A 56,086-nucleotide genomic window follows, 5' to 3' on the forward strand; every position below is an offset into this window, starting at 1 on the left:
GCCCACACTTATCGGCTGTTAGTTTTTAAAGATCGATCCGCCCAACCCGCAGCGCCTGAACTACCACCACCCGGCACTGCTTCGTTTGCGTCGCTGCGTCTGCAGCAGAGAAGCGAGATTATGGAGAACTTTCACCGGATCGTCAACAGGTTTTTATCACTTGCTTAACCTGCCCACGCCGCTGAAGCCCTCGCCAACAAAGGCTTCCCGCCTCTCCGCGCCCCGGCGTCCGGAGCACGAAAGAGCGGAATTCTAGTCGCCGCCATCGCGACTTGCAAGCGATATTTTGACAAATGTATTAACGATGTTTGAAAACCGGTTTGCGCTTTTCTACGAACGCGGCCATGCCCTCCTTCTGGTCTTCGGTAGCGAAGAGCGAATGGAACAGGCGGCGCTCGAAATGCACGCCCTCCGCGAGCGTCGTTTCATAGGCTCGATTGACCGATTCCTTGACCATCAGCACCGCCGGCAGGGGGAATTCCGCAATGGTGGCAGCCGCGCCAACCGCTTCGTCAAGCAACGATGCAGCCGGGATCACGCGCGAAACGAGTCCGGCGCGCTCCGCTTCGGCGGCATCCATGAAACGGGCGGTCAAACAAAGGTCCATCGCCTTTGATTTTGACACCGCCCGCGGCAAGCGCTGCGTGCCGCCCGCGCCCGGCATGATCCCGAGCTTGATTTCCGGCTGACCGAACTTCGCCGTGTCGGCGGCGAAAATGATGTCGCACATCATCGCCAGTTCGCAGCCGCCGCCGAGCGCGAAGCCCGCCACCGCGGCAATGATCGGCTTACGAATCGAGCGAACCGTTTCCCAATTGCGAGTAATGTAGTCACCCTTGTAGACATCCATATAGGTGTAAGACGCCATCATGCCGATATCCGCGCCGGCCGCGAACGCCTTCTCGCTGCCCGTTACGACGATTGCGCCAATCGACTCGTCGCCGTCGAATTCGCGCAACGCAGCGCCCAGTTCGTCCATCAGCGCGTCGTTCAGTGCATTTAGAGCCTTCGGACGATTGAGAGTAACCAGTCCGACCCGCCCTCGCGTCTCAACGAGAATGTTTTCGTAAGCCATGCCACCTCCATAAGGGTTAATCGCACGCGAAAAACGCTTCGCGCATAGTTCGTAGTGATGCTACCATTCCCCAACCAACCGGTCGGTCAATTATTTGACAGGTTTTCCCCCAACGTACAGCCGAGCCCCTTTGCCATGACACATCCGCTATTCACCAAGCACGAAGACACGCTGCACAAAGCGCTCGCCGCGCTCGAAACGCGCGGCTACTGGAGCCCGTTCGCCGAGATGCCCAGTCCGAAAGTGTACGGGGAAACAGCCAACGCGGACGGCGAAGCCGCGTTCAAGGCGCACCTAGACAAGACCTTCGACCTGGACCAACCGTCGACCGGAGAGACCGTCGGCGCGGAAGTTTCGCCGTTCGGCTTCCCGCTCGGCGTGCGTTACCCGAAAGCCGATCCGAACGCTCTTATCGCCGCATCCACGGCGGCGCAACGCGAGTGGCGCGCGGCCGGCCCGCAGACATGGATCGGCGTGAGCCTGGAAATCCTCGCCCGTCTGAATCGAGCCAGCTTCGAACTCGGCTACAGCGTGATGCACACGACCGGCCAGGCGTTCATGATGGCCTTCCAGGCGGGCGGTCCGCACGCACAGGATCGCGCGCTCGAAGCGGTCGCGTATGCCTGGGATCAACTGCGCCGGATTCCCGCCGACGCGCATTGGGAAAAACCGCAAGGCAAAAACCCTCCGCTCGCGATGCACAAGCGCTACACCGTCGTGCCGCGCGGCATCGGCCTCGTGCTCGGCTGCTGCACATTCCCGACGTGGAACGGCTATCCGGGCCTGTTCGCCGATCTGGCCACCGGCAACACGGTAATCGTCAAGCCGCATCCGGGCGCAATCCTGCCGCTCGCGCTGACCGTGCGCATCGCGCGTGACGTGCTGCGCGAAGCGGGCTTCGATTCGAACGTCGTCACGCTGCTGGCTACCGAGCCGAACGACGGCGCCCTCGTCCAGCAACTGGCACAGCGCCCGGAGATCAAGCTGATCGACTTCACGGGCAGCACCCAGAACGGCACCTGGCTCGAGCGCAACGCGCACCAGGCGCAGGTCTACACCGAGAAAGCCGGGGTCAACCAGATCGTTATCGACTCGGTCGACGACATCAAGGCGGCCGCCCGCAACATCGCGTTCTCGCTGGCGCTGTACTCGGGCCAGATGTGCACCGCGCCGCAAAATATCTATGTGCCGCGCGGCGGCGTTCGCACCGCAGATGGCACGCTCAGCTTTGACGAGGTCGCCCAGGCGCTTGCCGGTGCGGTGCAAAAGCTCGTCGCCGATCCGGCCCGCGCAGTCGAATTGCTCGGCGCGATCCAGAACGAAGGTGTCATGCAGCGCATCGACGAAGCCGCCAAACTTGGCCGCGTTCTCGTCGCGAGCCAAACGCTCGAGCATCCGGCGTTTGCGGGCGCTCGCGTGCGCACTCCGCTCGTACTGCAACTCGACGCCGCGACCGATCATGCCCAGTTCACGAAAGAATGGTTCGGGCCGATCTCGTTCGTCATCGCGACGGACGCGACCGCGCAGTCGCTCGACCTCGCTGGCGAGATTGCCGCCGAGCACGGCGCGCTGACGCTGGCGGTCTACAGCACGGACGACGCGGTGCTCGAAGCCGCGCACGAAGCGTCGATTCGCGGCGGTGTTGCGCTGTCGATCAACCTGACCGGCGGTGTGTTCGTCAACCAGTCCGCGGCTTTTTCGGACTTCCACGGCACCGGCGCCAACCCGGCCGCCAATGCCGCGCTGGCCGATGCCGCTTTCGTCGCGAACCGCTTCCGTGTCGTTCAAAGCCGCGTTCATGTTGAACCGAAAACGCCGCCGGCGGTAGCTGGCTGAACGGCATAAGACACGGCTTCAACGCTACGCACGACTTCGTCCTATGCCGTTCGGCGGATGGACTGGGTCGTGCGCTCCGACTAGCATCAGACATCGGGTCGGCATCACGCGCCGACGCTAGCCGAGCCACCGTGCCCATCGGCCAAAGAGAGTTTGAGGAGACACCCCATGTCATATGAAGCGATCCAGCTGGACATCGACTCATCGAGCCACGTCGCCACCATCACGCTGAACCGCCCGGACAAGCTCAACAGCTTCACGCGTGTGATGCATCAGGAACTCGGCGCGGCGCTCGACCAGGTCGAAAGCTCCGGTGCCCGTGCGCTCGTGTTCACCGGCGCAGGCCGCGGCTTCTGCGCCGGCCAGGATCTCGCCGACCTCGATTTCACGCCCGGCGCGATGACCGACCTCGGCGCCGTGATCGATGAATTCTTCAATCCGCTGATCCGCCGTCTGCAGGCGCTGCCGTTTCCGGTGATCGCGGCGGTCAACGGCACGGCCGCCGGCGCGGGCGCCAATCTGGCGTTCGCGTGCGACCTGGTGCTCGCGGCTCGCTCCGCGAGTTTCATCCAGGCATTCGTGAAGATCGGCCTCGTGCCGGATTCGGGCGGCACGTGGTTCCTGCCGCAGCGCGTTGGCATGGCCCGCGCGCTCGGCCTCGCAATCACCGGCGACAAGCTCAGCGCCGAAAAAGCCGAAAGCTGGGGCTTGATCTGGCAAGTGCTCGACGACGCCGAACTGGCGCCGGCAGCGACAAAACTCGCGGCCCAGCTCGCCCAGCAACCGACGCGCGCGATCGCCGCGATCAAGCAGGCGATGCGTGCCGGCACGACGCAAACGCTCGACCAGCAACTCAATCTCGAGCGCGATCTGCAGCGCGAACTAGGCGCCTCGCACGATTATGCGGAAGGCGTGCAGGCATTTATCGAAAAACGCGCGCCGCGCTTCGAGGGACGTTGAGATGCCCACACAAACCACCTCGCCCGACCAAATGACGGCAGACGAACTCGCCCGCGCGACAGCCGCCGCGATGTACGAAAACGACGCCTGCAGTCGCGCGCTCGGGCTCGAGATTCTCGAAGTGCGCCCCGGCTATGCGCGGCTGCGCATGGCGGTGCGCGACGACTTCCTGAACGGGCATCAGATCTGCCACGGCGGCCTGATCTTCACACTCGCCGATTCGACCTTCGCGTTCGCCTGTAACACCTACAACATCAACACAGTCGCCGCCGGCTGCTCGATAGAGTATCTGCGGCCGGTCCACGGCGGCGACGTGCTGAGCGCCGAAGCGGTCGAACAGACATTGAGCGGGCGCACTGGAATCTACGATATTCGCGTGACAAATCGCGCCGGCGAGACTGTCGCAATGTTTCGCGGCAAGTCGGCGCAAATCAAGGGTAACCTGATTCCCACCGGCGACTAACGATTGGCGGCGGCCAGCCAGAAGCGCCCACGCGGGCAATTGTCCACGTGGCGCTCTGGCGCCGATGCGTCACATATCAGACCCAGATACTGAGGCAGCAAGGAGACATTCGATGAGCACCGCTCTTCCGCTCGATCCGATCGAGACCGCCAGCCGCGACGAGCTCGCCGCGCTCCAACTTGAACGGCTCAAATGGTCGCTCACCCATGCGTATGAAAATTCGTCGGTGTATCGGCGCAAGTTCGACGAAGCCGGCGTTCATCCGGGCGACGTTAGGTCGCTCGCGGACATCGCTCGGTTTCCGTTCACGACGAAAAAGGATTTGCGCGACAACTACCCGTTCGGAATGTTCGCAGTGCCCCAAGAGCAGATTTCGCGAATCCATGCGTCGTCTGGAACGACCGGCAAACCGACTGTCGTCGGCTATACGGCGCGCGACATCGACACGTGGGCGAATCTCGTCGCCCGTTCGGTACGCGCCGCCGGCGCGAAGCGCGGCGACAAGGTGCACGTGAGCTACGGCTACGGCCTCTTCACGGGCGGCCTCGGCGCGCATTACGGCGCCGAGCGCGCGGGGCTCACCGTGATTCCGTTCGGCGGTGGCCAGACCGAAAAGCAGGTGCAGCTGATCCAGGATTTCCGGCCGGACATCATCATGGTGACGCCGAGCTACATGCTGTCGATCGCCGACGAATTCGAACGCCAGGGTATCGACCCGGCCAGATGCTCATTGCGCATCGGCATCTTCGGCGCTGAGCCGTGGACCAACGACATGCGCGAGGCGATCGAAAAACGTATGGGCATCGACGCGGTCGACATCTACGGTCTTTCCGAAGTGATGGGCCCGGGCGTCGCCTCGGAGTGCGTCGAAACCAAAGACGGTCCGACGATCTGGGAGGACCATTTCTATCCCGAGATCATCGACCCCGAAACGGGCGAGGTGCTGCCCGATGGCGAGCTCGGCGAGCTCGTGTTCACGTCGCTGACGAAAGAAGCGCTGCCGATCATCCGCTACCGCACGCGCGATCTCACGCGCCTGCTGCCGGGCACCGCCCGCACGATGCGGCGTATGGAAAAGATCACGGGCCGCTCGGACGACATGATGATCGTGCGCGGTGTCAACGTGTTCCCGACCCAGATCGAAGAACTATTGCTCAAGCAGCGCGCGCTGGCGCCGCACTATCAGATCGTGCTGACGAAGGAAGGGCCACTCGATGTTGACGCTGAACGTCGAACCGTGCCCCGAAAGCGCGCCGGATACCGCGGCGCTAACCGCCGCGAAAAACGCGCTGGCTTACGACATCAAGGCGCTGATTGGCGTGAGCGCGGTGGTGAACGTGCTGCCGGTGAATGGAATCGAGCGCTCGGTGGGCAAGGCGCGGCGCGTGATAGACAAGCGCAAGTCGGGCCTGTAAGTCGGGCAAGATGCAACGGGCAACGACGCGGAGCGTACGAGCCCAACGAAAAACGGCGTCACGCACGGATTCTGATCCACACGTGACGCCGATTTCAACGACATCTATTTGAGGCTTCGCGGTAGGCTCAAACCCGCCTTGCGAAAACTGCTGCTACTCAAACGGCAGTCACGCTTCCGTCTCCGCCCCCCGCCTCACGAATTTGGCAGCAGCAACCACATCCGGCCGCCCTGCTTCATCTTGCCAGCCAGATCGCCGGCATCGTCGCCGAGGCCCCAGAAGTAGTCGGCGCGCACGCCGCCTTTGATCGCGGTACCAGTATCCTGCGCGAACACGAGACGGTTCATTGGCGAATTCGTCAGCGGCCGCGTGGTCTGCAGGAACACCGGCGTGCCGAGCGGAATCGCGCTCGGATCGACCGCAATCGAGCGCTCCGGCGTCAACGGCACGCCGAGCGCGCCGATCGGACCGTCTGCGCCGCCGCTCGGCACACTTTCGGCCGACGGCATCTCGCGGAAAAACACGAAGCGCGGATTGGTGTCGAGCAGGCCATCGACGCGCGTCGGATTCGCGCGGGCCCATGCCTTGATGCCCTGCATCGTCGCCTGCGCCGGCGTGATCTCGCCATGATCGAGGAGCCAGCGCCCGATCGACTTGTACGGCTGATTGTTGGTCCCGCCAAAGCCGACGCGCATCACGCTGCTGTCTTCCATCACGATGCGCCCGGAGCCTTGCACCTGCAGAAAGAACGCTTCGATCGGATCGTCGACCCACACGAGTTCGTTGCCGCTGAGCGCGCCCGAGCGTTCAAGCTGGGCGCGAGCCGGCAACGGCGCCCCCGCGCGATAGCCGGCGGGCCAGCGGTACAGCGCGGTCTGATACACGCCGTGCCGCGTGCGCGAGCCCCGCAGCAGGGGCTCGTAGTAACCGGTGACCAGACCGTCGAGCGTGCCGTCGCTATTCGCGAGTTGGAACGGCGTGAAGTAGGCTTCGAAGAAGGCGCGCGCGCTGGTGACGTCGAGATCGTCGATTTGCGCGGCCGCCGCGCACGCACGCGACCAGTTCGGCTGACGCGCGAGCCTCGTGCAGTTTTGCCGCAATGCGGCGGTCGCGCCGATCAGCGAGTCGTCCTGCCAGCCCGGCACCTGTTGCCATGCAACCGCGGTCAGGCGCGCCGACGCGATCTGGCCGGGGATGATCGCCGCACCGCTCGGCGGTGAAGGCCGGATCGCGCCGCCGCCACCGCAGGAGGCAAGCAACACTGCAACCGACAACGCTCCGAGCCACGCGCCGGCCCTGCGGACAAAACACATACAATGTTCGTTCTTGATGGAAACCGCCATGTCTGATCTGTTCGACGAATACCCGATGCTCATCTTCGCGCTGGAATCGCTGGTCGCGCTATTCCTGCTCGTCTTTATCGTTGTGTGGACGTCGTCCGGGAAGAAAAAAGCGCGACGTGCCAACTCGGCGGAACGGTCCGAACAGCAAAAGCCGCATTGACCTTGACCTGCGGGCTGCACGCAGAACCGCGCAACCCATCGTGCATCGAGTGCTCGCCCGAGCGCTCATCCAACCTGCCACTCAACTGCCCGCTGCTTCGCGCGCCCACACGAACTCATTAATGACCGCGCAGGACCGCGCCGGTTCAATGCAACGTTCGCGGCATGCGCAATACGAACTCCGGCACCGGCGCCTCGAAGCGCTCGCCATCCTCCGCCACGCAGAAATAATCGCCGCGCATCGTGCCGACCGGCGTCGCGATCACTGCCCAACTCGTGTATTCGAAATGCTCGCCCGGTTTGAGCAGCGGCTGATGACCGACCACGCCCAGGCCTTTGACTTCCTGCACGGTGTTTTCGCTGTCGGTGATGATCCAGTGACGCGCGATCAACTGTGCAGGCACCTGGCCGGTGTTACGGATGGTCAACGTGTAGGCAAAGGCGTACTGGCGACGCTCCGGGTCCGATTCTTCGGGCAGGTATTGCACCTGCGCCGACACGCTGAATTCGTACTGGCTCATCCTGATTCCGATCTGATCAAACTGGCTGTGAAAAATCGTGGGAGGCCCCGAACGCCAATGGTCTGCCGGTGCAGCGGCGATGCGGCGCTCATGGAGTGGCATTCTGCTTGATGCGCGGCATGGCCGCAACCAGACACGTCTTCCGACCAGGAGTGTCTAAGACGTTGGGAAAGGCTGCTGGCCGCGCCGCCTTTCGATGCCATTGTTGCGCCGGCACTTTGCGACGTTTCATCGCGCGATTCCGCCACGCCAACCACGGCCAGCGCGCCGGTCCGCACGCGCAAAAACGGTAAAATGGCGCTTTCCCGCTTGCATCCGCCTCCCGTCATGACGCAATTTCGCATCGCCCCCAGCATTCTCTCCGCCGATTTCGCCCGTCTGGGTGAAGAGGTCCGCAACGTCGTCGCGGCCGGCGCCGACTGGATCCACTTCGACGTGATGGACAACCACTACGTGCCGAACCTGACCATCGGCCCGCTCGTTTGCGAAGCGATCCGCCCCCACGTCGACGTGCCGATCGACGTGCACCTGATGGTGCGCCCGGTCGACCGCATCGTGCCGGACTTCGCGAAAGCCGGCGCGAACCTGATCAGTTTTCACCCGGAAGCGTCGGATCACATCGACCGCACGCTGTCGCTGATCCGCGATCACGGCTGCAAGGCCGGCCTCGTGTTCAATCCGGCGACGTCGCTGAACTATCTCGATCATGTGATGGACAAGGTCGACCTCGTGCTGATCATGTCGGTGAATCCGGGCTTTGGCGGCCAGTCGTTCATCCCCGAGGCGCTCAACAAGCTGCGCGAAGCGCGCAAGCGCATCGACGCGTACAGCGAGCGCACCGGCCGAGAGATCCATCTCGAAGTGGACGGCGGCGTGAAGGTCGACAACATCGCGGAAATCGCGGCGGCCGGCGCGGACGCGTTCGTGGCCGGCTCGGCGATCTTCGGCCAGCCCGATCACAAGGTCGTGATCGACAAGATGCGCGCCGCCCTCGCCACTGTCCAGCGCTGACCCGACGATGACTGCTCCGTACCCCGCCCCGTCCTTCGCCGGCCCGCGCCTCGAAGCCGCGATCATCGACCTCGACGGCACGATGATCGACACCGCCGACGACTTCACCGCCGGCCTGAACGGCATGCTCGCTCAGCTCGACGCGGAGGAAACGACGCGCGAGGAAGTGGTCGGCTATGTCGGCAAGGGTTCGGAGCATCTGATCCGCAGCGTGCTCGCCCCGCGCTTCGAAACCGAACACGCGCAAGAGCGCTTCGACGAAGCGCTCGCGATCTATCAGGCCGAGTACGCGAAGATCAACGGCGTGCACACGCGGCTTTATCCGGACGTCGAAGCCGGTCTGCGCGCGCTGCGCGACGCGGGCCTGAAGCTCGCCTGCGTGACCAACAAGCCGCACCGCTTCGCGCTCGAGTTGCTGCAGCAATACGGACTGGCGCAGTATTTCAGCGTCGTGCTCGGCGGCGACAGTCTCGCGAAAAAGAAACCGGACCCGCTGCCGATGCTGACCGCCGCCGCGCAACTCGGCGTCGAGCCGAGCGCCACGGTCGCAATCGGCGACTCGGAAAACGACGCACTGGCGGGCCGCGCGGCCGGTATGGCGACGCTGACCGTGCCCTACGGCTACAACCACGGCCAAGCTATACAAACAATAAAATCCGATGGTATAGTTGCCTCGCTGCTCGACGCCGCCAGGGCGATCGCAGCGCACCAATCCACGACTTAACAGTCCTTCATCTTCATGTTTCTGAATAAAAAACGGAGTCTGATTAGCATCGACCGGGGAGCCTGGCCCTGGCGTCGCTGGTCGCGCTAACCTCGCCTGAGGTACGCTGAAGCTTGTCTTCGGCAACCGTTTTTTACTTCGTTGCGCTTACGCGCCATTTCCATCGTTTTGTATTTGCGCTGCTGCATCGGCTGATTGGGCCTGCGCGTACCCGCAAGGTACGGTCGCTCACCCGCACCGCTCGCACGCGCCGATGGAAGACCCGCGCCGGTCGGTATCATCGTGTCGAGAACGTCGACCCACGCCCTGACCGGAGGCGCTTCGCCCCGCTTTGCCCGACGCTTGCTGCCGCCGGACCACCGTACAGGATCGGAACATGACCGAACTCGAATTCCAGTCCCTCGCCAACGAGGGTTTCAACCGCATCCCGCTGATCGCCGAAGCGCTCGCCGACCTCGAAACGCCGCTGTCGCTGTACCTGAAGCTCGCGCAGACCGAGCGCAACGGCGCAAACTCGTTCCTGCTGGAATCGGTGGTCGGCGGCGAACGCTTCGGGCGTTATTCGTTCATCGGGCTGCCGGCGCGCACTCTCGTGCGCACGCGCAACGGCGTGTCGGAAGTGGTGCGCGACGGCAAGGTCGTCGAAACGCACGACGGCGATCCGCTCGCCTTCATCCAGCAGTTCCAGGCGCGCTTCAAGGTCGCGCAACGCCCGGGGCTGCCGCGCTTCACGGGCGGTCTCGCCGGCTACTTCGGCTATGACGCGGTGCGCTACATCGAGAAGAAGCTCGCGCACAGCGCGCCGAAAGACGATCTGAACCTGCCCGACATTCAGTTGCTGCTGACCGAGGAAGTCGCCGTCATCGACAACCTCGCGGGCAAGCTCTATCTGGTGGTCTACGCGGACCCGACCCAGCCCGAGGCCTATACGAAAGCGAAGCACCGTCTGCGCGAACTGCGCCAGCGGCTGCGCGTCACCGTCGAGCCGCCCGTCGTGTCGGCTAGTGTGCGCACCGAGATCTACCGCGAGTTCGCGAAAGACGATTACCTGGCCGCCGTGCGCAAGGCCAAGGAATACATCGCCGCCGGCGAACTGATGCAGGTGCAGGTCGGCCAGCGCCTGACCAAGCCGTACCGCGACAATCCACTGTCGCTGTATCGCGCGCTGCGCTCGCTGAATCCGTCGCCGTATATGTATTACTACAACTTCGGCGACTTCCACGTGGTCGGCGCGTCGCCGGAAATCCTGGTGCGCCAGGAAAAGCGCGGCGAGGACCGTATCGTCACGATCCGCCCGCTCGCTGGCACGCGTCCGCGCGGCAACACGCCCGAGCGCGACGCCGCGCTCGCGACCGAACTGCTGAACGATCCGAAGGAAATCGCCGAGCACGTGATGCTGATCGATCTCGCGCGCAACGACGTCGGCCGCATCGCGCAGATCGGCTCGGTCGTCGTGACCGACAAGATGGTGATCGAAAAATACTCGCACGTGCAGCACATCGTCAGCTCGGTCGAAGGCAAGCTCAAGAGCGACATGACCAATTTCGACGTGCTGCGCGCCACCTTCCCGGCCGGCACGCTGTCGGGCGCGCCGAAGGTCCGCGCGATGGAGCTGATCGACGAGCTCGAACCCATCAAGCGCGGCCTCTACGGCGGGGCGGTCGGTTATCTGTCGTTCACCGGCGAGATGGATCTGGCCATCACGATCCGCACCGGCGTGATCGCGAACGGCAATCTGTATGTGCAGGCGGCCGCGGGCGTGGTCGCCGATTCAGTGCCGGAATCCGAATGGCAAGAGACCGAGAACAAGGCGCGTGCGGTGCTGCGCGCTGCCGAGCAGGTCCAGGACGGCCTCGATAGCGACTTCTGACCGGAGACACACCATGCTGCTCATGATCGACAACTACGACTCGTTCACCTACAACCTGGTGCAGTACTTCGGCGAACTCGGCGAAGACGTGCGCACCTACCGCAACGACGAAATCACACTCGATGAAATCGCCAGGCTGAATCCCGAGCGCATCTGCCTGTCGCCGGGTCCGAGCAATCCGCAACACGCGGGCATCACGCTCGACGTGCTGCGCGAATTCTCCGGCAAGACGCCGATTCTCGGCGTGTGCCTCGGCCACCAGGCGATCGGCGAGGCATTCGGCGGCCGCGTCGTGCGCGCGCAAACCATCATGCACGGCAAGGTCAGTACGATCGAAACCGACTGCAAGGGCGTGTTCGCGGACCTGCCGAAGCATTTCACGGTGACGCGCTATCACTCGCTCGCGATCGAACGCGAATCGCTGCCCGACTGCCTCGAAGTATCGGCATGGACCGAAGACGGCGAAATCATGGGCGTGCGCCACAAGGAACTCGCCGTGGAAGGCGTGCAGTTCCACCCGGAATCGATCCTCTCCGAACACGGCCACGCGCTGCTCGAAAACTTCGTCAAGCAATCAAAGCTCGCCGTCGGCGGCAAGGCTGCGCATCATCCGGCTTCCCGCAATGCCTGACCAGAAGAGAGACGAGATCATGTCCATTACGCCCCAGGAAGCCCTGCAGCGGACCATCGAGCACCGCGAGATTTTCCACGACGAAATGCTGCACCTGATGCGCCTGATCATGCGCGGTGAGCTGTCACCGGTGATGTCGGCGGCGATCATCACCGGTCTGCGCGTCAAAAAAGAGACCATCGGCGAAATCACCGCGGCCGCCACGGTGATGCGTGAATTTGCGCGGCACGTCGACGTGCAGGACAACTCGAACTTCGTCGACATCGTCGGCACCGGCGGCGACGGCGCGCACACGTTCAACATTTCCACCGCGACGATGTTCGTATCGGCCGCGGCCGGCGCGAAGGTCGCGAAGCACGGCAATCGCGGCGTATCGAGCAAGTCGGGCAGCGCGGACGTGCTCGAGGCGCTCGGCGTCAATATCGATCTGCAACCGGAACAGGTCGCGGCATCGATCGCTGAAACGGGCATGGGCTTCATGTTCGCGCCGAACCATCATCCGGCGATGAAAAACGTCGCGCCGGTACGCCGCGAGCTCGGCATCCGCACGATCTTCAATATCCTCGGGCCGCTCACCAATCCAGCCGGCGCGCCGAATCAGCTGATGGGCGTGTTCCACCCCGACCTCGTCGGCATTCAGGTACGCGTAATGCAGCGCCTCGGCGCCAGGCACGTGCTCGTCGTGTACGGGATGGACGGCATGGACGAAGTGTCGCTCGGCGGCGCCACGCTGGTCGGCGAGTTGCGCGACGGCGAAATCCGCGAGTACGAAATCCATCCGGAAGACTTCGGCATGCAGATGGTGTCGAATCGCACGCTGAAGGTGGCCGACGCGAACGAGTCGAAGGTCATGCTGCTCGACGCGCTCGACAACAAGCCCGGCGTCGCGCGCGAGATCGTCACGCTGAACGCCGGCACAGCGCTCTATTCGGCGAACGTCGCGGCCACGATCGCGGACGGCATCGTGCTCGCGCGCGAAGCGATCGCGAGCGGCAAGGCTCGCGCGAAGGTCGACGAACTGGTGCGCTTCACCCAGCAATTCAAGCAGTAATCACGTAGCGAGACATTTATGAGCGACATCCTCGACCGCATCATCGCGGTCAAACGCGAAGAAATCCGGGCGGCCGAACAAAGCGTGCCGCTCGAAGAACTGCGGCTCGAAGCGTCGTCGCGCGACCTGCGCGACTTCGTCGGCGCAATCCGCGCCAAGCACACGGCGGGTCTCGCCGCGGTGATCTCCGAAGTGAAGAAGGCAAGCCCGTCGAAGGGCGTGCTGCGCGAGCACTTCGTGCCGGCCGACATCGCGCGTTCGTATGAAAAGCACGGCGCGGCGTGTCTGTCCGTGCTGACCGACGTGCAGTTCTTTCAGGGCAGCGTCGCCTATCTGCAGCAAGCGCGCGCCGCGTGCCAGTTGCCGGTGATCCGCAAGGACTTCATCGTCGATCCGTACCAGGTCGTCGAAGCGCGCGCGATGGGCGCCGACGCGATCCTGCTGATCGCCGCCGCGCTCGAAACCGCCGAGATGCAGGACCTCGAGGCGCTCGCGCATTCGCTCGGTCTCGCGGTGCTCGTCGAAGTGCACGACAGCGATGAACTCAAAGAAGCGCTGACGCTGAAGACGCCGCTGATCGGCATCAACAACCGCAATCTGCGCACCTTCGAGACCTCGCTCGACACGACGCTCGGCATGCTCGACGCGATTCCCGACGACCGCATCGTCGTGACCGAATCGGGCATCCTGTCGCGCGATGACGTCGAGCGCATGCGCGCGCGCAACGTGCATACGTTCCTCGTCGGCGAGGCGTTCATGCGCGCGGACGAGCCGGGCGTGGAGCTTGCGCGGATGTTTTTCTGAGCACGGCGCTCGCGTAAGCAAGGACACGCATCATGAGCATGGAACGCGAAATCAAGCTGGCACTGCCGGCTTCGCAGGTGCAGGCGGCGACGCAGTGGTTCGCCGCTCGCGCCGGCAGGAAAGGACGCGCGATCAAGCTCGTGAACATTTACTTCGACACGCCGCAGTTGACGCTCGCGTCATCGAAGAGCGCGCTGCGTCTGCGTCAGACGCCGGACGGCTGGCTGCAGACCTTCAAGACGGTCGGCACGGCGACCAACGGCCTCCATAGCCGGCACGAATGGGAAATGCCGGTCGCCGGCGCGAAACTCGAAATCGATTCGTTGCTGAACGCTTGCGACGAACCCGCCGCCGCGGACGCTCTGAGACAGGCCGCGCCTGCGCTGATCGAGCTGTTCCACACCAATTTCACCCGCACGCTCTGGCTGCTCGACACCGACGGCGCTCAGATCGAGGCAGCGATCGATCAGGGCGACGTGCTCGCCGAAGTCGACGATCAAGCGCGCCGCGCGCCGATCTCGGAGATCGAACTCGAACTGAAGTCGGGCGACGAAGCGGCGCTTCACACGCTCGCCGCCGAACTCGGCAAACGGATTGCCGGCCTCGCGCCGGATGACATCAGCAAGGCGCAGCGCGGCTATCGGTTGCGCGCGGGGTAAGCGCGGGATGGGCGCGGAATCGCCGCGGGTTGACGAAACCCGCGGCGCCTCATGCGCTCGCTTGCCGCAACTTGAGCTAGCCAGCGTTTGCTGCGACACTTCCCCGCCATGACCTCCGCTACCCGTACCCGCTCCAGTTCGCCGCAGGCATCGTTGTTCGACGATGCCGCGCCAGCTCCCGCCGCAGCGTCGGCCGACCCCACCACCGCCGCCCCGCCCACGCTCGAAGCCCAATTCGCCGCGCTGCCGGCGGCTTGGCGTGCGCATTTGAAACCCTTCATCGACAGCGACACCTACGCGCCGCTGTGCCGCTTCGTCGACGGCGAGCGTGCCGCCGGCAAAACCATCTATCCGGCCGACGTGTTCCGCGCGCTGCGCCTGACGAGTCCCGACGAAGTGAAAGTCGTGATCCTCGGCCAGGATCCGTACCACGGCGAAGACCGCGGCACACCGCAGGCGCACGGTCTCGCGTTTTCGGTCGCGCCGCACGTGCGGCCGCCGCCGTCGTTGCGCAACATCTTCAAGGAAATCGGCGCGAGTCTCGGTCATGCAACGCCGCAGCACGGGTGCCTCGACAGCTGGGCCAGACAGGGCGTGTTGCTGCTGAACACGGTGCTGACCGTCGAGCGCGACAGCGCCGCGAGCCACGCGAAACGCGGCTGGGAAAAATGCACGGACACGCTGATCCACGAACTGGCTACGCGGCATCAGAATCTCGTGTTCATGCTGTGGGGCGCGCATGCGCAGGCCAAGCGCGCGCTGCTCGGCGGCAAGTCGCACTATGTGCTGGAGGCGCCGCATCCGTCGCCGTTGTCCGCGCATCGCGGCTTTCTCGGTTGCGGTCATTTCGCGAAGGCGAACGAATATCTAATGCAGCACGGCCGCGAGCCGATCGACTGGCGTCTGCCGGACGACGCGCAAATGCTTGCGTGACGGCGTCGCCGTCGGAAGATGTCGATACCAAGCGAAAACGCCACGGAGGGTGAACCCATCCGTGGCGTTTTTTATTTCACCGCTTGCGCCGCATCGGAGCGGCGCAATGCGGCACGACGAAGCCGCTTAAACCGCGGCGATCGCTTCGCGTGCCGAGCTCAGCGCGGCGGTCGCGGCGTCCGGGCCCATGTTCAGGCCTTCGGCGTAGATGAAGTTCACGTCGGTCATGCCGAGGAAGCCGAGGAAGCTCTTCAGATACGGCGTCTGGCTATCGTTCGGCGTGCCGAGATACTTGCCGCCGCGTGCCGACACGACGTACACCTTCTTGCCCTTCACGAGGCCCTCCGGGCCGTTCGCGGTGTATTGGAACGTGATGCCCGCCCGCGCGATGAAGTCGAAGTACGTCTTCAGTTGCGACGAGATGCCAAAGTTGTACATCGGCGCGCCGATCACGATGACGTCGGCGGCTTGCAGTTCGGCGATCAGCGCTTCGCTGCGCGCGGCGATGGCGGCTTGTTCCGGCGTGCGCTGCTCGGCCGGCGTGAAAAACGCGCCGAGCACGGCGTCGTCGAGGTGCGGCAGCGGTTCGGCTTGCAAGTTACGGACGACGACTTGCGCGCCCGGATTCGACTGTTGCAGCTTTTCGGTCAGTTCGTTGACGAGAAGCGTCGAGTTCGCGCCTTGCGAACGGGCTGCCGAGTTGATTTGCAGGATCGTGGTCATGGTTGACTCCAGTAGGGGCGCGCAGTGTTGCGCGAGTGGAGCCATTGTGTTTTTTTATCGAGCGGCGAAAAAGCCGTCCGGCGGCGACGGATTGTTGCATGGGTAGAACAATCCACCGCCCTCCTCCGCCGATTGGCGACGAGACGAGCGACGATCGATGGACCACCCGGTGCGGCCCATCGCCACGCCGTTCACTTCGTCAGCCAGCGCTCGAGGGCTTTGCGCGCGGCGGGACGGTGATCGCTGACCGTGAGCTTGTAGCGCGCCACTTCGGGACCGTCGAGCTTCACCTGCGTGACCCGCAGCTCATCGCGGCGGAACGCGTGCACCTCGACTTTCGCGCCCGGCTGGTAGCGCGCCAGCAGCGCATCGATATTCCCGCCGGTCACGCGCAGGCCATCGAGCGCGATCAGCACGTCGCCAGCGGAAAGGCCGGCTTTCTGCGCGGCACTGCCCTCGTGCACCGTCGCGAGCGCGCAGTCCGCGCCGCCGCGCAGCCGCACGCCGAGCGACGGCTTGCCGTTCTTGTCGACGTCCGGCGCGAGCGTCACGCCGAACGGCGCGAGCAACGCGTCGAGCGGCAGATCGCGCGTGCCGCGCACGCCCTCGGCGAACAGTTCGGCGAGTTCCGCGCCGCTCGCTTCCGCAAAAATCGCCTCGATCTCGCTTTCGTCGACGCCGACCGGCTTGCCGCGATAAAAATCACGGCCAAAGCGCTTCCAGAGCAGACGCATCACGTCGTCGAGCGATTTCTGATTGCCGGTTTGCGCGCGGATCGTCAGATCGAATGCGAGCGCGATCAGCGAGCCCTTCGTGTAATAGCTGACGATCGCGTTCGGCGCGTTCTCGTCCTGCCGGTAGTACTTGACCCATGCGTCGAACGAGCTTTCGGCGACGCTCTGCTTCAGGCGCCCGCTGCCGCGCTGCACGCCGCCGATCACCTTGCCGAGAAGGCCGAAATAGTCGTCCTGCGAGATCACGCCGCTGCGCACGAGAATCAGGTCGTCGTAATACGACGTGAAGCCCTCGAACAGCCACAGCAGCGACGTGTAGTTTTCGACGCCGAGGTCATACGGCGCGAACACGGCCGGCTTGATCCGCTTCACGTTCCACGTGTGGAAATACTCGTGGCTGCACAGACCGAGATAAGTCCGGTAGCCCTCGCTCATCGCATCGCGGCCCTGCACCGGCAGATCGGTGCGATTGCAGATCAGCGCGGTCGATGCGCGATGCTCGAGACCGCCGTAACCGTCGGTGACGGCCTGCGTCATGAACACGTAGCGCTCGACCGGCGCCTTCTTCGATTTCGGTTCGAACAGTGCGATCTGCGCCTCGCAGATGCGCTTCAGGTCGCGGCACAACCGCTCCATGTCGAGCCCGATCACTCGGCCGCCGATCACGACGTCGTGCGGCACGCCGTGCGCCTTGAACGTCGCGAGCGCGAATTCGCCGAGCGTCACGGGATGGTCGATCAGTTCGTCGTAGTTCTGCGCGCGGTACTCGCCGAAGCCATAGCGTTTGGTGCCGCGCCCTTCCGGCAGCGCGGTCGCGACACGCCAGCCGCGATACGCTGCGCCCTGCGGCTTCTGGATATCGACCACGCACTGCGCGTCTTCATGGCCGAGCGGCGACAGGAACACGCTCGTGCCGTTGAAAAAGCCGATGGTGTCGTCCAGATGCGCGGCGCGCACCGACATGTCCCATGCGTACACTTCGTAGCGCAGCGTCAGCGCGCCCTTCACCGGCGCGGCCTGCCACGTGTTCTTGTCGACCTTCTCGACCCGCACCTTGCGGCCCGCGTCGTTGACGGCGCGCAGCGTGACGAGGTTGCGCGCGAACTCGCGCACCATGTAGCTGCCCGGAATCCACACCGGCAGCATGAAACGCTGGCCGGCCGGATCGGGATCGGCGACGGTCACGGTGACTTCGTAAAGGTGGGCAGCGGGGTTACTCGGAACGATGGTGTAGCGGATCGGCTTCATCGGCGGCGCTTGGGAGTGTCAGGAGAGTGAGGCGGAGAAGTTCGGGGCTCGATGCGAAAGGAGGCGCTGCGTGCGCCTCCTTTCGTTTGAACGTTGCAGCGGTTGCGCGCCCGGGGCGCGCATCGCGCTGCATGCGGCGCGCTGATCAGTGCACCGCCGACAGTTCCTTGTCGAGCCGGTCGGCCGGCACGGCGCCGGGCAGGCGGCGGCCGTCGGCGAGGAACACCGTCGGCGTGCCCTCGACGTTCATCGAACGGCCGAGCGCGAGGTTCTTGTCGATCGCGGCGGTGTCGCAGGTGGCGGCGGCGGTCGGCGCCTGACGGTCCTGCATCCACGATTCCCACGCCTTCGCACGATCGGCCGAGCACCAGATCGACTTCGACTTGGCCGTCGAATCCGGCGACAGCACCGGGTACAGGAAGGTGTAGACCGTCACGTTATCGATCGACTGCAGCGTTTTTTCGAGCTGCTTGCAGTACGGGCAGTTCGGATCGGAGAACACCGCGATCTTGCGCGCGCCGTTGCCGCGCACGACCTTCACCGCGTCGCCGAACGGCAGGGTCGCGAAGTCGATGCGGTTGGTTTCCGACAGGCGTGCCTCGGTCAGATTCTTGCGCGTCTTCGAGTCCACCATGTCGCCGAGCATCAGGTAGTCGCCGCTCGCATCGCTGTAAATGATCTGCGTGCCGAGGTTCACTTCGTACAGGCCCGCGATCGGCGTCTTCGACACGCCCTTGATCGTCACGTCGGACAGACGGTTTTGCAGGGTGGCTTTGAGCTTGTCGGTGGTCTGGTCGGCCTGCGCCGAGCAGCCGAGCGTGACGGCAGCGATCGCGAGGGCGGCGGCGGCGATGCGGAAAGTCTTTTTCATGCTGGAGTCCTGGGGGTCATTCGCGCACCTGCGCGTTCGTTACGTTCCGGCCGCGCGCTTTGGCCGCCTATCGGTTCGATCAGGCTCGATCAGGTTCGATCGGGTTCGGATAAGGGCCGGATAGGGGCGGATCGCAGCGCGTCGATCCGGTCATGATACCTGTCCCGGGCGCCCGTGACCGGCCATCGGCTATCCGCGCGACGCTTCGTTGCGGTTTACCCCAGCGCGGCCGACACGAGCCAGCGCTTGATGAACGGCTGCGCGCCGACGAACGCCATGCCGGTATTGCGCACGGCGCGCGCGAGCGGACCGGGCACCGAAAACAGTTTCTGCAGGCCGTCGGTGGCGATCATCAGCGCGCGGATGTCTTCGCGGCGCGCGCGTTCGTAGCGACGCAGCAGCACCATGTCGCCGAGATCGCGAAACGACTCCTTGCCGCCGATCGTGCTCGCGAGCGCGGCGACGTCGCGCAAGCCGAGGTTCATGCCCTGCCCTGCCAGCGGGTGGATCAGATGCGCGGCATCACCGACCAGCGCGACACGCGGCGCGACCAGCCGGTCGACGGTTTGCAGCGCGAGCGGGAAGCCCTGCGCGGGCGTGACACACTCGAGCGCGCCGAACTGTTCACCGCTCACGTGCTCGACTTCGGCGGCGAGCCGCTCGGGATCGAGCGCGAGCAATTGCTCGGCGTGTTCGGTGCGGGCCGACCAGACCAGCGACACGTGGCCGTCAGGCATCGGCAGCAACGCGATGATCTCGCCGTCGCGGAACCACTGATACGCGGTTTCGCCGTGCGGTTTCGCTGCCTTGAAATTGGCGACCACGCCGATCTGCCGGTAGTCGCGGCGTACCATCCTCGAGCCGATCTGCGCGCGCACCCACGAGTGCGCGCCGTCCGCGCCGACTACCAGGTCCGCTTCGAGCACGTTGCCGTTCGCGAGGCCGATGCTCGCGCTGTCGACGGAGAAATCGAGTGCCTGCGCGCGCGTGTCGATCCATGTGAGGTTCGGCTGGAAGCGCAGCGCGGCATCGAGCGCGCGCTCGATCACCGACGACTCGACGATCCACGCTAGCTGCGGCACCGATGCCTGAAACGCGGAGAAATGCAGTTCGGCGTGCGCGTCGCCGTAGACGCGCATGTCGTAGACGGGACCGAGCCGTGAGTGATCGAGCGCCTGCCAGACCCGCAGCCGTTCGAGCAAGTCCTGCGAACTCGACGACAACGCATAGACGCGCGAGTCGAAGGCAGCACCCGCCGGCAGCGCCGCGCAAGGCTGCGCGAGCAGTGCGACGCGCAGTCCGGCTTGCGTGAGCGCGAGCGCCGCGGTCTTGCCGACGAGCCCGCCGCCGATCACGGCGGCATCAAAGGTCTGGTGGTGTGCGTTCATGCGCGCATTATAGCCGCGGGGGGTGCGGGGGACGGATCGACGGGCGCGGGCATTTGGGCTCCATGCGCGGGCCCCTGATGGGTCGTGCTAACGCGTCGCGGCGCTCGCCGCGAGCGCCGCGTTCGCCTCGCGCATGCGCATGAAATCGCGATCAGACGAGAGGTTGCGCCATGCGGCCGCCTCGAGCTCGGCCTTGCGATCGCGCTGATCGCTGCGCACCGCGCAGTCGGGGAACACGCGGTCGAACACGCTCCACAACGAGTCGTAGTCGTTCTTGTCAGCGAACCGTGCGATGTCGGCGCGATCTGCGTGCGACAGGTGGGTCGACAAACAGTCGATCGTCTGACGGTCGGTGGTTGCCTGGGCTTCGTCGAAATCCGGCGCGACCCATGCCGCGACCACGCCCACCACGATCGCGGCGGCGACGCCAATTCCGACCCATCTCATCATTCGCACGCTGGTCCTCCGGAAATGGAGCTCTGCCGGCTTTGAACTGACGATTCTACCGTGGCGATGCGCGAATGCGCCGCCCGGTCCGCGCGGGCGAACGGGTTACAATTGCGCTTTCCGTGAAAACTCGCACTCAATCGTCGAGCCAACGCCCCGATTCGGTGACTTGTCCGCTCCGCTGAGCCTGCCGCGCCCCTTCTAACGCGAAGGCTTTCCGAATTCGCGCGCAGCGTCGAGCGCATCACGCAACCTACTGATTCACTGAAGGATTTCCATGAGCCTCCAATGCGGCATCGTCGGCCTGCCTAACGTCGGCAAGTCCACCCTGTTCAACGCACTCACGAAGGCGGGCATCTCCGCTGAGAACTATCCGTTCTGCACGATCGAGCCGAACGTCGGCATCGTCGAGGTGCCGGACACCCGTCTGAAGGCGCTTGCCGAAATCGTCAAGCCGGAACGCATCCTGCCGGCGGTGGTCGAGTTCGTCGACATCGCGGGTCTGGTGGCCGGCGCGAGCAAGGGCGAAGGCCTCGGCAACCAGTTCCTCGCGAACATCCGCGAAACCGATGCGATCACACACGTCGTGCGCTGCTTCGAGGACGACAACGTGATTCACGTCGCGAACAAGGTCGATCCGCTGTCGGACATCGAGGTGATCAACACCGAACTCGCGCTTGCCGACCTCGGCACCGTCGAAAAGGCGCTCGCGCGCTACTCCAAGGCGGCCAAGTCCGGCAACGACAAGGAAGCCGTGAAGAACGCGGCGGTGCTGGAGAAGGTCCGCGCCCAACTCAACCAGGCGAAGCCGGTCCGCGCGCTCGATCTGAGCGACGAAGAAAAGGCCACGCTCAAGCCTTTCTGCCTGATCACCGCGAAGCCGACCATGTATGTCGCCAACGTGAAGGAAAACGGCTTCGAGAACAATCCGCACCTCGACGCGGTCACGAAGTTCGCGGCCGCGGAAGGCTCGCCGGTCGTGGCCGTGTGCGCGGCGGTCGAAGCGGACATCGCCGACCTCGACGAAGCCGACATGGAAGTATTCCTCGCCGACATGGGCATGGAAGAGCCGGGCCTGAACCGCGTGATCCGGGCGGGCTACAAACTGCTCGGCCTGCACACCTACTTCACGGCCGGCGTGAAGGAAGTGCGCGCGTGGACGATCCACATCGGCGATACGGCGCCGAAGGCGGCCGGCGCGATCCACACGGACTTCGAGCGCGGCTTCATCCGCGCGCAGACGATCAGCTTCGCCGACTACATCACCTACAAGGGTGAACAAGGCGCGAAGGAAGCCGGCAAGATGCGCGCGGAAGGCAAGGAGTACGTCGTGCACGATGGCGACGTGATGAACTTCCTGTTCAACGTGTAAGAGCGAAGCGGCGCACACTGCGCTGCCCGAGTAAGGCCCGCGACCCCTCAGGGGTTGCGGGCTTTTTTGTTTGCGCGCTACGACTTGCGCAACGCGTCAAATATCAAACATGGTAATGGTCGCGGAACACACTATCCGGCACCTCGCCATGCTCTGCATGGCCCGCGATCTTCCCGAACCACCGCCCATTTGTTTCCTTTCCATAACAGCCGATGCTAAATTTCGGCTTCCGGCGCGCCGTCATGCACGGTCCGCGCCACCCGGCATCCGACGCCGGAATGTCATCGAACACAAATAGAATCGCGCGATTCGCGTCCGCGCCCTTATGAACAGGAGATAAATCGATGAATTACAAGCCGCTGTTCCGCTCACTTTCCGTCGCCGCTGTATTGAGCATAGGCGTCAGCCAGGCGGCTCACGCCGCGACCGAAATCCAGTTCTGGCATGCCATGGAAGCCGCACTGGGTGAACGTCTGAACGACATCGCGAACGACTTCAACAAATCGCAAAGCGACTACAAGATCGTGCCGGTCTTCAAAGGCACCTACGACCAGACCCTCGCCGCCGGCATCGCCGCCTATCGCAGCGGCAACGCGCCGGCCATCCTGCAGGTCTATGAAGTCGGCACCGCGACGATGATGCAGGCGAAGAAAGCCATCGTCCCGGTCACGCAGGTCTTCAAGGACGCGGGCGTGCCGCTCGATCAGAAGGCCTTCGTGCCGACCATCGCCAGCTATTACAGCGACTCGAAAACCGGTGAGCTGATCTCGATGCCGTTCAACAGCTCGACGCCGGTGCTGTACTACAACAAGGATGCGTTCAGGAAGGCCGGCCTCGATCCGAACCAGCCGCCGAAGACCTGGGCCGAGTTGCACGCCGATGCGCAGAAGCTGAAGGCCTCGGGCATGTCGTGCGGCTATTCGTCGGGCTGGCAGAGCTGGATTCAGCTCGAGAACTACAGCGCGTGGCATGCGGCGCCGTTCGCGTCGCGTAACAACGGCTTCGACGGCATGGACGCGCAGGTCGAATTCAACAAGCCGCTTCAGGTCGCGCACATCCAGTTCCTGCAGGGCATGGCGAAGGACGGCACGTTCACCTACGTCGGCCGCAAGGACGAGGCGATGTCGAAGTTCTATAGCGGCGACTGCGGCATCATCACGAACTCGTCGGGCTCGCTCGCGACGATCAAGAAATACGCGAAGTTCAGCTTCGCCACCGGCATGATGCCGTACGACGACAGCGTGAAGGGCGCGCCGCAGAACGCGATCATCGGCGGAGCGAGCCTGTGGGTGCTGTCGGGCAAGGATCCGGCCGTCTACAAGGGCGTCGCAAAGTTCCTCGCGTATCTGGCCACGCCGCCGGTCGCCGCGAAGTGGCATCAGGACACCGGCTATCTGCCGATCACGACCGCCGCATATGATCTGACGCGCCAGCAGGGGTTCTACGACAAGAACCCGGGCAGCGACACCGCGATCCGCCAGATGCTGAACAAGCCGCCGCTGCCGTACACGAAGGGTCTGCGTCTGGGCAACATGCCACAGATTCGCACCGTGATCGACGAAGAACTCGAGCAGGTGTGGGCGGAGAAGAAGACGCCGCAACAGGCGCTCGATTCGTCCGTCTCGCGCGGCGACGAACTGCTGCGCCGCTTCGAAAAGGCCGGTAGCTAAGCATCGCCCTCTGGCAGGGTTCCGGCGCTCTTGCGCCGGAACCCGAAGTCGTTGCAACACATCTCGAGAATCCCGATGGATAAGCGCTCTTACTTCGGCACCAGCGCGCTGCCCTACCTGCTCGTCGCGCCGCAGCTGATCATCACGCTGGTGTTCTTCCTGTGGCCGGCCGGCGTCGCGCTCTGGCAATCGACGCAAACTCAGGACGCGTTCGGCACGTCGAGCGAGTTCGTCGGACTCGCGAACTTCAAGCAGCTGTTCGCCGATCCTTTATATCTCGCGTCGTTCAACACGACGATCGTGTTCTGCACGCTCGTCACCGTGTCGGGCCTCGTGATCTCGCTGTTGCTGGCGGTCTGTGCGGACCGCGTGACGCGCGGCGCGAAGGCCTATCAAACGCTGCTGATCTGGCCGTACGCGGTCGCGCCCGCGATCGCCGCGGTGCTGTGGTCGTTCCTGTTCAACCCGAGCATCGGCCTCGTCACGTACGCGCTCGCGAAATACGGCGTCGTGTGGAATCACGCGCTGAACCCCGGTCAGGCGATGTTCCTCGTCGTGCTCGCGTCGGTCTGGCAGCAGATCAGCTATAACTTCCTGTTTTTCTACGCGGGGCTGCAGGCGATTCCGCGCTCGCTGATCGAGGCGGCCGCGATCGACGGCGCCGGTCCGGTGCGGCGCTTCTTCGGCATCGCGCTGCCGCTGCTGTCGCCTACCACGTTCTTTCTGCTGGTGATCAACATCACCTACGCGTTCTTCGACACCTTCCCGGTGATCGACGCGGCGACCGGCGGCGGACCGGGCCAGGCAACCCGCACGCTGATCTACAAGATCTTCGCCGAAGGCTTCCAGGGGCTCGACATCGGCAGCTCCGGCGCGCAGTCGGTCGTGCTGATGATCATCGTCGTCGCGCTGACCGTCGTGCAATTCCGCTTCATCGAACGCAGGGTTCAATACTCATGATCGAGAACCGACGCGGTTTCGACCTGTTCTGTCACGCGGTGCTGATCATCGGCGTCGCGCTGGTGGTGTTTCCGGTGTACGTCGCGTTCTGCGCGGCGACGATGAGCGAGCACGAGGTGTTCACAGTGCCGCTGTCGCTCGTGCCCAGCACGCACCTGTTCGAAAACATCGTCACGATCTGGACGCAGGGCACCGGCAACGCGGCGGCGCCGTTCAACCGCATGCTGCTCAACAGCCTCGTGATGGCGCTCGTGATCGCGGTGGGCAAGATCGCCGTGTCGATGATCTCCGCGTACGCGATCGTCTACTTCCGCTTTCCGTTTCGCACGGCCGCGTTCTGGCTCATTTTCATCACGCTGATGCTGCCGGTCGAAGTGCGGATTTTTCCGACCGTGCAGGTGGTGTCGTCGATGCATCTGAGCAATACGTACACCGGTTTGACGCTGCCGCTGATCGCGTCGGCGACGGCGACATTCCTGTTCCGCCAGTTCTTCAAGACGCTGCCCGACGAGCTGATGGAGGCCGCGCGCATCGACGGCGCGGGCGCGCTGCGCTTCTTCTGGGACGTCGTGCTGCCGCTGTCGCGGACCACGATGGCCGCCCTCTTCGTAATCACGTTCATCTACGGTTGGAACCAGTATCTGTGGCCGATCCTGATCACGAGCCAGCAGTCGCTGACCACCGCGGTGATCGGCATCAGGGGGATGATCGCCTCGGGCGATACCGCGACCGAATGGCATCTGGTGATGGCGGCCACACTGCTCGCGATGCTGCCGCCGCTCGCCGTCGTGCTGACGATGCAGCGCTGGTTCGTGCGCGGCCTCGTGGACTCGGAAAAGTGATCCGGTATGGCGGACCGCGACAAGCACTCAAAATTAAAGGCTAGAACCGCATGGCTGCACTGACTCTGCAAGGCGTTAAGAAAACCTACGACGGCAAACAGTTCGTATTGCACGGCATCGACGTCGACGTCGCCGCCGGCGAATTCGTCGTGATGGTCGGCCCGTCCGGCTGCGGCAAATCGACGTTGCTGCGGATGGTCGCCGGCCTCGAGCGCATCTCCGACGGCAGCATCTCGATCGCCGGCAAGGTCGTCAACGACCTGGAGCCGAAGGATCGCAACATCGCGATGGTGTTCCAGAACTACGCGCTGTATCCGCATATGAGCGTGGCCGAGAACATGGGTTACGCGCTGAAGATCGCGGGCGTCGATCGCGCGCAGATCGCGAAACGCGTCGAAGCCGCCGCGCAGATTCTCGAACTCGGCGCGCTGCTGCAGCGCAAGCCGCGCGAACTGTCGGGCGGACAGCGCCAGCGCGTCGCGATGGGCCGCGCGATCGTGCGCGAACCGGCGGTGTTTCTGTTCGACGAACCGCTGTCGAATCTCGACGCGCGTCTGCGCGTGCAGATGCGCCTCGAAATCCAGCGCCTGCATGCGCGCCTGAAGACCACGAGCCTGTACGTCACGCACGACCAGATCGAAGCGATGACGCTGGCGCAACGCGTGATCGTGATGAACAAGGGCCACGCCGAGCAGATCGGCGCGCCGACCGAAGTCTACGAGCGGCCGGCGACGGTGTTCGTCGCGAGCTTCATCGGCTCGCCGGGGATGAACCTGCTCGAAGGCCGGATTTCGGACGACGGCTCGACCTTCGACGTCGCCGGCAACGGCCCGAAGCTGCCGCTCGCGGGCGTGCCGTCGATCGGCCGCGAAGTCGCGACGGGCCGCGAATGGACGCTCGGCATTCGCCCCGAGCATCTGAGCCCCGGCACGGCCGATGCGACGCTCACCGTCGATTCCTGCGAGATTCTCGGCGCGGACAATCTCGCCCACGGCCGCTGGGGCAAGCACGACGTGACCGCGCGACTGCCGCACGCTCATCGTCCGGCGGCGGGCGAGACGCTGCAACTCGCGCTGCCCGCACGACATCTGCACTTCTTCGATCCGGTGACGGGACGGCGCGCGAACTGACACCGCGGCTGAACGCCGCCGCCTGCTCCGGCACGGCGGCGTCGCGCAACGGCTCCGAAGATCGGCGACACGGTGCGCGCAAATAGCGCACCACCCGGTGCGTGAAGCGGCCCGCCAGCGGTCCGCCCTGCCGCCCGGCCCCCGCCGGGCGAAGTACAATGCCACCTGAACCACATGCCGCGCGTGGCAGCGTCGTCGAATCCGGCGCCGCGCCGGCCGGCGCCGGGTGTTCCGCCCGGCCCTCACACCGATTACCCATTCAACCCCGACTGCCCGCCCGCACGCGGCCGGCATCGTCAACGTCTACTGCAAGCAAATGGCCCAATACGTTTTCACCATGAACCGGGTCGGCAAAATCGTGCCGCCCAAGCGCCAGATCCTCAAAGACATTTCGCTATCGTTCTTCCCCGGCGCGAAGATCGGCCTGCTCGGTCTGAACGGCTCGGGCAAGTCGACGCTGATTCGCATCATGGCCGGTGTGGACACGGAGATCGAAGGCGAAGCCACGCCGATGCCGAATCTGAACATCGGCTATCTGCCGCAGGAGCCGCAACTGGATCCGCAGAAAACCGTGCGTGAAGCGGTCGAGGAAGGCCTCGGCGACGTGTTCAACGCCCAGAAGAAGCTCGACGAGATCTACGCGGCCTACGCGGAGCCGGACGCCGACTTCGACGCTCTCGCGGCCGAGCAGGCGAAGTACGAAGCAATCCTCGCGACGACCGACGGCAGCGCCGAGCAGCAGATCGAAATCGCCGCCGACGCACTGCGCCTGCCGGCGTGGGACGCGAAGATCGAGCATCTGTCGGGCGGCGAAAAGCGCCGCGTCGCGCTGTGCAAGCTGCTGCTGCAAAAGCCCGACATGCTGCTGCTCGACGAGCCGACCAATCACCTCGACGCGGAATCGGTCGAATGGCTCGAGCAGTTCCTGACGCGCTTCCCGGGTACCGTGGTCGCCGTCACGCACGATCGCTACTTCCTCGACAACGCCGCCGAGTGGATTCTCGAACTCGACCGCGGTCACGGCATTCCGTGGAAGGGCAACTACAGCAGCTGGCTCGATCAGAAGGAAGAGCGCCTGAAGCAGGAAGAAGCGTCGGAGTCCGCGCGCCAAAAGGCGATCAAGAAGGAGCTCGAGTGGGTGCGCCAGAACCCGAAGGGCCGTCAGGCGAAGTCGAAGGCGCGTATCGCCCGCTTCGAGGAACTGAACAGCCAGGACTACCAGAAGCGCAACGAAACGCAGGAAATCTTCATTCCGGTCGGCGACCGCCTCGGCAATGAAGTGATCGAGTTCAAGAACGTCAGCAAGTCGTACGGCGATCGTCTGCTGCTCGATAACGTCAGCTTCAAGATTCCGGCCGGCGCGATCGTCGGCATCATCGGTCCGAACGGCGCCGGCAAGTCGACGCTGTTCCGGATGCTGACCGGCCGCGAACAACCGGATTCGGGCGAGATCGTGCAGGGCCCGACCGTCAAGCTCGCTTACGTGGACCAGAGCCGCGAAGCGCTCGCAGCCAACAAGACGGTGTTCGAGGAGATCTCGGGCGGCGCCGACGTGCTGACGGTCGGCAAGTACGAAACGCCGTCGCGCGCGTATATCGGCCGCTTCAACTTCAAGGGCGGCGACCAGCAGAAGATCGTCGGCAATCTGTCCGGCGGCGAGCGCGGTCGTCTGCATCTGGCGAAGACGCTGATCGCGGGCGGCAACGTGCTTCTGCTCGACGAACCGTCGAACGACCTCGACGTCGAAACGCTGCGCGCGCTCGAAGACGCGCTGCTCGAATTCGCGGGTTCGGTGCTCGTGATCTCGCACGATCGCTGGTTCCTCGACCGTATCGCGACGCATATTCTCGCGTTCGAAGGCGACTCGCAAGTTACGTTCTTCGACGGCAACTACCAGGAATACGAAGCGGACAAGCGCGCGCGTCTCGGCGAGGAAGGCGCGCGCCCGAAGCGTCTGCGCTACAAGCCGATCTCGCGTTAACAGGCGGGGCGCACCGGCCCGTCTGGCGCAATGCCGGACGGGCCCCGGGGCATGCGCGTTGCTATGCGTCACTTGATGGAGGCGCGCGTGACAGTCCCGCGCACACGACAGACGGTCAACACGGCGCCGCGCGGTGCGCAGCGCGTTGACGAGGAGACACAGGCATGGCGATGTCGAAGGGCAGGCGCTGGATCGTCGTCGTGGGCGGAATGCTATTGGCGTTGATTCTGATCTTGATTGGCGCGATGCAATTCGCGCAACAGGAAGTCAAAAATCGCGTCAGCGCGGCGCTCGGCCCGCTCGGCAGCGCCGACAGTATCGACGTCGGCCTCACTTCGGTACACCTGACCCACGTCGTGCTGAAAGCGCCGCCAGGCTGGCCGGCGGGCGAACCGCTACGCGCCGACGAAATCACGATCACCCCCGACGTGCGCGATCTGATAGCGCGGCGCATGCATATCCGCGAAGTCGTCGTGCGCGGCTTCGACATGGCCGTGTTACGCACGAAGGACGGCTCGCTGAATCTGCTGCCGAACCTGCGCGAATCGCTGAACCGAGGCGATCATCCGGGCGGCGCCGGCACGGCGGCGTCGATCCCACGCGAAAAACTGGTCGACCATATCCGCTTCGAACACGGCAACTTCCACTTCTACGACATGAGCGTCGGGCCGCCGCCGTTCAAGGTCACGGTCAGCAACGCGAACGCGAGCGTCGACAATCTGCATCTGCCGTCGCTTGCCGAGCCGACCAATGTCAGCGTTCGCGGCTCGCTGAAGGGTCAGGCGCATACCGGCACCGTGACTTTCGACGGTTGGATCAAGATCGCCAGCCGCGATTCGCAGACGACGACCACGCTGCATGGTGTCGACGTCGCGATGCTCGATCCCTATCTGCTGAAGAAGGCCGGCACGCGCGCGCAGGTGACGGGCGGTACGGTCGATCTGTCGATCGAATCGACAGTGCGCAACTATCATCTGCACGCACCCGGAACGGTGACGGTCCACAATCTGCAACTCGCCGAAACCGACAATCCGCTCGAGACGTTCATGTCGATTCCGACCCGCGCCGCCGTCGCCGCGCTCAAGACGCATGACGGCAACATCACACTGCATTTCGTGCTCGACGGCGATCTGCGCGATCCGAAGTTCTCGGTACGCGAAGGAATCCTTAAGCGCATCGGCGAGGGGTTTGCAAAGGCGCTGGGGGTCAGCGTCGAAGGTGTCGCGAAGGGTGCGGGGGAGACCGTCAAAGGCCTCGGCAATGCGTTGAAGAATCTGCTGGGACAGTAGCGGTAGCGCTCAGCTCAAACCGGCAAGCCCAACTCGCGCAGCTTCGCTTCCGTTTGCGCGGCGCTCGTGTGATGCACGCCGTGCCAGCCGAGCGCCGTAGCAGTTTCGGCGTTTTTCGCGTTGTCGTCGATGAAGACGAGCTCGGCCGGCTCGACGCCGGGCATCTGCAGCTCGATGCGCCGACGCATCTCGGCGAAGATCGCCGGATCGGGCTTCACGAGCTTCACGCGCCCCGACACGACGATGTCGCGAAAGCGCCGCAGCACCGGATAGTGCTCCCACGCATACGGGAAGGTCTCGGCCGACCAGTTGGTGAGCCCGAAGAGCGGCACCTCGGCCACTTCGAGCTTCTCCATCAGCGCGATGCCGTCGTCGAGCACGCCCGCGACCATTTGATGCCAGCGCTCGTAGAACGCGCGGATCAGCGGTTCGTGATCGGGAAACTGCGCGATCAGCTCGTCGGTGGCTTCGACGATCGGCTGCCCGCCGTCCTGGCGGATCACCCAGTCCATCGAGCAGACGTGCGTGAGGAACCAGCGGCGCTCCGATTCGTCGGGAATCAGCTCGCGGTACAGGTACTCGGGACTCCAGTCGATCAGCACGCCGCCGAAATCGAACACTACTGCCTTGATCGCCATGCACCACGCTCCGTTTGCAAGGTCGCCGCTACGCTCAGATCGGTTGCGTGCGCAGTTCGAGCCACGCCTTGGCGTCGCCCGATACATGCGGCGTGAGGCGCGCGCGCACCGTCTCGTGATACGCGTTGAGCCACGCGCGTTCATCGTCGCGCAGCAGCGCGAGCTCGATGCAGCGCGTGTCGATCGGGCACAGCGTCAGGGTTTCGAATTTCAGGAAGTCGCCGAATTCGGTTTTTTCCGCGGCCACGTTCAGCACAAGGTTTTCGATGCGCACGCCCCACTTCCCCGGCCGATACAGCCCCGGCTCGTTCGACGTGATCATGCCCTCTTCCATCGCGGTCCACGGTTCGGCCGGCGCGTAGTGCGAAATCACCTGCGGGCCTTCGTGCACATTCAGGAAGTAGCCAACCCCGTGACCGGTGCCGTGGCCATAGTCCGCGCCGGCCTGCCAGATCGGCGCGCGCGCGATCGCGTCGAGCATCGGTGAGCGGATACCGCGTGGGAATTGCGCGCGTGACAGCGCGATCATGCCCTTCAGCACGACCGTGAAATCGCGGCGCTGTTCGTTGCTCGGCGTGCCGATCGGAACGACGCGCGTGATGTCGGTCGTGCCGCTCAGGTACTGGCCGCCCGAATCGATCAGCAGCAGGCCGTTGCCTTCGAGCACCGCATGCGACTCTTCGGTCGCGCGATAGTGCGGCATCGCGCCGTTCGCATTGAAGCCCGCGATCGTCGCGAAGCTCAGCGACACGAAGCCGGGACGGCGCGCGCGAGCGGCAGTCAGACGCTCGTCGATCGTCAGTTCGGTGATGCGCTCGCGGCCCAGCGCGCTTTCGAACCAGGCGAAGAATTCCGCGAGGGCCGCGCCGTCCTGCTCCATCGTGTCGCGCACGTGCGCGGCGTCGGCGGCGGTTTTGCACGACTTGAGGAACGTGGACGGATTGACCGCCTCGACCACCTTGACCGACGACGGCACCGCCTTCAGCGAGCCGTACGTGATGCGGCGCGGGTCGATCAGCAGCGTGCTGCCGGCTGGTAGCGCGGCGAGCGCGTCGGCGGCTTTCGCGTATGGCTCGACGCTGATGCCGTCGCGCGCGAGCACGTCGGCGAGCGCCGGCGACACTTTGCCGTCGGCGATAAAGAGGGACACGCGATCCACGCCGATCAGCGCGTGCGCGACGAACACCGGGTTGTAACTGACGTCGGCGCCGCGCAGGTTCAGCAGCCAGGCGAGGTCGTCGAGCGTCGAGATGAAGTGCCACTGCGCGCCATTGTCGGCCATCGCGCGACGCACCTGCGCGAGCTTGTCCGCGCGCGCCACGCCCGCTTGCGGCGCAGCGTGCTCGAAGACGGCGTCGGCAGGCAGCGCCGGGCGCTGCGCCCAGATCGCCTCGAACAGGTCGATGTCGGTGCGCAGTTGCACGCCGCGCGCGTTCAGCGCCGCGCCCAACGCACGCGCTGCCGCGACGCCGAGCACCGCGCCATCCACCCCGACCGTGCCGCCGCTCACGACATTCTGCGCGAGCCATTCGAAATGCGGCGTCGTGAGCTGGCCGCCGGTCATCTTCATCAGCTCGACACCGGTGCCGGCGAGCTGCGCGGTTGCCTGCTCCCAGTAGCGACTGTCGGTCCAGACGCCGGCGAAATCGGCGGTGACGATCAGCGTGCCGGCCGAGCCGGTGAAGCCCGACAGCCACTGGCGGCCTTGCCAGCGCCCTGGCAGATACTCGGACAGATGCGGATCGGCCGACGGCACGAGGTAAGCGGCGATGCCTTCGCGCGCCATCGCGGCGCGCAGGCTCGCGAGGCGCTCGGGAATGGAGGAGGATTCGGGGAGTCGGGCGTTCATGGAGTTACCTGCAAGGATTCATCGACGGATTGACCGGCGCGAAAAGAGACCGACCGTCACGGCGACGGCGATCAGCGCGACGGCGGTGCATACCGGCCATTCGAGCATGTCGCCGTCACGGAAAAGACCCGTCACGTTGCCGGCCATGCGCGCGACGCTCGCGCCGAGCACGCCGGCCAACAGCGCGGCCCACCAGCGCGCGCGGCTCACCCTGCGCAGCGGGTGCAACCACCAGCCCGCGAGGCCGATCACGGCGCCGAGAACGAGAATGCCTAGCCACCCCATCAGGCGTGGGCTCCGGCTTGGGTGCCGAAACAAGGCAAGTTCAATTTCGGATTCGTCTCATAGGACGACGGAGCCGCCAAGGCTAGCATTTTGGCCTCTTTAACTATAGAAGTTCAGCACGGCGCTTTCCGCATCGCGGTTGAGTTTAGGGGTCGGGGTGTACTTAGGCAAGTTACAAGCCTGATGAAAACACCTCACGCTCCGCTCGTTGCCAGGCTGACGCAGCGCCATGCGTATCGCACTTATCGAACCCGACCTGCAACACGCCAAGCTGGTCGACCGGCTCATTTTCGCCGGCGGCCATGTGTGCCTTCACTTCACCACCAGCGCCACCTTCCTGCAGCACGCCACTGATGAATTTTTCGATCTGCTGATCACCGAAAGCTGGGCCGGCGACCATTGCGCCGAAGACGTGATCCCGCGCGCGCGCTTAATTCTGCCAGGTCTGCCCATCATGATGCTGATTGCGGCACCGAGCGAATGCCAGATCGTCGCCGCGCTGCACGCGGGCGCCGACGACTGCCTCAGCAAACCGGTGCGCGGCCCCGAAATGCTTGCGCGAGTCGAGGCGCTGCAACGCCGCGCGGGCCTGCGGCGGCCACCCAAACGTCGGCGCGACGTGATCGGCGGCTATACCTTCGACGCGGCGAATTGCGCCGTGACCTTCCGTGAGATGACCGTCATCCTGACGCCAAAGGAATTCCGCCTCGCGCTGCTGCTGTTCAACAATCTGGCGCGACCGGTGTCGCGCGCGCATATTCTCGAAACCGTTTGGTCGCGCCGGCGCGACGTAAAGTCGCGCACCATCGACACTCACGCGTCGCGCGTGCGCGGCAAGCTGCAACTGCGTCCGGAACTTGGCTACGCGCTGACGCCGGTCTATGGTTACGGTTACCAGCTCGACGCGATTCCGCCGGAGACTCAGACAGGCGAGAGCTGAGGCATGCTGGGTATTCGGCGTGCAAGATGTGAGAATCGTGAAAACGCTATAATATAAGGCTGAACGATAGCTCCCCCAAATGCAGCTTCTAACGATCGGAATCAACCATCACACTGCGCCTGTCGCCTTGCGCGAACGCGTGGCGTTTCCGCTCGAACAGATCAAGCCCGCTCTGGATACGTTCAAAGGCATCTGGCTGGGCCGCATGGCCCCCAACGCGCCCGAAGCGGCAATTCTTTCCACCTGCAACCGCACTGAACTCTACTGCGCGACCGACGACCTCGCAGTACGCGAAGCCTCGGTCCAGTGGCTGTCGAAGTACCACAATCTCCCCATCGATGAACTCGCGCCGCACGTCTACGCGCTGCCGCAGTCCGAAGCCGTGCGGCATGCGTTCCGCGTCGCGTCGGGGCTCGATTCGATGGTGCTCGGCGAGACGCAGATCGTCGGGCAAATGAAGGACGCGGTCCGCACCGCCTCCGAAGCCGGCGCACTCGGCACCTACCTGAATCAGTTATTCCAGCGCACCTTCGCCGTCGCAAAGGAAGTGCGCAGCACTACTGAAATCGGCGCGCAGTCGGTATCGATGGCCGCCGCCGCAGTACGCCTCGCCCAACGCATTTTCGACAAGATCGCGAACCAGCGCGTGCTGTTCATCGGTGCCGGAGAAATGATCGAGCTCTGCGCGACGCATTTCGCCGCACAGCATCCGCGTGAACTCGTCGTCGCGAACCGCACGGCTGAGCGCGGCATGCGGCTCGCCGAGCGCTTCAACGGCCGCGCCATTCCGCTCTCCGAGCTGCCCTCCCGGATGCACGAGTTCGACATCATCGTGTCGTGCACGGCGTCCACGCTGCCGATCATCGGTCTCGGCGCGGTCGAGCGCGCGGTCAAGGCGCGCCGTCACCGGCCGATTTTCATGGTCGACCTCGCGGTGCCGCGCGACATCGAACCCGAAGCCGGCCAGCTCGAAGACGTGTTCCTGTACACCGTCGACGACCTCGGCGCGATCGTCCGCGAAGGCAATGCGTCGCGCCAGGCCGCGGTCGCGCAGGCCGAAGCGATCATCGAAACGCGCGTGCAGAACTTCATGCAGTGGCTCGACGCGCGCAGCATCGTGCCCGTGATCCGCCACATGCACACGCAGGCCGACACGCTGCGCCGCGCGGAAGTCGAACGCGCACAGAAAATGCTCGCGCGCGGCGACGACCCGGCTGCAGTGCTCGAGGCACTGTCGCAGTCGCTCACCAACAAGCTGATCCATGGTCCTACTCACGCGTTGAACCGCGCGAGCAGCGACAACCGTGACAAGCTGATCGAGCTGATGAGCGGATTCTACAAACACCCCGGCTCTTCCGAGCGTTAGCGGCGCAGTGCTCGCCGCACCCCGCGCGCCACCGCCGTGGCTCGCGAAGTGCTTCCGCCCCGGGCATTCGCCCGTTCCTCTCGCCGCATCCTTTCCGGAGTCCGCTCCGCTACCCGCCCGATGAAAACGAGCATGCAACGCAAGCTCGACCAGCTCACCACCCGGCTGGCCGAACTGAACGACCTGTTGAGCCGCGAGGACATCACCGCCAACCTCGACCAATACCGCAAGCTCACGCGCGAACACGCGGAGCTCGGCCCGGTCGTCGAGCATTACGGGCTGTGGCGCCAGGCGCAGAACGACGCAGCCACCGCGCAGGAATTGCTCGCCGACGTGTCGATGCGCGATTTCGCCGAAGAGGAAATCCGCGCGGCGCGCGATCGTATGGAAACGCTCGGCGTCGAACTGCAGAAAATGCTGCTGCCGAAGGACCCGAACGACGAGCGCAACATCTTCCTCGAAATCCGAGCCGGCACCGGCGGCGACGAATCCGCGCTGTTCGCTGGCGATCTGCTGCGCATGTATCTGCGCTATGCCGAGCGCAATCGTTGGCAGGTCGAGATGATGTCGGCGAGCGAATCGGATCTCGGCGGCTATCGCGAAGTCATCGTGCGAATTGCCGGCGATGCCGCGTATTCGAAGCTGAAATTCGAGTCCGGCGGGCATCGCGTGCAGCGCGTGCCGGCCACCGAAACGCAAGGCCGCATCCATACTTCGGCCTGCACGGTCGCGGTGATGCCGGAAGCGGACGAGATCGGCGAGGTCGAGATCAATCCGGCCGATCTGCGTATCGACACGTTCCGCGCGTCGGGCGCGGGCGGCCAGCACATCAACAAGACCGACTCGGCAGTGCGCGTCACGCACTTGCCGACGGGCATCGTCGTCGAATGTCAGGACGACCGTTCGCAGCACAAGAACAAGGACCGCGCGCTGAAAGTGCTCGCAGCGCGCATCAAGGATAAGCAAACGCACGAGCAGCAGACGAAGGAGGCGGCGACGCGTAAGAACCTGATCGGCTCGGGCGACCGCTCGGAGCGCATCCGCACCTACAACTTCCCGCAGGGGCGCCTCACCGATCACCGCATCAACCTGACGCTGTATCGCCTCGACGCGATCATGGACGGCGATCTCGAAGAACTGATCGCGGCGCTCGTCAGCGAGCATCAGGCCGAGCTGTTGGCCTCGCTCGGCGACGCGGACTGACGCCCCGCCAATGACCGACGCTTCCCCAAACCCGCTAGACCCCGCCGCTCCGCCCGCGACGGCCGACGCGCTATTGCGCGCATCGCCATTGCCGCCGCTCGAAGCGCGGATTCTGCTCACCCATGTGCTCGGCTGGCGGCGCACGCAGCTGATCACTCGCGGCGAGGAGCCGCTCGAGCGGGCGAGCGTCGAGCGTTATCGCGCGCTGGAGGCGCGGCGCATGGCCGGCGAGCCGGTCGCGCAACTCATCGGCGCGCGCGAGTTCTTCGGGCTCGAATTTGAAGTCACGCCGTACGTGCTGATTCCGCGTCCCGAAACCGAGCTGCTGGTGGAGACCGCGCTCGCGGCGATCGAAACCCGGCCGCGCCCACGTGTGCTCGATCTCGGTACCGGAACCGGCGCAATCGCGGTGGCGATCGCGTCGATGCGGCCTGACGCCCAGGTCTGGGCACTCGACCGCTCGGCCGACGCGCTCGTCGTCGCCGCGCGCAACGGCGCGCGCCTGCTCGACGCGAAGCGCCCCGGCGGCGCCGTGACGTTCCTGCACAGCGACTGGTACGCCTCGCTCGACGCCGCGCCGCGCTTCGACGCGATCGTCAGCAATCCGCCGTATATCGCGAGCGGCGACCCGCATCTGGCCGAAGGCGATCTGCGCTTCGAGCCGCGCGGCGCGCTCACCGACGAGGCCGACGGCCTCAGCGCGATCCGCGCGATCGTCGCCGGTGCCCCCGAGCGTCTCGCCGCCGATGGCGCGCTTTGGATCGAACATGGCTACGACCAGGCTGAAGCCGTGCGAGCGTTGCTGAGCACGGGCGGTTTTGCCGAGGTCCGCTCGGAGCGCGATCTCGCCGGTATCGAGCGCATCAGCGGGGGCGTGTTGCGCGCCGCGGCGGCCTGAGGGCGGTCGCCGAGGCTAAAACCCCAGGCGCGACGCGGCTGCGGCCGCCCGTAGCGAAATCCGCTATCATTTCAGCCTATTCCCATCCTTTATCGGAACCGCAAGGTCAGTCATGGATACGCAACAACGCATCAAGCAAATCGTCGACGGCAACAACGTCGTTCTCTTCATGAAGGGCACGGCCCAGTTCCCAATGTGCGGTTTTTCCGGCCGTGCCATCCAGATCCTGAAAGCGTGCGGCGTCGGTGAAATCAAGACCGTCAACGTGCTCGAAGACGACGAAATCCGTCAGGGCATCAAGGTGTTCTCGAACTGGCCGACCATTCCGCAGTTGTACGTGAAGGGCGAATTCATCGGCGGCTCGGACATCATGATGGAGATGTACGAATCGGGCGAACTGCAGCAGCTGTTCGCCGCGGCCTGAGCGCTCTGCGCTTCGTTCGCTTTATCAGGCGCCGCAAGCCATGCAGCAAGCACGCACCGCGGCGCCCCGCCGGCTGATCGTCGCAATTACCGGCGCCACCGGCGCCATCTACGGCATCCGGCTGCTCGAGACGCTGCGGCGGCTCGGCGGCGTCGAGAGCCACCTGCTGATTTCGAGCGCGGGTTGGCTCAACATCCAGCATGAACTCCAGTTGGGCAAAGAAGACGTGCATCCGCTCGCGGATGTCGTCCATTCGGTGCGCGACGTCGGCGCGAGCATCGCGTCCGGCTCGTTCGCGACTGACGGCATGATCGTCGCGCCCTGCTCGATGAAAACGCTCGCGAGCATCGCGCACGGTTTCGCCGACAATCTGATCACCCGCGCCGCCGATGTGACACTGAAGGAGCGTCGCCGCCTCGTGCTGCTGGTGCGCGAAACGCCGTTGAACCTCGCGCATCTACGCAATATGACTGCCGTCACCGAGATGGGCGGCGTGATCTTCCCACCTCTGCCCGCGTTCTATAACCAGCCTGCTTCGATCGACGAGATGGTCGACCATACGGTCGCACGCGTGCTCGATCTGTTTGCGCTGGGACCGGCGTTGTCGCCGGCATGGCAAGGACTGCGGGACGCGCAGGATTAGACGCGGCAACGCGAATTAACAACGTTCGCGACACAATCAATTCCCCGCGAGCCCATTTATCAAGCTAGCGTGCGGACCTATATTGGTAGCAACCCAATTTCTCAGTGCCGTGCTGTCACGGCCCCATTGCAGTCATGAACCGCTTACCTTCGCTTTTCCTGTCCCACGGCTCGCCCACGTTGCCGATCGATCCTTCGATGCCGTCCGCCGAGTTCGGCGCGCTCGGCACCCAATTGCCGCGTCCCGAGGCGATTCTGATGTTGTCGGCGCACTGGGGCACCGCCCAGCCACTCGCCAGCATCGCGACGGCGCCTGAAACCATCCACGATTTTTATGGCTTTCCGCGTCAGCTCTACGAAATCCAATACCCGGCACCGGGCGCACCCGATGTCGCGCGCAGCGCCGCCGCGCTGCTCGGCGCGAGCGGCATCGTCGCGGACGTGCAGCCGCACGGGCTCGACCACGGCGCATGGGTGCCGATGCTGCTGATGTTCCCGCAGGCGGACGTGCCGGTCGCGCAACTGTCGATCCAACTGCACAAGGACGCCGCGCATCATTTCCGCGTCGGCCGGGCGCTGCGCGCGCTGAAAGACGAAGGCGTGATGGTGGTCGGCTCCGGTCAGATCACCCATAACCTGCGCGCCGCCGATTTCTCCGCTCGCCCGGAAGACGCCGATCCGCGCGTGAGCGAATTCACCGACTGGTTCGAAGACAAGCTCGTCGCGCGCGATATCGACGCGCTGCTCGACTATCGCCGCCAGGCGCCGCACGCGGTGCTGATGCATCCGACCGACGAGCATCTGTTGCCGGTGTTCGCCGCCCTCGGCGCCGCCGACGACGACTATTCGCTTGCGATCCAGTCGCTCGGCACCTACCAGCGTTCGCTCGCAATGACCAACTACGTGTTCGGCACCGCCACCGCCTGATCCGCCGCGGAACCAGCCAGCCGCAACGACCAACGAAAAAGCCCGCCTGATCATCGATCAGGCGGGCTTTTTTTCTATCGCGAAGGACCCGCTTCGAGCGGCCCCTTCGGTTGCGGCGAACGCTCAGTGCGCGCCGATACCTTCGAGCACTTCGTCGTGCACGAGCCGCTCGTCCAGATACTCCGAACGGTAGCCGCTGTTCACGCCCCAGAAGTAGAACACCAACGAGAAGGCGATCACGACGAGCATGTCCCAGCCGTACGGCAGGATGCCGAAGCCGCCGAACTCCTTGCTGCCGATCAGCGACAGGATCGCCATGATCGGAAGATACGCGACCAGCCACCAGGCTGCCTTCAGGTCACGCCCCCAGCCCTCGAAGCCCTGCTGGGCCTGGAAATAAAAGTACACCGGCAGCGCGACGACCATCAGCAGAATGATTTCGCCGGTCAGCGGCCACTTCGCCCAGTACAGGATCAGCGACGCGCAGACGAACGCGAACGGCGCAATCACCTTCATGCCGGCGATGTGCAGCGGACGCTCGAGATCGGTTGCCGCGCGGCGCAGCGCCATCAGGCTGATCGGGCCGGTCAGGTACGAGATCACCGTCGCGACCGAGATCACCGCCGCGAGCGAGCTCCAGCCGCGGAAGAAGAACAGGAAAATGAACGACACGAACAGGTTGAACCACATCGCCTGACGCGGCACGCCGTAGAACGGATGCACCTGGCCGAAAATTTTCGGCATCGTGTTGTTGCGCTCCATCGCGTAGATCATCCGCGTCGTGGTCGCCATATAGGTCGTACCGGTGCCGCTCGGGCTCACGAACGCGTCGACGTACAGCAGGAACGCCAGCCAGTTCAGGTTCAGCGCAATCGCCAGTTCCGCGAACGGCGAAGCGAAGTTGAAGTGGCTCCAGCCCTTCACCACGTCGGCCGGATTAACGGCGCCGATGTACGCGATCTGCAGCAGCACGTAGATCACGAGCGCGAGCAGGATCGAGCCGATCACCGCGAACGGCACGCTCCTGGCCGGGTTGCGCGCTTCACCGGCCAGGTTGACCGGGCTCTGGAAACCGTTGAACGCGAACACGATCCCGCTCGTCGCGACCGCAGTCAGCACCGCCGACCAGCCGTACGGCGCGAACGTGCCCGTCTGGCCGAAGTTCTCGGTGTGGACGCCGGTCATCATCAGACCGACGATCGTCGCGCCCGGAATCAGGAACTTGAAGATCGTGATCGCCGAATTGGCGCGCGCGAACAGCTTGACGCCCCAGTAGTTGAGCAGGAAGTAGATGATCACGAGGCCGGCGGACAACAACAGGCCGTTGGTGGTCAATGATCCGTCGACGAAGAGCGCATGCGCCCAAGGATAGGGCCACGTACTCATGTATTGGATCGATGCTTCGGCTTCGATCGGGATCACCGACACGATCGCGATCCAGTTGGCCCACGCGCTGATGAAACCGACCAGCGCGCCGTGCGAGTAGCGCGCATAGCGCACCATCCCGCCAGATTCCGGAAACATCGCGCCGAGTTCCGCGTAGGTCAGTGCAATCGCGAGAATCACGACCGCGCCGATGATCCATGCGCAAATTGCAGCGGGACCGGCAATCTTTGCAGCCTTCCACGCGCCGAACAGCCAGCCGGACCCGATGATCGAACCGAGACCGGTCAGCATCAGCGCGAATGGCCCGATGTTCCGTTGTATAGAACTTTTCACCTCTTCTCCTAAATCAGAACCATGTCGGCACCGCGTGACATCGCTTGTGGCGGTGGCAACGGGGTGACGCGCATGCAAGCGCGTCCAGATGCGGAACAGGTGCAACCGACGCGCGGCGCGTAGTTTAACGGTTGCACCGGGTTGCTGCAGGGAAACCGCCGGCCGACTAAGGGTTCTCCCTAGCAAAAAACCAGCCCGAGGCGCAAGCTTTGTAAGACATCTTTGCAATAATCCAGCAAAGTTTCGTGCAGACTGTTGACCTTCGTCCCAATTCGCCGTATAACGTTCCAGCAGGATTTCAAGTGGCGAGTGAAGTGGTTCTTTCGTAGTTCGCCCATCAACGGTACTCCGGTTGGTCCCATTACCCCCTTCCTTGATTTTCATGCACCCCGGGCTTCGGCCTTATTCACCATTTTTAGGAAAAAGTAATATGGAAACCGGTACCGTCAAGTGGTTCAACGACGCTAAGGGCTTTGGCTTCATCACTCCGGACGGCGGCGGTGAAGATCTGTTCGCGCATTTCTCGGAAATTCGCGTCGATGGCTTCAAGACGCTGCAAGAAAACCAGAAGGTCACGTTTGAAGTGAAGACGGGCCCGAAGGGCAAGCAAGCAGCTAACATCAAGCCGGTGTAAGCTTCTAGCTTCCTTCTGGACGCAAAAAACCCCGCCTTGGCGGGGTTTTTTTATTTATCGGCGGCAAATCCGAATCAATGGATTAAATTTGCCGCATTCGCAATTCGCGGCGGATTATTTTCCGATTATTCGCGATTATCCGAACACGCGTCGGGCATGAATACCGAGGCCGGTCGCCACGCTCGCGAGACGATCGCCGAACACCGCTTTCGCATCCGGAAACGCCGCCGCCAGCGCGCCCGACAGAAACGCGAGGCCGGTCGAGCCGCCGGTGAAATAAATCGCGTCGAGATCGCGCGGTGCGACACCCGCCGCCTGCACCGTATCGCGCGCAGCCTGCACGATGCGTCGCGTTTCATCCTCGCCGGCTTTGACGAGTTGTGCTTCGTCGAAGGCAAGGCGCAGATCCTCTTCCACTTGCTCGAGATCGATCACGGTCTCGCCGCCCGCTGCCACGCCGATCTTCGCCTCTTCCGCGTGCGCCGCGAGCGCGTGCCCAAAACGCTGCTCGACCACGCGCATCAGCCGGTCGTGGTGCTTCGTCTCGGTGAAAAGGTGCCGCATCAGCGCGAGTTCGCTGACGCGCTTCGGCGTGTAGACGGTGTTGATCAGATGCCAGGTCGCGAGATCGAAATAAATCCGGTTCGGGATTTCGCGCCCTTGCGGATCGAGCGATTGGTAACCGAGCTCGCGCAGGATCGTCACGAGTTCGACCCGGCGGTCGAAGTCCGTACCCGCGACGTGCACACCGTGATGCGCGAGCACGTCGTCCTTGCGCTCGACGCGTTTCATCCGCTCCGGCCCCACTCGCACGAGCGAAAAGTCCGACGTACCGCCGCCGATGTCCGCCACAAGCACGAGTCCTTCGGCGCTCAGGTGCGATTCATAATCGAACGCAGCCGCGATCGGTTCATACTGAAAGTGGATGTCGCGCAAGCCGACCGTGCGCGCAGCGGCTTCGAGCTGTTGCTGCGCCATCTGGTCGGCGCGCGGATCGTCGTCGACGAAGAACACCGGGCGGCCCAGCACCGCGCGGTCGATCGCGCCGCCGGCGCTCGCTTCGGCCGCGCGCTTCAGATGGGTCAGAAACGTCGCGATCACGTCGGTGTACTTGATCGCACTGCCATCGCCGAGATCGGTCGTATTTTCGGCGAGTGGCGAGCCGAGAATGCTTTTCATCGAGCGCATCAGCCGGCCGTCGAAACCGTCGATGTAGGCGGCAAGCGCCGCGCGCCCGAATTCGGTGGTGTTTTCGTCGGTATTGAAGAAGACCGCGGTGGGTAGCGTCGTGTACGCGCCTTCGACCGGCGCCAGCTTTAGCTGCGGGCCGCTCGGAATCGCCACGGCCGAATTGGAAGTACCGAAGTCAATCGCGCAATAGTTCATGGCAGGAATGGCCGCTCACGGCTGGCGCGCACAGAAAGGGGAGCGGCTTTGTATCACGAAAACTCCGGCAGCATCAACTGAAGCTGACGGGACCGCGGCAAGATCGCGTGAAATCGTGGCGCGGAACGAATCTTGCTGCGTCCGACCGGATACGCCGCCCCATTTCGCCATCGAGGAGACTTCGCGTCATGAGCGTGCCGCCCACCGCCGCCGTCGATGACTACCACGCCATGCTGATCGAAACCGACCTGCCGTCGCGGCTAGACCGCCTGCCGTGGGGCCGCTTTCACACGCTGATCGTAGTCGCGCTCGGCGTGACGTGGTTGCTCGACGGGCTCGAAGTGACGCTTGCCGGCGCGGTCGCGAGCGCGCTGAAAACCAGCCCGGCGCTGCGCTTTTCGAATGCCGACGTCGGCCTCGCCGGCAGCGCGTACATTGCAGGCGCGGTGCTCGGCGCGCTCGGTTTCGGCTGGCTGACCGACCGACTCGGCCGCCGCAAGCTCTTTTTCATCACGCTGACGCTTTATCTGGCCGCGACCGCGGCAACCGCGCTGTCGTGGAATCTGATGAGCTTCATGCTGTTCCGTTTCCTGACCGGTGCGGGTATCGGCGGCGAATATACGGCGATCAACTCGACGATCCAGGAATTCACGCCGGCACGCGTGCGCGGCTGGACCGACCTCGGTATCAACGGCACTTTCTGGGTTGGCGCGGGGCTCGGCGCCGCGGGCTCGCTGGTGCTGCTCGACCCGCATCTGCTGCCTTCCGACTGGGGCTGGCGCGCGTGCTTTTTCATCGGCGCGGTGCTCGCGCTCGGGATTCTGCCGATGCGCATCTGGATACCCGAAAGCCCCCGCTGGCTGCTCACGCACGGTGACGAGCGCGATGCACGGACGATCGTCGAGGGCATCGAAACGCGTTTTCGCGACGACGGCCATACGCTCGCCGACGACGGCCTCACGCGGCTGCGCCTGCGCGCTCGCGACCATACGCCGTTGCGCGAGGTGTTCCATACGCTGTTCAACTTGCACCGGCGCCGCTCGCTGGTCGGTCTCACGTTGATGACCGCGCAGGCATTCTTTTACAACGCGATCTTTTTCACCTACGCGCTGGTCCTCACCGACTTCTATCACGTGCCGGGCGGCGACATCGGCTGGTATCTGCTGCCTTTCGCGCTCGGCAATTTCCTGGGGCCGCTCGTGCTCGGGCGGCTATTCGACGTGATCGGCCGACGCAAGATGATCGCCGCGACGTACGCGATGTCGGCGATCCTGCTGACGCTGTCGGGTTATCTGTTCGAGCAGCAACTGCTGACCGTCGTCACGCAGACGGTCGCCTGGATGGTGATTTTCTTCTTCGCGTCGGCGGCCGCGAGTTCCGCGTATCTGACCGTCAGCGAATCGTTTCCGCTCGAAATCCGCGCGCTCGCGATTGCGGTTTTCTATGCGTTCGGCACCGCGCTCGGCGGCATCATCGGGCCGGCGTTTTTCGGTCGGCTGATCGACACGCATCAGCGCAGCGAAGTGTTTTCGGGCTACCTGGTGGGCTCGGGGTTGATGCTAGCGGCGGCGCTCGCCGCGGCGATCTGGGGTGTCGACGCGGAGCGCAAGTCGCTCGAGCATGTGGCGGCGCCGCTGTCGAGCGTGACGGATGAAGAGTACGGCGTGCACCGCGCCGATGAAAAACGCGCGGACCGTGCCGCGCGTACCTGACTGCCTGGCGAAGTCACGCGGCAAGCGCCGCGAGTCCGTTGCTCAGAACGCCTTCTTCCAGCCGCCGCCGTACGCGATTTCCGCGAGCGCCACGCGCTGACGCGGCGCCTTCTCGCGTTCGCGCAGGACCGGGTCCAGTTTGTCGACGTCGCCGTAATGGCCAAGCGAGATCATCGCGATCGGCTCGACGTCTTGCGGCAATTCGAAGGTGGTTCGGAACGCGTTCACGTCGAAGCCGCTCATCTGGTGCGCGGCAAGGCCGAGCGCGTGCGCCTGCAGCACCAGCGACATCGCCGCCGCGCCCGCGTCATAGAGCGCGCAGCGATTGACGTCGCCCTTGTTGGTCAAGGTGTGCGCGGTCACCGCAATCAGCACCGGCGCGGACGCATTCCAGCCCTGGTTGAACGGCACCAGCGTGGCGAAAGCCTTCTTGAACGCGACTTCATCGGCGCTGCGATCGAATACGACAAAACGCCAGGGCTGCGCGTTATACGAGGACGGCGCCCAGCGCGCCGCTTCGAGGACGGCGCGCAATTGATCGCGGCTCACCGGCTCGCTCGAATACGCGCGCGGGCTCCAGCGGCCTGCAATCAGCTCGTGAATGGCAACTTCGGTTGAGGCAGGTTTCTTGGCCATGCGCTTCTCTCGGTAGAAATTCATGATCGTCGGGCGGTTGCCCGAGGCCACATAGCATAACGGGCTTTCGATGCGCGCTCCAACTTGCAGCACGGCGCTATGCGCGCTGGCTGAAAAAGCGCGCACGGCCCGTGATGGGGCCGGGCGTCGTTGCATCACTGACGGCGAATCTGCGCGGTCCGCGAAGGCGATTCAGATTGGCTGCGGCGCCGGCACTTTGACCGGACGGTTGATGCGCAGCACGATCACCGCGGCGATCAGGCACAAGCCGCCGGAAATCATCGAGGCGACCGTATAAGTGCCGAGGCTCGCGCGCAGCATGCCCGCGCCGAGCGCCGCGAACGCCGCGCCGAGCTGGTGGCCGGCGACCACCCAACCGAACACGATCGGCGCCGATTCCTTGCCGTAGACGTCGGTGGCGAGACGCACGGTCGGCGGCACCGTGGCGATCCAGTCGAGACCGTAGAACACCGCGAACAGCGGCAACCCGAAAAAGTCGATGCCGAACGCGTGCGGCAGATACATCAGCGACAGGCCGCGCAGCCCGTAATACCAGAACAGCAGCACGCGGCTATTGAAGCGATCCGACAGCCAGCCCGACAGCGTGGTGCCGAACAGGTCGAACACGCCCATCGCCGCGAGCAGCGATGCGCCCTGCACTTCGGTCATGCCATAGTCGCCGCACATCGCGATCAGATGGGTGCCGACATAGCCATTGGTGCTCGCGCCGCAAATGAAGAAGCTGAAGAACAGCAGCCAGAAATCGCGCGTTTTGCTCGCCGACGCGAGCGTGCCGAACGCGATCGCAAGCGGGTTCTGCCTGGTGATGCTCGTGGTAATCGGCGCGTCGTGCGCTTCGCCGTATGGGCGCAGCCGCATGTCGGCCGGATGCTCGGGCAGCAGGAACGCGACGAGCGGAATCACGATGGCCGCCGCGAGCGCGACGACCCACACGACCTGGCGCCAGCCGTAATGCTCGGCGACGGCCGCGAGCAGCGGCAGGAACACCAATTGGCCGGTCGCCGAACTGGCGGTCAGGATACCCATCACTAGACCACGGCGCGTAGTGAACCAGCGCGTGACGACGGTCGCCGACAGCGACAGCGCCGCGACCCCGGTCGATCCGCCGACCATCACACCCCAGATCAGCACCATCTGCCACGGATGCGTCATCAGCGACGACAGCGCGACGCCCGCGGCCATCGTGCCGAGCGCGCTCAGCAGCGTCGGACGCACACCGAAGCGCTGCATCGCGGCGGCCGCGAATGGCCCCATCAACCCGTACAGCGCGATGTTCACGGAGATCGCGAGCGAAATCGTCGCGCGGCTCCAGCCGAATTGGTGCTCGAGCGGCACCATCATCACGCTTGGCGTCGCGCGCGTACCGGCCGCCGCGAGCAACACCAGGAACACCACGGCGACGGTCAACCAGCCATAGTGGAAACGTCCGCCTATCAGTCGCGCAGCCCAGTTCATCGGTTCTCCAATCGACGCGGCCGGAGTGGCGGCATCGTTCGTATTGTTACGGCTTCGGTAAATGACTTGTGACAGATCAGTCACAATGGTGTTGCGATGTTAGTTACTGGTCGGTAACATGTCAAGGCGTCAATTTCATTCGGGTGACTTGCCATGTCCAACAGCGAAACTCTCAAGCCCGCCGCTACTCGCTCGCGGCGTGCGCGCGGCGCACAGACCGCGGGGCCGCAGGCGCAGCAGCATCTGCTGCGCGCGGCTAGCGAGTTGTTCTATCGCGAGGGCGTGCGTACGGTCGGCGTCGATGCGGTGGTCGAGCGCGCGGGTGTGAACAAAATGAGCCTGTACCGGCAGTTTTCGTCGAAGGACGAGCTGGTGATGGCGTATCTGGAACAGAAGGACGAGCAGTTCTTCGGCTACGTCGAGAAGAGTTTCGCCAAACATCCGGGCGAGCCGGCGAAGCAGCTTCAGCAGTACTTCGACGACCTCGCGGTGCGCGCCTCGGTCGACCATTACCGCGGCTGCCCCTTCGTGAACGTGTCGGTGGAGTTTTCGGATACCGCGCATCCGGCGCGGCAGTTCGTGTTCCGCAACAAGCAGCGCTTGATGGCGCGCCTCGTCGAACTCTCGACGGCGGCCGGCGCCGACGATCCGCAAGCGCTCGCCGATGGGCTCGGCCTGCTGATCGAGGGCGTGTACGCGGCGAGCCAGACTTACGGGCCGGGCTGCGGGCCGATCCTCGCCGCGCCGCGAGTCGCCGCGGAGTTGATTGCGGCCGCTTGCGCAATGAAGCAGGCTCGCTGAGTCAGTCCGTCGGCCGGGTCCTATAGAATTGCGCGTTTCCCCGTCTCATCCTTCCGCCATGCCGTTGCCCGCCGAATCCCACGATGCCGTTATCGCCACGACCCGTCACTGGCTGACCGAGGCCGTGATCGGCTTGAACCTGTGTCCGTTCGCAAAGGCCGTGCATGTGAAGGAGCAGATTCGCTATGCGGTCAGCGAAGCGGACACGCTCGAAGCGGTACTCACCGACCTGGAAGCCGAACTGCAGACGCTCGTCGCCGCCGACCCCGCCGCCATCGACACGACGCTGCTGATCCTGCCACGTGCGTTCGGCGACTTTCTCGACTTCAACGACTGCCTGTTCTTCGCCGACCGCCTGATCCAGCAACTGGGGCTCGAAGGCGTGATTCAGATCGCGAGCTTTCATCCGCACTACCAGTTCGAAGGCAGCGAGCCCGACGACATCGAAAACTACACGAACCGGGCGCCGTATCCGATCCTGCATCTGCTGCGTGAAGACAGCATCGAGCGAGCCGTGCAGGCCTTTCCCGACGCGGAAGAGATTTACGAGCGCAATCAGGAAACGCTGCGGCGCATTGGCCTCAAAGGCTGGGATGCGTTGATGAAGCGCTAGGTGAAGCGCCCGGCTGCGCCTCAGGCCGGCACGAAAAAACGCTCCTTAAGCGCATCGAGGCCGAGCGTGTCCAGCACTTCGCCGAGCCGCTCAGCCGGCCGGCGCCGCGGCAGATCCTTGTACTGCGCGATGATCAGCTCGTTTTTCATCGAGTGTTCCCAGCCGACCAGCTCGGTCACACTGACCTGATAGCCATGCGCTTCGAGCTGCAGGCAGCGCAGCACGTTCGTGATCTGACTGCCGAATTCGCGCGTGTGCAGCGGATGCCGCCAGATTTCCGTGAGCGCGTTCTTCAGAGCCTTCCCTTTGTTCTGCCGCAGCACGCCGGCCACCTCGGCCTGGCAGCACGGCACGACGACGATGTACTTTGCGTGCTTTTCGAGCGCGAAACGGATTGCGTCGTCGGTCGCGGTATTGCACGCGTGCAGCGCGGTCACGATGTCGATTTCGGCGGGCAACCGCGTCGAGGTAATCGACTCCGCCACCGACAAATTCAAAAACGACATCCCCTTGAAGCCGAGCCGCGCCGCCAGCTCTTCGGACTTCGTCACCAGTTCCTCGCGCGTTTCGATGCCATAAATGTGCGAAGCCCCACCAGCGGCGTCCTGAAACTCCTTGAAAAACAGGTCGTACAGGATAAAACCGAGGTATGACTTGCCCGCGCCGTGATCGACGAGCGTCAGCGAACCCTGCTGGTCCTTCAGGTCCTTGAGCAGCGGCTCGATGAACTGGAACAGGTGGTAGACCTGCTTCAGCTTGCGACGGCTGTCCTGATTCATCTTGCCGTCGCGCGTGAGGATGTGGAGTTCTTTGAGCAGTTCGACGGACTGGTTGGGACGGATTTCGTGGGTTTTGCCGGACATCGTGTGGGTCGCCATCAATTGCAGCGCGAACGTGCGACAGATGACGGAAAAAGAGAAAAGTTACTGCCAGTTTACCCAAACTGCGGCATTCCCAGCGAGCACGCCGCGCGGACCACGCGACATAGGTGCTCTGCTGGGAACACTTCCTGCTCGACAGGCGCTGCGCGGAAGTGTCTCGAGAATGGCTGAAAACAGCTTGCGCGCCGGCTGAGCCCGCGGGTGCAAGCCGTGTCGCCGAAAACAGGAGGCTGTCCGGCCGTGCGACCGGACACGCGGACCGGATGCATGTGGGGAGAGCGGTCCCGCAACGCGGGCCGAACGTTACGTAACCAGCAGCGGCCGGCTTTGCTACCGGTCGCGCGCTCGGAAGATCACCGAAGAGGCGGCAATGGATACGGTACCCAACGGAAATGTCGAACAGAAGTTTCAGGAAATGCTTGCGAAGCTCACCACCGCGCCGGCATGGTCGGAGAAACAGCAACTCGAACTGGAGATGGCACGCGATATCTCCACGGAAATGCTGCGGCTCGCCGAGGTCATGCGCGACGGCAACGTCGACCTCGAAACTTGCCTGACGATGCTCAAGTACGCCAAGGTGCTCGACTTCGTGATGACGACGCTCGCGTCGCGACGCGACATCAAGCCGCAGACGTTGCGGGTGATCTTCAAGCTCGCCGGGCTGAAGGTCGATGAGGCGTATCCGGGTTAGCGCGTCGGCATGTTGGTTAGGATGGCTTGGTATCGCGTTTCGCGTGTGACCAAAAGACTGCTGCAACACAACCGCGCGCGGGCGGCTAGATGCCGCTCGCGACGCGGGCTTCCACACTCCCCTTGCACGGGTATCTCAAGCGCGCGGCGCCTCGGCGGGCGGCGTTCCCTCATGAAATAGCGTCTTCAGCTGCGCGCGCAGCTCCGGCGAATCCGCGTGCTTGTGAACGGTGACGGCATGCTGGACCGCGGCTTCGAGCAGTTCGCTGTCGCTGTCGGCGGACATCGCGACGGTGCAGTTCATTTCGCTCGGAAATTCGCGGCAGTCGATGTATTTGCGGGTCATGACAATCTCCTTGAACCAGACGATCGAGGAAGATGTGTGAAAAGTATAGGTCGCGGGCGGCGCGAGCCAAGCGGTGAACGCAGTTCGACCGCGTTCGACGGCGTTTGCCGCGCGCCGCGCGCGGTGTGACAATAACGCCCTTCGCGCCGCCCGTCCGTTCGATCGCTGGCGGCGCAGCGCCCTTTTCCCCCGCAGATCTGCCGAACCGCATGCCCTCCTCGCTCGATTCCGCCCGCGTCGCCGTAATCGGCGGCGGCCCCGCCGGCCTGATGGCCGCCGAGACGCTTGCCCGGCGCGGCGTGCAAGTCCACGTACATGACGCGATGCCGTCGGTCGGCCGCAAATTCCTGATGGCGGGCAAAGGCGGCATGAACATCACGCATTCGGAAGCGCTGGAGCCGTTTCTCGACCGCTACGGCGCGCGCCGCGACCACATCGCGCCGCTACTCGACGCGTTCGGTCCCGACGCGCTGCGCGCCTGGTTGCGCGAATTGGGTGTCGAGACGTTCGTCGGCAGTTCGGGGCGCGTGTTTCCGTCTGACATGAAGGCCGCGCCAATGCTGCGCGCGTGGCTGCATCGACTGCGCGAAGCGGGCGTGCAGTTCCACATGCGTCACAAGTGGAACGGCTGGGTCTCAGTGTCCGAAGACAACGCTGCGCACGCGCTGCGCTTCGCCACGCCCGACGGTGAGCAGACGGTGAGCTACGACGCGGTCGTGTTCGCGCTCGGCGGCGGCAGTTGGCCGCGGCTCGGCTCCGACGCCGCGTGGGTGCCGCTGATGATGTCGCGCGGCGTGCCGGTGATGCCGTTGCGCCCCGCGAACTGCGGCTTCGACGCGGACTGGAGCCCGTATCTGCGCGAGCGTTTCGCTGGTCAGCCGATCAAGACGATCGCGATTTCCTTCACCGATGTAGACGGAAAAGTCCACAATCGACAAGGTGAAACACTTCTGACCGAATCAGGCCTCGAAGGGAGTCTGATTTATGCGCTGTCGGCGCCGATCCGCGAGCGGATCCTGGCCGACGGCGAGCTCACCATCGCGCTGGATCTCGCGCCAGGCTTGCCGCTCGAGCGGGTCATCGAGGAAGTGACGCGGCCGCGCGGCTCACGCTCGATTGCGAGTCATCTGCATGGGCGGATTGGCATCGGCGGGGTCAAGCTGGCGCTGTTGCACGAGATTCTGTCGAAAGAAGTATTCGCCGATGCGCGCGGTCTCGCCCACGCGATCAAGGCGCTGCCGTTGCGACTGCTGCGCGCGCGACCGATCGACGAAGCGATCAGCACGGCGGGCGGCATCCCGTTCGAGGCGCTGGACGCACATTTGATGATCGACCGGATGCCCGGCGCATTCTGCGCGGGCGAAATGCTCGACTGGGAAGCACCGACCGGCGGTTATCTGCTGACGGCCTGTTTTGCCAGCGGGCTCGTGGCCGGCCGGGGCGCATGCGCGTATCTCGAAGCGCGCCGCGCATCGGCGTGATGCACGCACTCGCCGTCACCGCACCTTGAGCCGCCACAACGACGTGATCTCGGCCGCTCGCGCAACATACAGCGGATCGTTCTGATCACTGGCCTTCGGATGCCGTGGACGAATGTCCTCGCGTCCCACCACACTGAGCCCCGCGTGCTCGATCGCCGCCAGCAGCCATGCGCGCGTGCGCAACCCAAGATGCTCAGCGAAATCCGAAATGATGAGCCAGCCTTCGCCGCCCGGCGTCAGATGATCGGCGAGGCCGTTCAGGAAGCCAAGCAGCATGCGGCTGTCAGGATCATAGACCGCGTATTCGAGCGGCGACGCGGGCCGCGCCGGCACCCACGGCGGATTGCAGACGACGAGCGGCGCCCGACCGTCCGGAAACAGATCGGCCTGCACGATCTCGACCTGCCGGGCGTAGCCCAGGCGTGCGAGATTTTCACGCGCACACGCCAGCGCTCGCTCATCCTGATCCGTGGCGACGATCTTGCGCACGCCGCGTTTGGCCAGCAGCGCGGCCAGCACGCCAGTGCCGGTGCCGATATCGAACGCGAGATCCAGCGACGGCAGCGCGGCGCGCGCGACCAGATCGACGTACTCGCCACGCACCGGTGAGAACACGCCGTAGTGCGGATGAATGCGCTCGCCGAGCGCCGCGATCTCGACACCGTTCTTGCGCCATTCGTGCGCGCCGATCAAACCGAGCAACTCGCGCAACGACACCACCGACGCCTCGCCGGTCGCCGGTCCGTACGCTTCGGTGCAGGCCTGCCGCACGTCGGGCGCGCGGCGCAGGGAAATGCCGTAGTCGGCATCGAGCGGAATCAGAATCATGCCGAGCGTGCGGGCGCGCTGCGACTGCGCCTGCCGATGCAGGTTGAACGCGTCGAGCGGTGTCGCTCCCTGCTTGCGCGCCTTGCGTTCGAGTCGGCGCGTGACCGCCTGCAACAGTTGGCGCGCGTTCTGGAAGTCGCCGTGCCACAACAGCGCGGTGCCTTCGCAGGCGAGGCGGTAGGCCGAATCGGCGGTGGTGCGGTCGTCGGCGACGACGACGCGCTTCGGCGGCGGCACGGCCGCTTCGGAGCGCCAGCGTGCGGTGCGCGGGCCGTCGGCTTCGGGCCAGGTGAGAGTTGCGGGGTTGGTCATGGTGCAATGGAGTCGATGTGACGTCGCCGGCGACGTGGACCGCGGCAGCGGACCGGAACGTCTGTCGGCTACCCGCCATCCCGGGCGACGCCCGAATAGTACCGTACCGCCGCCGTGCGGCTTCGCGACTCCGCATGGATTGGTGACGATGATCAGGTAAATTTAGACGCGCCAAATGTAGACGATTAAGTCCATGATCGACAAGGTGAAAGAGTTATCGTGATTTTTGGGCCGTCAGGCGGCGCACCTCAAGCCATGGGCGCACTTTAGCGGGTCAATTGCAGACCAAAAAGTCTACGATCGACAAGGTGAAAGAAATATTGTGATTTTTGAGCCATTCAGTGACTCACCTCAAACGGGGAGCCGCCGAAGTTCGGCGACCAAATACTAAAAAGTCCACGATCGACAAGGTGAAGGAGATAGCGTGATGTTTGAGCCATCGAACGGCGCACCTTGGCCCGCGCTGCATTTAGGCCCGCCGATTACAGATTAAAAAGTCTACTATGGACAAGGTGAAAGAGATATCGTGATTTCTGAGCTACCCAGCGGCTCACCTCACACCGCATCCAACGTCTTTCCGGCATGGGCTAAAGACGAAAAAAGCACCGTCGAAATCCGACCGCGCTCGTGGTGACCCGTGTTGGCTACAGCAAAAAGCGCCGACGCCAGCACGAATGGAACCGACGTTCCGTCGGCGCCGTCGGCCGATCACACGGTCAGCACCGAGTTGTAAGTGATACCCGCGGCCTACCGCGTTGTTCAGCGTAATGTCGTTGGTGTTGACCACGAACATCGGTCCCGGCACGATGTGCCGCCTGGCTGGACGCGTCGCCAGCCAACCGCGAAGCGTTGAGCACACTGCTCGCATACGAGACGACCGTGTGGCAATACACGCGTGGCGTGCCGGACACGGCATCGGTCCTGCCGGACGGCTACTCGCTCGACGACTTCTCCCTGCGTCCCCCGGCGCGACCGAGGTCCAGCTCGATCTGTTCCGCGACCATCGCCACAATGTCGCTCTGTACCCGGCGTTTCAGGAGTACTTCCGCACCTACCGACCGCCTCTGCTGGCGGTGCGGGGCAAGAACGACCCGTTCTCGTCATCGATCTTGACCTGTCTGAGGCGGATGCCGCTACGGGCATCTCACGCTATGGCACACCCGAGGAAATCGCGGAGCCGATGGCTTTCGTCAAATCGCCGGCAGCACGCAGCACGCTGGACAGGCTCGACGCTGCGGATGGACGGCGGCGAGGTCAAATCGGTCTAGCTCGGCGACTCGACTGCCGAAAAAAGAAAACCCCGCCGAAGCGTGTGCTTCGACGGGGTTTTCAAGCATTTCCAGTTACTGCTGATAAAGCAATCTGGTGCCGGCTGCAGGACTCGAACCCGCCACCTCATGATTACAAGTCAAGCGCTCTACCTGATGAGCTAAGCCGGCATGAGGCCGTGATTCTACTTCATTTCACGATCTTAAGGCGAGCCCTTCCGCCACCTTTCGAGCCATCGTCGTCGGGTTGCGGCTTGTCGTCGGCGTCGCTGGCCTCGGCCGGGTCGACCGGCGCCGTTTCGACGGCGCGCGGCGCCGCCGGCGTGTCCGCTTCGTCCGCGGCATCCGCGCCCGAATCCTGAGCCTCGCCGCCCGCCGATTCGACCGGGAACGCCATACCTTGGCCGTTCTCGCGCGCGTAGATCGCCAGAATATTGGCGACCGGCACTTCGATCTTGTGCGACTTGCCGGAAAAGCGCGCGTTGAACTCGATCCACTCGTTGCCCATCTGCAACTGGCTGGTCGCCTCGAAGCTGATGTTCAACACGATCTCGTTGTCTCGCACGAACTGACGCGGCACGCGCGTCTGATTGTCGACGCGGACCGCGATGTGCGGTGTGTAGCCGTTATCCGTGCACCACTCATAAAGCGCGCGCAGCAGATAAGGCTTCGTGGAAATCTCTTGCATCAACAGTCCTCTTGCGGGCACGGGCGCGCATCGAAGCGATGCGGCGCCCGCACACCAAAGCCAAACTCAACGACGCATCACCTTTTCCGACGGCGTCAGCGCTTCGATATAAGCCGGGCGGCTGAAAATGCGCTCGGCGTACTTCATCAGCGGCGCGGCGTTCTTCGACAGCTCGATACCGTAGTGGTCGAGGCGCCACAAGAGCGGTGCGATCGCGACGTCGAGCATCGAGAACTCTTCGCCGAGCATGTACTTGTTCTTCAGGAAGATCGGCGCGAGTTGCGTCAGGCGATCGCGGATCGCGAGGCGCGCCTTCTCGTGATTCTTCTCCGCTGCCTTGCCCTTCTCGTTTTCGAGCGTGCCGACGTGGACGAACAGCTCTTTCTCGAAGTTGAGCAGGAACAGGCGGGCACGCGCGCGCTGCACCGGATCGGCCGGCATCAGCTGCGGGTGCGGGAAGCGCTCGTCGATGTACTCGTTGATGATGTTCGATTCGTACAGAATCAGGTCCCGTTCGACGAGAATCGGCACCTGACCATACGGATTCATCACGGCGATGTCTTCCGGCTTGTTGAACAGGTCGACGTCGCGGATCTCGAAGTCCATGCCCTTTTCGAACAACACCAGCCGGCAACGCTGGGAGAACGGGCAAGTAGTGCCGGAATACAGAACCATCATGTTTACGTTTCCTCAAAAAGCTGAAGGGCCAGCGCACGGAAAAACCGTTCAGCAGGTCTTTCCTGGCGCCGGCCCCACGCCGTGTAGCGGCGTGATTATTTGATATGTTTCCAGTACGCGGCGTTCAGTCGCCAGGCGAAAAAGCTCAGGATACCGAGGAACAACACCACCCACACGCCAAGTTGCTTGCGGGTTTGCTGCGTCGGTTCGGACATCCATGACAGGTACGACACGAGGTCGGCCACAGCAGAATCATAATCTACCGGCGACATCGTCCCCGGAGTGAGTTGCTGGAAACCGCGGAATTTGTGTACCTTTTCGCCGGTTTTTTCGTCGGTTTCATCGCCGAATTTCGCCGCCCGCTGCCCCTGAAGCTGCCACAGCACGTGAGGCATGCTCACGTTTTCGTACACCAGATTGTTCCAGCCAGTCGGCCGCGTATCGTCGCGGTAAAAACTACGCAGATACGTGTACAGCCAGTCCGTGCCGCGCGCCCGCGCCTCCACCGACAAATCCGGCGGCGTCGCCCCGAACCACGATTTCGCGTCGTCCGGGCGCATCGCCACGGTCATCGTGTTGCCGACCTTGTCGGTGGTGAACAGCAGATTCGCCTGGACTTCGTTCGGCGTGATGCCGAGATCGGTCAGGCGGTTGT

53 protein-coding genes, 1 tRNA gene and 2 pseudogenes (1 of these 56 cut by a window edge) are annotated in these 56,086 nt (G+C 64.2%); 34 read left to right on the forward strand and 22 right to left on the reverse strand.

Annotated features, from left to right (window positions below; translation table 11 throughout):
• Positions 1-298: 298 nt before the first annotated feature.
• The gene (locus tag AB3X94_RS30855; protein ID WP_176110242.1) at positions 299-1,075 is read right to left on the reverse strand and encodes an enoyl-CoA hydratase; all 777 of its coding nucleotides are present in this window, start codon (positions 1,073-1,075) and stop codon (positions 299-301) included.
• Between the two features lie 135 nt (positions 1,076-1,210).
• Between AB3X94_RS30855 and paaN the strand changes: the two genes are divergently transcribed.
• The 4 genes and pseudogenes from paaN (at position 1,211) to paaK (ending at position 5,749) form a co-directional block, all read left to right on the forward strand.
• Complete coding sequence (gene paaN / locus AB3X94_RS30860) at positions 1,211-2,911, forward strand: phenylacetic acid degradation protein PaaN (protein WP_176110241.1); 1,701 nt, start codon at positions 1,211-1,213, stop codon at positions 2,909-2,911.
• 168 nt (positions 2,912-3,079) lie between these two features.
• Complete coding sequence (gene paaG / locus AB3X94_RS30865; RefSeq protein ID WP_368613557.1) at positions 3,080-3,871, forward strand: 2-(1,2-epoxy-1,2-dihydrophenyl)acetyl-CoA isomerase PaaG; 792 nt, start codon at positions 3,080-3,082, stop codon at positions 3,869-3,871.
• Between the two features lies 1 nt (position 3,872).
• Positions 3,873-4,334 carry a hydroxyphenylacetyl-CoA thioesterase PaaI gene (gene paaI, locus AB3X94_RS30870; protein WP_176110237.1) on the forward strand — a complete coding sequence of 154 codons (462 nt, stop codon included), beginning with the start codon at positions 3,873-3,875 and terminating at the stop codon, positions 4,332-4,334.
• Between the two features lie 112 nt (positions 4,335-4,446).
• Positions 4,447-5,749, forward strand: a pseudogene (gene paaK / locus AB3X94_RS30875) (phenylacetate--CoA ligase PaaK).
• A 194-nt stretch (positions 5,750-5,943) separates the two neighbouring features.
• On the opposite strand, the gene AB3X94_RS30880 reads toward paaK, so the two are convergent.
• Positions 5,944-7,062, reverse strand: a complete 1,119-nt coding sequence (locus AB3X94_RS30880) for a murein transglycosylase A (protein WP_217709972.1) — start codon at positions 7,060-7,062, stop codon at positions 5,944-5,946.
• 28 nt (positions 7,063-7,090) lie between these two features.
• On the opposite strand from AB3X94_RS30880, the gene AB3X94_RS30885 reads away from it, so the two are divergent.
• Complete coding sequence (locus AB3X94_RS30885; protein ID WP_368613558.1) at positions 7,091-7,252, forward strand: hypothetical protein; 162 nt, start codon at positions 7,091-7,093, stop codon at positions 7,250-7,252.
• Positions 7,253-7,397: 145 nt separating this feature from the next.
• Here AB3X94_RS30885 and apaG read toward each other — a convergent pair whose 3' ends face one another.
• Complete coding sequence (gene apaG / locus AB3X94_RS30890; RefSeq protein WP_176110233.1) at positions 7,398-7,772, reverse strand: Co2+/Mg2+ efflux protein ApaG; 375 nt, start codon at positions 7,770-7,772, stop codon at positions 7,398-7,400.
• 327 nt (positions 7,773-8,099) lie between these two features.
• On the opposite strand from apaG, the gene rpe reads away from it, so the two are divergent.
• The 8 genes from rpe (at position 8,100) to AB3X94_RS30930 (ending at position 15,455) form a co-directional block, all read left to right on the forward strand.
• The gene (gene rpe / locus AB3X94_RS30895; RefSeq protein ID WP_368613559.1) at positions 8,100-8,783 is read left to right on the forward strand and encodes a ribulose-phosphate 3-epimerase; all 684 of its coding nucleotides are present in this window, start codon (positions 8,100-8,102) and stop codon (positions 8,781-8,783) included.
• Positions 8,784-8,790: 7 nt separating this feature from the next.
• Positions 8,791-9,507 carry a phosphoglycolate phosphatase gene (locus AB3X94_RS30900; protein WP_176110228.1) on the forward strand — a complete coding sequence of 239 codons (717 nt, stop codon included), beginning with the start codon at positions 8,791-8,793 and terminating at the stop codon, positions 9,505-9,507.
• 376 nt (positions 9,508-9,883) lie between these two features.
• Complete coding sequence (gene trpE, locus AB3X94_RS30905; protein ID WP_368613560.1) at positions 9,884-11,377, forward strand: anthranilate synthase component I; 1,494 nt, start codon at positions 9,884-9,886, stop codon at positions 11,375-11,377.
• Positions 11,378-11,390: 13 nt separating this feature from the next.
• A complete protein-coding gene (locus AB3X94_RS30910) occupies positions 11,391-12,008 on the forward strand; it encodes an aminodeoxychorismate/anthranilate synthase component II (protein WP_176110225.1) in 618 nt (205 codons plus the stop codon).
• A gap of 19 nt (positions 12,009-12,027) precedes the next feature.
• Complete coding sequence (gene trpD / locus AB3X94_RS30915) at positions 12,028-13,059, forward strand: anthranilate phosphoribosyltransferase (RefSeq protein ID WP_176124320.1); 1,032 nt, start codon at positions 12,028-12,030, stop codon at positions 13,057-13,059.
• 18 nt (positions 13,060-13,077) lie between these two features.
• Positions 13,078-13,863, forward strand: coding sequence for an indole-3-glycerol phosphate synthase TrpC (trpC, locus tag AB3X94_RS30920; RefSeq protein ID WP_176110221.1), 786 nt, complete (start codon positions 13,078-13,080; stop codon positions 13,861-13,863).
• 32 nt (positions 13,864-13,895) lie between these two features.
• Entirely contained in the window at positions 13,896-14,522 is a 627-nt protein-coding gene (locus AB3X94_RS30925; RefSeq protein ID WP_176110220.1) for a CYTH domain-containing protein, read from the forward strand.
• Between the two features lie 108 nt (positions 14,523-14,630).
• Positions 14,631-15,455: a uracil-DNA glycosylase gene (locus AB3X94_RS30930; protein ID WP_176110218.1), complete on the forward strand. Its 825-nt coding sequence runs from the start codon at positions 14,631-14,633 to the stop codon at positions 15,453-15,455.
• Between the two features lie 126 nt (positions 15,456-15,581).
• Here the strand turns inward: AB3X94_RS30930 and AB3X94_RS30935 are convergent, their stop codons facing one another.
• The 5 genes from AB3X94_RS30935 to AB3X94_RS30955 form a co-directional block, all read right to left on the reverse strand.
• On the reverse strand, positions 15,582-16,178 hold the full coding sequence (locus tag AB3X94_RS30935; protein WP_176110216.1) for an FMN-dependent NADH-azoreductase: 597 nt from the start codon (positions 16,176-16,178) through the stop codon (positions 15,582-15,584).
• 191 nt (positions 16,179-16,369) lie between these two features.
• Positions 16,370-18,160, reverse strand: coding sequence for a M61 family metallopeptidase (locus tag AB3X94_RS30940; protein ID WP_368613561.1), 1,791 nt, complete (start codon positions 18,158-18,160; stop codon positions 16,370-16,372).
• Positions 18,161-18,305: 145 nt separating this feature from the next.
• Entirely contained in the window at positions 18,306-19,031 is a 726-nt protein-coding gene (locus tag AB3X94_RS30945; RefSeq protein WP_176110212.1) for a DsbC family protein, read from the reverse strand.
• Positions 19,032-19,246: 215 nt separating this feature from the next.
• Positions 19,247-20,419 carry a UbiH/UbiF family hydroxylase gene (locus AB3X94_RS30950; protein WP_368613562.1) on the reverse strand — a complete coding sequence of 391 codons (1,173 nt, stop codon included), beginning with the start codon at positions 20,417-20,419 and terminating at the stop codon, positions 19,247-19,249.
• A gap of 87 nt (positions 20,420-20,506) precedes the next feature.
• Entirely contained in the window at positions 20,507-20,869 is a 363-nt protein-coding gene (locus tag AB3X94_RS30955; RefSeq protein ID WP_368592795.1) for a hypothetical protein, read from the reverse strand.
• 274 nt (positions 20,870-21,143) lie between these two features.
• Here AB3X94_RS30955 and ychF point away from each other — a divergent pair, with 274 nt between their 5' ends.
• The 7 genes from ychF (at position 21,144) to AB3X94_RS30990 (ending at position 30,110) form a co-directional block, all read left to right on the forward strand.
• A complete protein-coding gene (ychF, locus tag AB3X94_RS30960) occupies positions 21,144-22,238 on the forward strand; it encodes a redox-regulated ATPase YchF (RefSeq protein ID WP_176110208.1) in 1,095 nt (364 codons plus the stop codon).
• Between the two features lie 344 nt (positions 22,239-22,582).
• Positions 22,583-23,908: a sn-glycerol-3-phosphate ABC transporter substrate-binding protein UgpB gene (gene ugpB, locus AB3X94_RS30965; RefSeq protein WP_176110206.1), complete on the forward strand. Its 1,326-nt coding sequence runs from the start codon at positions 22,583-22,585 to the stop codon at positions 23,906-23,908.
• A gap of 75 nt (positions 23,909-23,983) precedes the next feature.
• On the forward strand, positions 23,984-24,868 hold the full coding sequence (ugpA, locus tag AB3X94_RS30970; protein ID WP_018433769.1) for a sn-glycerol-3-phosphate ABC transporter permease UgpA: 885 nt from the start codon (positions 23,984-23,986) through the stop codon (positions 24,866-24,868).
• Positions 24,865-25,710: a sn-glycerol-3-phosphate ABC transporter permease UgpE gene (gene ugpE / locus AB3X94_RS30975; RefSeq protein ID WP_368613563.1), complete on the forward strand. Its 846-nt coding sequence runs from the start codon at positions 24,865-24,867 to the stop codon at positions 25,708-25,710. The genes ugpA and ugpE overlap by 4 nt, the downstream gene beginning before the upstream one ends.
• A 50-nt stretch (positions 25,711-25,760) precedes the next feature.
• On the forward strand, positions 25,761-26,840 hold the full coding sequence (locus AB3X94_RS30980; protein WP_368613564.1) for a sn-glycerol-3-phosphate import ATP-binding protein UgpC: 1,080 nt from the start codon (positions 25,761-25,763) through the stop codon (positions 26,838-26,840).
• Between the two features lie 316 nt (positions 26,841-27,156).
• On the forward strand, positions 27,157-28,821 hold the full coding sequence (gene ettA / locus AB3X94_RS30985; protein ID WP_152853645.1) for an energy-dependent translational throttle protein EttA: 1,665 nt from the start codon (positions 27,157-27,159) through the stop codon (positions 28,819-28,821).
• 164 nt (positions 28,822-28,985) lie between these two features.
• Positions 28,986-30,110 (forward strand): DUF748 domain-containing protein, encoded by a 1,125-nt coding sequence (locus AB3X94_RS30990; protein WP_368613565.1) that lies wholly within the window; start codon positions 28,986-28,988, stop codon positions 30,108-30,110.
• A gap of 14 nt (positions 30,111-30,124) precedes the next feature.
• On the opposite strand, the gene AB3X94_RS30995 is transcribed toward AB3X94_RS30990, so the two are convergent.
• From AB3X94_RS30995 to AB3X94_RS31005, 3 genes are read right to left on the reverse strand one after another with little or no spacing between them, the layout of a single operon-like run.
• Positions 30,125-30,748 (reverse strand): HAD family hydrolase, encoded by a 624-nt coding sequence (locus tag AB3X94_RS30995; RefSeq protein ID WP_176110197.1) that lies wholly within the window; start codon positions 30,746-30,748, stop codon positions 30,125-30,127.
• A gap of 34 nt (positions 30,749-30,782) precedes the next feature.
• Positions 30,783-32,597, reverse strand: a complete 1,815-nt coding sequence (locus AB3X94_RS31000) for an aminopeptidase P family protein (protein WP_368613566.1) — start codon at positions 32,595-32,597, stop codon at positions 30,783-30,785.
• 18 nt (positions 32,598-32,615) lie between these two features.
• Positions 32,616-32,882, reverse strand: coding sequence for a hypothetical protein (locus AB3X94_RS31005; RefSeq protein WP_368613567.1), 267 nt, complete (start codon positions 32,880-32,882; stop codon positions 32,616-32,618).
• A gap of 229 nt (positions 32,883-33,111) precedes the next feature.
• Here AB3X94_RS31005 and AB3X94_RS31010 point away from each other — a divergent pair, with 229 nt between their 5' ends.
• The 7 genes from AB3X94_RS31010 to AB3X94_RS31040 all read left to right on the forward strand — a co-directional run bounded on the left by AB3X94_RS31010 (position 33,112) and on the right by AB3X94_RS31040 (position 39,282).
• Complete coding sequence (locus tag AB3X94_RS31010) at positions 33,112-33,822, forward strand: response regulator transcription factor (protein ID WP_368613568.1); 711 nt, start codon at positions 33,112-33,114, stop codon at positions 33,820-33,822.
• Between the two features lie 79 nt (positions 33,823-33,901).
• Positions 33,902-35,188: a glutamyl-tRNA reductase gene (gene hemA / locus AB3X94_RS31015; RefSeq protein ID WP_176110189.1), complete on the forward strand. Its 1,287-nt coding sequence runs from the start codon at positions 33,902-33,904 to the stop codon at positions 35,186-35,188.
• A 120-nt stretch (positions 35,189-35,308) separates the two neighbouring features.
• A complete protein-coding gene (gene prfA, locus AB3X94_RS31020) occupies positions 35,309-36,391 on the forward strand; it encodes a peptide chain release factor 1 (protein WP_176110186.1) in 1,083 nt (360 codons plus the stop codon).
• Positions 36,392-36,401: 10 nt separating this feature from the next.
• Entirely contained in the window at positions 36,402-37,289 is an 888-nt protein-coding gene (prmC, locus tag AB3X94_RS31025) for a peptide chain release factor N(5)-glutamine methyltransferase (RefSeq protein ID WP_368613569.1), read from the forward strand.
• A 112-nt stretch (positions 37,290-37,401) separates the two neighbouring features.
• The gene (grxD, locus tag AB3X94_RS31030; RefSeq protein ID WP_008918687.1) at positions 37,402-37,713 is read left to right on the forward strand and encodes a Grx4 family monothiol glutaredoxin; all 312 of its coding nucleotides are present in this window, start codon (positions 37,402-37,404) and stop codon (positions 37,711-37,713) included.
• 40 nt (positions 37,714-37,753) lie between these two features.
• Positions 37,754-38,356 carry a UbiX family flavin prenyltransferase gene (locus AB3X94_RS31035; protein WP_176110182.1) on the forward strand — a complete coding sequence of 201 codons (603 nt, stop codon included), beginning with the start codon at positions 37,754-37,756 and terminating at the stop codon, positions 38,354-38,356.
• A 134-nt stretch (positions 38,357-38,490) separates the two neighbouring features.
• Complete coding sequence (locus AB3X94_RS31040; protein WP_368613570.1) at positions 38,491-39,282, forward strand: class III extradiol ring-cleavage dioxygenase; 792 nt, start codon at positions 38,491-38,493, stop codon at positions 39,280-39,282.
• Between the two features lie 123 nt (positions 39,283-39,405).
• On the opposite strand, the gene AB3X94_RS31045 is transcribed toward AB3X94_RS31040, so the two are convergent.
• The gene (locus tag AB3X94_RS31045) at positions 39,406-41,001 is read right to left on the reverse strand and encodes an APC family permease (RefSeq protein WP_176124300.1); all 1,596 of its coding nucleotides are present in this window, start codon (positions 40,999-41,001) and stop codon (positions 39,406-39,408) included.
• Between the two features lie 430 nt (positions 41,002-41,431).
• Between AB3X94_RS31045 and AB3X94_RS31050 the strand changes: the two genes are divergently transcribed.
• Positions 41,432-41,635 (forward strand): cold-shock protein, encoded by a 204-nt coding sequence (locus AB3X94_RS31050; protein WP_013090665.1) that lies wholly within the window; start codon positions 41,432-41,434, stop codon positions 41,633-41,635.
• Between the two features lie 135 nt (positions 41,636-41,770).
• On the opposite strand, the gene AB3X94_RS31055 is transcribed toward AB3X94_RS31050, so the two are convergent.
• Entirely contained in the window at positions 41,771-43,021 is a 1,251-nt protein-coding gene (locus AB3X94_RS31055; protein ID WP_176110176.1) for an Hsp70 family protein, read from the reverse strand.
• A gap of 188 nt (positions 43,022-43,209) precedes the next feature.
• Between AB3X94_RS31055 and AB3X94_RS31060 the strand changes: the two genes are divergently transcribed.
• Entirely contained in the window at positions 43,210-44,733 is a 1,524-nt protein-coding gene (locus AB3X94_RS31060) for an MFS transporter (RefSeq protein WP_368613571.1), read from the forward strand.
• Between the two features lie 42 nt (positions 44,734-44,775).
• Here the strand turns inward: AB3X94_RS31060 and AB3X94_RS31065 are convergent, their stop codons facing one another.
• Positions 44,776-45,369, reverse strand: coding sequence for a nitroreductase family protein (locus AB3X94_RS31065; protein ID WP_176110172.1), 594 nt, complete (start codon positions 45,367-45,369; stop codon positions 44,776-44,778).
• 192 nt (positions 45,370-45,561) lie between these two features.
• On the reverse strand, positions 45,562-46,845 hold the full coding sequence (locus tag AB3X94_RS31070) for an MFS transporter (protein ID WP_368613572.1): 1,284 nt from the start codon (positions 46,843-46,845) through the stop codon (positions 45,562-45,564).
• 153 nt (positions 46,846-46,998) lie between these two features.
• On the opposite strand from AB3X94_RS31070, the gene AB3X94_RS31075 reads away from it, so the two are divergent.
• Positions 46,999-47,646, forward strand: coding sequence for a TetR/AcrR family transcriptional regulator (locus tag AB3X94_RS31075; protein ID WP_176110168.1), 648 nt, complete (start codon positions 46,999-47,001; stop codon positions 47,644-47,646).
• A gap of 58 nt (positions 47,647-47,704) precedes the next feature.
• Positions 47,705-48,259, forward strand: coding sequence for a DUF1415 domain-containing protein (locus tag AB3X94_RS31080; RefSeq protein WP_176110166.1), 555 nt, complete (start codon positions 47,705-47,707; stop codon positions 48,257-48,259).
• Between the two features lie 20 nt (positions 48,260-48,279).
• Here the strand turns inward: AB3X94_RS31080 and AB3X94_RS31085 are convergent, their stop codons facing one another.
• Positions 48,280-49,122, reverse strand: a complete 843-nt coding sequence (locus AB3X94_RS31085) for an SAM-dependent methyltransferase (protein ID WP_176124293.1) — start codon at positions 49,120-49,122, stop codon at positions 48,280-48,282.
• A 388-nt stretch (positions 49,123-49,510) separates the two neighbouring features.
• On the opposite strand from AB3X94_RS31085, the gene AB3X94_RS31090 reads away from it, so the two are divergent.
• Positions 49,511-49,831: a hypothetical protein gene (locus tag AB3X94_RS31090; RefSeq protein WP_013090673.1), complete on the forward strand. Its 321-nt coding sequence runs from the start codon at positions 49,511-49,513 to the stop codon at positions 49,829-49,831.
• 135 nt (positions 49,832-49,966) lie between these two features.
• Here AB3X94_RS31090 and AB3X94_RS31095 read toward each other — a convergent pair whose 3' ends face one another.
• Positions 49,967-50,176: a DUF1059 domain-containing protein gene (locus AB3X94_RS31095; RefSeq protein WP_176110162.1), complete on the reverse strand. Its 210-nt coding sequence runs from the start codon at positions 50,174-50,176 to the stop codon at positions 49,967-49,969.
• Positions 50,177-50,385: 209 nt separating this feature from the next.
• Between AB3X94_RS31095 and AB3X94_RS31100 the strand changes: the two genes are divergently transcribed.
• Positions 50,386-51,657, forward strand: a complete 1,272-nt coding sequence (locus tag AB3X94_RS31100; RefSeq protein WP_176110161.1) for a TIGR03862 family flavoprotein — start codon at positions 50,386-50,388, stop codon at positions 51,655-51,657.
• Positions 51,658-51,672: 15 nt separating this feature from the next.
• Here the strand turns inward: AB3X94_RS31100 and AB3X94_RS31105 are convergent, their stop codons facing one another.
• A complete protein-coding gene (locus tag AB3X94_RS31105) occupies positions 51,673-52,797 on the reverse strand; it encodes a methyltransferase (protein ID WP_368613573.1) in 1,125 nt (374 codons plus the stop codon).
• Positions 52,798-53,595: 798 nt separating this feature from the next.
• Here AB3X94_RS31105 and AB3X94_RS31110 point away from each other — a divergent pair.
• Positions 53,596-54,065, forward strand: a pseudogene (locus AB3X94_RS31110) (hypothetical protein); the annotation flags it as partial.
• Positions 54,066-54,160: 95 nt separating this feature from the next.
• On the opposite strand, the gene AB3X94_RS31115 reads toward AB3X94_RS31110, so the two are convergent.
• The 4 genes from AB3X94_RS31115 to AB3X94_RS31130 form a co-directional block, all read right to left on the reverse strand.
• Positions 54,161-54,236, reverse strand: a tRNA-Thr gene (locus AB3X94_RS31115).
• 19 nt (positions 54,237-54,255) lie between these two features.
• On the reverse strand, positions 54,256-54,753 hold the full coding sequence (locus tag AB3X94_RS31120) for a ClpXP protease specificity-enhancing factor (protein WP_176110157.1): 498 nt from the start codon (positions 54,751-54,753) through the stop codon (positions 54,256-54,258).
• 66 nt (positions 54,754-54,819) lie between these two features.
• Positions 54,820-55,431, reverse strand: coding sequence for a glutathione S-transferase N-terminal domain-containing protein (locus AB3X94_RS31125; protein WP_006052302.1), 612 nt, complete (start codon positions 55,429-55,431; stop codon positions 54,820-54,822).
• Positions 55,432-55,526: 95 nt separating this feature from the next.
• On the reverse strand, positions 55,527-56,086 hold the 3' portion of the coding sequence (locus AB3X94_RS31130; protein ID WP_176110155.1) for a cytochrome c1. It continues 196 nt past the right edge of the window; only the last 560 of its 756 coding nucleotides appear in the window; the start codon falls outside the window, past its right edge — the gene reads right to left on this strand; its stop codon occupies positions 55,527-55,529.

Origin of the sequence: Paraburkholderia sp. BR10923, assembly GCF_040948765.1 — a bacterium.
GTDB lineage: Bacteria > Pseudomonadota > Gammaproteobacteria > Burkholderiales > Burkholderiaceae > Paraburkholderia > Paraburkholderia youngii.

Excerpts from the sequence above, each read along its gene's own strand:
- AB3X94_RS30855 (WP_176110242.1), bottom strand. The coding sequence starts at position 1,075 with ATGGCTTACGAAAACATTCTCGTTGAGACGCGAGGGCGGGTCGGACTG.
- paaN (WP_176110241.1), top strand. The coding sequence starts at position 1,211 with ATGACACATCCGCTATTCACCAAGCACGAAGACACGCTGCACAAAGCG.
- paaG (WP_368613557.1), top strand. The coding sequence starts at position 3,080 with ATGTCATATGAAGCGATCCAGCTGGACATCGACTCATCGAGCCACGTC.
- paaI (WP_176110237.1), top strand. The coding sequence starts at position 3,873 with ATGCCCACACAAACCACCTCGCCCGACCAAATGACGGCAGACGAACTC.
- AB3X94_RS30880 (WP_217709972.1), bottom strand. The coding sequence starts at position 7,062 with ATGTGTTTTGTCCGCAGGGCCGGCGCGTGGCTCGGAGCGTTGTCGGTT.
- AB3X94_RS30885 (WP_368613558.1), top strand. The coding sequence starts at position 7,091 with ATGTCTGATCTGTTCGACGAATACCCGATGCTCATCTTCGCGCTGGAA.
- apaG (WP_176110233.1), bottom strand. The coding sequence starts at position 7,772 with ATGAGCCAGTACGAATTCAGCGTGTCGGCGCAGGTGCAATACCTGCCC.
- rpe (WP_368613559.1), top strand. The coding sequence starts at position 8,100 with ATGACGCAATTTCGCATCGCCCCCAGCATTCTCTCCGCCGATTTCGCC.
- AB3X94_RS30900 (WP_176110228.1), top strand. The coding sequence starts at position 8,791 with ATGACTGCTCCGTACCCCGCCCCGTCCTTCGCCGGCCCGCGCCTCGAA.
- trpE (WP_368613560.1), top strand. The coding sequence starts at position 9,884 with ATGACCGAACTCGAATTCCAGTCCCTCGCCAACGAGGGTTTCAACCGC.
- AB3X94_RS30910 (WP_176110225.1), top strand. The coding sequence starts at position 11,391 with ATGCTGCTCATGATCGACAACTACGACTCGTTCACCTACAACCTGGTG.
- trpD (WP_176124320.1), top strand. The coding sequence starts at position 12,028 with ATGTCCATTACGCCCCAGGAAGCCCTGCAGCGGACCATCGAGCACCGC.
- trpC (WP_176110221.1), top strand. The coding sequence starts at position 13,078 with ATGAGCGACATCCTCGACCGCATCATCGCGGTCAAACGCGAAGAAATC.
- AB3X94_RS30925 (WP_176110220.1), top strand. The coding sequence starts at position 13,896 with ATGAGCATGGAACGCGAAATCAAGCTGGCACTGCCGGCTTCGCAGGTG.
- AB3X94_RS30930 (WP_176110218.1), top strand. The coding sequence starts at position 14,631 with ATGACCTCCGCTACCCGTACCCGCTCCAGTTCGCCGCAGGCATCGTTG.
- AB3X94_RS30935 (WP_176110216.1), bottom strand. The coding sequence starts at position 16,178 with ATGACCACGATCCTGCAAATCAACTCGGCAGCCCGTTCGCAAGGCGCG.
- AB3X94_RS30940 (WP_368613561.1), bottom strand. The coding sequence starts at position 18,160 with ATGAAGCCGATCCGCTACACCATCGTTCCGAGTAACCCCGCTGCCCAC.
- AB3X94_RS30945 (WP_176110212.1), bottom strand. The coding sequence starts at position 19,031 with ATGAAAAAGACTTTCCGCATCGCCGCCGCCGCCCTCGCGATCGCTGCC.
- AB3X94_RS30950 (WP_368613562.1), bottom strand. The coding sequence starts at position 20,419 with ATGAACGCACACCACCAGACCTTTGATGCCGCCGTGATCGGCGGCGGG.
- AB3X94_RS30955 (WP_368592795.1), bottom strand. The coding sequence starts at position 20,869 with ATGATGAGATGGGTCGGAATTGGCGTCGCCGCCGCGATCGTGGTGGGC.
- ychF (WP_176110208.1), top strand. The coding sequence starts at position 21,144 with ATGAGCCTCCAATGCGGCATCGTCGGCCTGCCTAACGTCGGCAAGTCC.
- ugpB (WP_176110206.1), top strand. The coding sequence starts at position 22,583 with ATGAATTACAAGCCGCTGTTCCGCTCACTTTCCGTCGCCGCTGTATTG.
- ugpA (WP_018433769.1), top strand. The coding sequence starts at position 23,984 with ATGGATAAGCGCTCTTACTTCGGCACCAGCGCGCTGCCCTACCTGCTC.
- ugpE (WP_368613563.1), top strand. The coding sequence starts at position 24,865 with ATGATCGAGAACCGACGCGGTTTCGACCTGTTCTGTCACGCGGTGCTG.
- AB3X94_RS30980 (WP_368613564.1), top strand. The coding sequence starts at position 25,761 with ATGGCTGCACTGACTCTGCAAGGCGTTAAGAAAACCTACGACGGCAAA.
- ettA (WP_152853645.1), top strand. The coding sequence starts at position 27,157 with ATGGCCCAATACGTTTTCACCATGAACCGGGTCGGCAAAATCGTGCCG.
- AB3X94_RS30990 (WP_368613565.1), top strand. The coding sequence starts at position 28,986 with ATGGCGATGTCGAAGGGCAGGCGCTGGATCGTCGTCGTGGGCGGAATG.
- AB3X94_RS30995 (WP_176110197.1), bottom strand. The coding sequence starts at position 30,748 with ATGGCGATCAAGGCAGTAGTGTTCGATTTCGGCGGCGTGCTGATCGAC.
- AB3X94_RS31000 (WP_368613566.1), bottom strand. The coding sequence starts at position 32,597 with ATGAACGCCCGACTCCCCGAATCCTCCTCCATTCCCGAGCGCCTCGCG.
- AB3X94_RS31005 (WP_368613567.1), bottom strand. The coding sequence starts at position 32,882 with ATGGGGTGGCTAGGCATTCTCGTTCTCGGCGCCGTGATCGGCCTCGCG.
- AB3X94_RS31010 (WP_368613568.1), top strand. The coding sequence starts at position 33,112 with ATGCGTATCGCACTTATCGAACCCGACCTGCAACACGCCAAGCTGGTC.
- hemA (WP_176110189.1), top strand. The coding sequence starts at position 33,902 with ATGCAGCTTCTAACGATCGGAATCAACCATCACACTGCGCCTGTCGCC.
- prfA (WP_176110186.1), top strand. The coding sequence starts at position 35,309 with ATGAAAACGAGCATGCAACGCAAGCTCGACCAGCTCACCACCCGGCTG.
- prmC (WP_368613569.1), top strand. The coding sequence starts at position 36,402 with ATGACCGACGCTTCCCCAAACCCGCTAGACCCCGCCGCTCCGCCCGCG.
- grxD (WP_008918687.1), top strand. The coding sequence starts at position 37,402 with ATGGATACGCAACAACGCATCAAGCAAATCGTCGACGGCAACAACGTC.
- AB3X94_RS31035 (WP_176110182.1), top strand. The coding sequence starts at position 37,754 with ATGCAGCAAGCACGCACCGCGGCGCCCCGCCGGCTGATCGTCGCAATT.
- AB3X94_RS31040 (WP_368613570.1), top strand. The coding sequence starts at position 38,491 with ATGAACCGCTTACCTTCGCTTTTCCTGTCCCACGGCTCGCCCACGTTG.
- AB3X94_RS31050 (WP_013090665.1), top strand. The coding sequence starts at position 41,432 with ATGGAAACCGGTACCGTCAAGTGGTTCAACGACGCTAAGGGCTTTGGC.
- AB3X94_RS31055 (WP_176110176.1), bottom strand. The coding sequence starts at position 43,021 with ATGAACTATTGCGCGATTGACTTCGGTACTTCCAATTCGGCCGTGGCG.
- AB3X94_RS31060 (WP_368613571.1), top strand. The coding sequence starts at position 43,210 with ATGAGCGTGCCGCCCACCGCCGCCGTCGATGACTACCACGCCATGCTG.
- AB3X94_RS31065 (WP_176110172.1), bottom strand. The coding sequence starts at position 45,369 with ATGGCCAAGAAACCTGCCTCAACCGAAGTTGCCATTCACGAGCTGATT.
- AB3X94_RS31070 (WP_368613572.1), bottom strand. The coding sequence starts at position 46,845 with ATGAACTGGGCTGCGCGACTGATAGGCGGACGTTTCCACTATGGCTGG.
- AB3X94_RS31075 (WP_176110168.1), top strand. The coding sequence starts at position 46,999 with ATGTCCAACAGCGAAACTCTCAAGCCCGCCGCTACTCGCTCGCGGCGT.
- AB3X94_RS31080 (WP_176110166.1), top strand. The coding sequence starts at position 47,705 with ATGCCGTTGCCCGCCGAATCCCACGATGCCGTTATCGCCACGACCCGT.
- AB3X94_RS31085 (WP_176124293.1), bottom strand. The coding sequence starts at position 49,122 with ATGTCCGGCAAAACCCACGAAATCCGTCCCAACCAGTCCGTCGAACTG.
- AB3X94_RS31090 (WP_013090673.1), top strand. The coding sequence starts at position 49,511 with ATGGATACGGTACCCAACGGAAATGTCGAACAGAAGTTTCAGGAAATG.
- AB3X94_RS31095 (WP_176110162.1), bottom strand. The coding sequence starts at position 50,176 with ATGACCCGCAAATACATCGACTGCCGCGAATTTCCGAGCGAAATGAAC.
- AB3X94_RS31100 (WP_176110161.1), top strand. The coding sequence starts at position 50,386 with ATGCCCTCCTCGCTCGATTCCGCCCGCGTCGCCGTAATCGGCGGCGGC.
- AB3X94_RS31105 (WP_368613573.1), bottom strand. The coding sequence starts at position 52,797 with ATGACCAACCCCGCAACTCTCACCTGGCCCGAAGCCGACGGCCCGCGC.
- AB3X94_RS31120 (WP_176110157.1), bottom strand. The coding sequence starts at position 54,753 with ATGCAAGAGATTTCCACGAAGCCTTATCTGCTGCGCGCGCTTTATGAG.
- AB3X94_RS31125 (WP_006052302.1), bottom strand. The coding sequence starts at position 55,431 with ATGATGGTTCTGTATTCCGGCACTACTTGCCCGTTCTCCCAGCGTTGC.